Source organism: Streptomyces caeruleatus, assembly GCF_001514235.1.
Classification (GTDB): domain Bacteria; phylum Actinomycetota; class Actinomycetes; order Streptomycetales; family Streptomycetaceae; genus Streptomyces; species Streptomyces caeruleatus.
In genome coordinates this window covers 115,825-170,577 of record NZ_KQ948939.1, presented here as the reverse complement: position 1 = coordinate 170,577, position 54,753 = coordinate 115,825, and the positions used below count along the sequence as shown (strand labels likewise).

General features: G+C 69.8%; 57 protein-coding genes and 5 pseudogenes. 32 read left to right on the top strand and 30 right to left on the bottom strand.

What is annotated here, in order from left to right:
- Positions 1–82: 82 nt before the first annotated feature.
- The 5 genes and pseudogenes from pstB to AQJ67_RS36885 all read right to left on the bottom strand — a co-directional run.
- Positions 83–859 carry a phosphate ABC transporter ATP-binding protein PstB gene (pstB, locus tag AQJ67_RS36905; protein WP_062723848.1) on the bottom strand — a complete coding sequence of 259 codons (777 nt, stop codon included), beginning with the start codon at positions 857–859 and terminating at the stop codon, positions 83–85.
- A 44-nt stretch (positions 860–903) separates the two neighbouring features.
- Positions 904–1,959 (bottom strand): phosphate ABC transporter permease PstA, encoded by a 1,056-nt coding sequence (gene pstA, locus AQJ67_RS36900; protein WP_062723847.1) that lies wholly within the window; start codon positions 1,957–1,959, stop codon positions 904–906.
- Complete coding sequence (gene pstC / locus AQJ67_RS36895; protein WP_062723846.1) at positions 1,956–2,963, bottom strand: phosphate ABC transporter permease subunit PstC; 1,008 nt, start codon at positions 2,961–2,963, stop codon at positions 1,956–1,958. Before pstC ends, pstA begins: the two co-directional genes overlap by 4 nt.
- 145 nt (positions 2,964–3,108) lie before the next feature.
- Positions 3,109–4,233: a phosphate ABC transporter substrate-binding protein PstS gene (gene pstS / locus AQJ67_RS36890; RefSeq protein WP_062723845.1), complete on the bottom strand. Its 1,125-nt coding sequence runs from the start codon at positions 4,231–4,233 to the stop codon at positions 3,109–3,111.
- Positions 4,234–4,492: 259 nt separating this feature from the next.
- A pseudogene (locus AQJ67_RS36885) lies at positions 4,493–4,810 on the bottom strand (NUDIX hydrolase); the annotation flags it as partial.
- 71 nt (positions 4,811–4,881) lie between these two features.
- Here AQJ67_RS36885 and AQJ67_RS36880 point away from each other — a divergent pair.
- Together AQJ67_RS36880 and AQJ67_RS36875 are read left to right on the top strand one after the other, a co-directional pair.
- A complete protein-coding gene (locus AQJ67_RS36880; protein WP_062723888.1) occupies positions 4,882–5,313 on the top strand; it encodes an NUDIX hydrolase in 432 nt (143 codons plus the stop codon).
- Positions 5,314–5,470: 157 nt separating this feature from the next.
- Positions 5,471–5,692: a hypothetical protein gene (locus AQJ67_RS36875; RefSeq protein WP_062723844.1), complete on the top strand. Its 222-nt coding sequence runs from the start codon at positions 5,471–5,473 to the stop codon at positions 5,690–5,692.
- A gap of 245 nt (positions 5,693–5,937) precedes the next feature.
- Here AQJ67_RS36875 and AQJ67_RS36870 read toward each other — a convergent pair whose 3' ends face one another.
- From AQJ67_RS36870 to AQJ67_RS46105, 3 genes and pseudogenes are all read right to left on the bottom strand, one after another.
- Entirely contained in the window at positions 5,938–6,357 is a 420-nt protein-coding gene (locus AQJ67_RS36870; protein WP_062723843.1) for a hypothetical protein, read from the bottom strand.
- Between the two features lie 202 nt (positions 6,358–6,559).
- Complete coding sequence (locus AQJ67_RS47965; protein WP_159058903.1) at positions 6,560–6,775, bottom strand: hypothetical protein; 216 nt, start codon at positions 6,773–6,775, stop codon at positions 6,560–6,562.
- A 238-nt stretch (positions 6,776–7,013) separates the two neighbouring features.
- Positions 7,014–7,307, bottom strand: a pseudogene (locus AQJ67_RS46105) (protein kinase); the annotation flags it as partial.
- 122 nt (positions 7,308–7,429) lie between these two features.
- Here AQJ67_RS46105 and AQJ67_RS36865 point away from each other — a divergent pair.
- Positions 7,430–7,882, top strand: coding sequence for a replication initiator (locus tag AQJ67_RS36865; RefSeq protein ID WP_159058902.1), 453 nt, complete (start codon positions 7,430–7,432; stop codon positions 7,880–7,882).
- Between the two features lie 170 nt (positions 7,883–8,052).
- Here AQJ67_RS36865 and AQJ67_RS36860 read toward each other — a convergent pair whose 3' ends face one another.
- From AQJ67_RS36860 to AQJ67_RS36825, 8 genes and pseudogenes are all read right to left on the bottom strand, one after another.
- Positions 8,053–9,783, bottom strand: coding sequence for a recombinase family protein (locus tag AQJ67_RS36860; protein ID WP_062723841.1), 1,731 nt, complete (start codon positions 9,781–9,783; stop codon positions 8,053–8,055).
- 201 nt (positions 9,784–9,984) lie between these two features.
- A pseudogene (locus AQJ67_RS50835) lies at positions 9,985–10,701 on the bottom strand (CHAD domain-containing protein); the annotation flags it as partial.
- 593 nt (positions 10,702–11,294) lie between these two features.
- Positions 11,295–11,658: pseudogene (locus AQJ67_RS50500) on the bottom strand (CHAD domain-containing protein); the annotation flags it as partial.
- Positions 11,639–13,873 (bottom strand): RNA degradosome polyphosphate kinase, encoded by a 2,235-nt coding sequence (locus tag AQJ67_RS36845; protein WP_062723840.1) that lies wholly within the window; start codon positions 13,871–13,873, stop codon positions 11,639–11,641. The gene AQJ67_RS36845 and the pseudogene AQJ67_RS50500, both read right to left, overlap by 20 nt.
- Positions 13,874–14,195: 322 nt before the next feature.
- On the bottom strand, positions 14,196–15,176 hold the full coding sequence (locus AQJ67_RS36840; protein ID WP_062723839.1) for a hypothetical protein: 981 nt from the start codon (positions 15,174–15,176) through the stop codon (positions 14,196–14,198).
- Positions 15,173–16,174, bottom strand: a complete 1,002-nt coding sequence (locus AQJ67_RS36835; RefSeq protein ID WP_062723838.1) for an ABC transporter — start codon at positions 16,172–16,174, stop codon at positions 15,173–15,175. The genes AQJ67_RS36840 and AQJ67_RS36835 overlap by 4 nt, the downstream gene beginning before the upstream one ends.
- On the bottom strand, positions 16,171–17,058 hold the full coding sequence (locus tag AQJ67_RS36830; RefSeq protein ID WP_062723837.1) for an ABC transporter ATP-binding protein: 888 nt from the start codon (positions 17,056–17,058) through the stop codon (positions 16,171–16,173). The genes AQJ67_RS36835 and AQJ67_RS36830 overlap by 4 nt, the downstream gene beginning before the upstream one ends.
- The gene (locus AQJ67_RS36825) at positions 17,055–17,441 is read right to left on the bottom strand and encodes a GntR family transcriptional regulator (RefSeq protein WP_062723836.1); all 387 of its coding nucleotides are present in this window, start codon (positions 17,439–17,441) and stop codon (positions 17,055–17,057) included. Before AQJ67_RS36825 ends, AQJ67_RS36830 begins: the two co-directional genes overlap by 4 nt.
- Positions 17,442–17,523: 82 nt before the next feature.
- Here AQJ67_RS36825 and AQJ67_RS36820 point away from each other — a divergent pair, with 82 nt between their 5' ends.
- Positions 17,524–18,207: a hypothetical protein gene (locus AQJ67_RS36820; protein ID WP_062723835.1), complete on the top strand. Its 684-nt coding sequence runs from the start codon at positions 17,524–17,526 to the stop codon at positions 18,205–18,207.
- A 4-nt stretch (positions 18,208–18,211) separates the two neighbouring features.
- On the opposite strand, the gene mshD is transcribed toward AQJ67_RS36820, so the two are convergent.
- The gene (gene mshD, locus AQJ67_RS36815) at positions 18,212–19,138 is read right to left on the bottom strand and encodes a mycothiol synthase (protein ID WP_062723834.1); all 927 of its coding nucleotides are present in this window, start codon (positions 19,136–19,138) and stop codon (positions 18,212–18,214) included.
- 181 nt (positions 19,139–19,319) lie between these two features.
- Between mshD and AQJ67_RS36810 the strand changes: the two genes are divergently transcribed.
- The 5 genes and pseudogenes from AQJ67_RS36810 to AQJ67_RS36790 all read left to right on the top strand — a co-directional run bounded on the left by AQJ67_RS36810 (position 19,320) and on the right by AQJ67_RS36790 (position 24,261).
- Positions 19,320–21,131 carry a bifunctional metallophosphatase/5'-nucleotidase gene (locus tag AQJ67_RS36810; RefSeq protein WP_062723833.1) on the top strand — a complete coding sequence of 604 codons (1,812 nt, stop codon included), beginning with the start codon at positions 19,320–19,322 and terminating at the stop codon, positions 21,129–21,131.
- A gap of 93 nt (positions 21,132–21,224) precedes the next feature.
- On the top strand, positions 21,225–22,478 hold the full coding sequence (locus tag AQJ67_RS36805; RefSeq protein WP_062723832.1) for an LmeA family phospholipid-binding protein: 1,254 nt from the start codon (positions 21,225–21,227) through the stop codon (positions 22,476–22,478).
- A gap of 263 nt (positions 22,479–22,741) precedes the next feature.
- Positions 22,742–23,501 (top strand): annotated as a pseudogene (locus AQJ67_RS36800) (ABC transporter ATP-binding protein); the annotation flags it as partial.
- A gap of 77 nt (positions 23,502–23,578) precedes the next feature.
- On the top strand, positions 23,579–23,866 hold the full coding sequence (locus AQJ67_RS36795; protein ID WP_062723831.1) for a hypothetical protein: 288 nt from the start codon (positions 23,579–23,581) through the stop codon (positions 23,864–23,866).
- Positions 23,863–24,261, top strand: coding sequence for a PIN domain-containing protein (locus AQJ67_RS36790; protein ID WP_062723830.1), 399 nt, complete (start codon positions 23,863–23,865; stop codon positions 24,259–24,261). The genes AQJ67_RS36795 and AQJ67_RS36790 overlap by 4 nt, the downstream gene beginning before the upstream one ends.
- 37 nt (positions 24,262–24,298) lie before the next feature.
- Here AQJ67_RS36790 and AQJ67_RS36785 read toward each other — a convergent pair whose 3' ends face one another.
- On the bottom strand, positions 24,299–25,072 hold the full coding sequence (locus tag AQJ67_RS36785; RefSeq protein WP_062723829.1) for a carbonic anhydrase: 774 nt from the start codon (positions 25,070–25,072) through the stop codon (positions 24,299–24,301).
- A gap of 507 nt (positions 25,073–25,579) precedes the next feature.
- On the opposite strand from AQJ67_RS36785, the gene AQJ67_RS36780 reads away from it, so the two are divergent.
- From AQJ67_RS36780 to AQJ67_RS36760, 5 genes are all read left to right on the top strand, one after another.
- On the top strand, positions 25,580–26,077 hold the full coding sequence (locus tag AQJ67_RS36780) for a hypothetical protein (RefSeq protein ID WP_244190713.1): 498 nt from the start codon (positions 25,580–25,582) through the stop codon (positions 26,075–26,077).
- A gap of 242 nt (positions 26,078–26,319) precedes the next feature.
- Positions 26,320–27,924 carry a hypothetical protein gene (locus tag AQJ67_RS36775; RefSeq protein ID WP_107123072.1) on the top strand — a complete coding sequence of 535 codons (1,605 nt, stop codon included), beginning with the start codon at positions 26,320–26,322 and terminating at the stop codon, positions 27,922–27,924.
- Positions 27,921–28,667, top strand: coding sequence for an ABC transporter ATP-binding protein (locus tag AQJ67_RS36770; RefSeq protein WP_425264204.1), 747 nt, complete (start codon positions 27,921–27,923; stop codon positions 28,665–28,667). The genes AQJ67_RS36775 and AQJ67_RS36770 overlap by 4 nt, the downstream gene beginning before the upstream one ends.
- Complete coding sequence (locus tag AQJ67_RS36765; protein WP_062723828.1) at positions 28,664–29,881, top strand: ABC transporter permease; 1,218 nt, start codon at positions 28,664–28,666, stop codon at positions 29,879–29,881. Before AQJ67_RS36770 ends, AQJ67_RS36765 begins: the two co-directional genes overlap by 4 nt.
- An 8-nt stretch (positions 29,882–29,889) precedes the next feature.
- Complete coding sequence (locus AQJ67_RS36760) at positions 29,890–30,981, top strand: hypothetical protein (protein WP_062723827.1); 1,092 nt, start codon at positions 29,890–29,892, stop codon at positions 30,979–30,981.
- A 106-nt stretch (positions 30,982–31,087) separates the two neighbouring features.
- Here AQJ67_RS36760 and AQJ67_RS36755 read toward each other — a convergent pair whose 3' ends face one another.
- The 4 genes from AQJ67_RS36755 to AQJ67_RS36740 form a co-directional block, all read right to left on the bottom strand.
- Positions 31,088–33,160 carry a pectinesterase family protein gene (locus AQJ67_RS36755; protein ID WP_062723826.1) on the bottom strand — a complete coding sequence of 691 codons (2,073 nt, stop codon included), beginning with the start codon at positions 33,158–33,160 and terminating at the stop codon, positions 31,088–31,090.
- Positions 33,161–33,396: 236 nt separating this feature from the next.
- Positions 33,397–34,299 carry an aminoglycoside phosphotransferase family protein gene (locus tag AQJ67_RS36750; RefSeq protein ID WP_062723825.1) on the bottom strand — a complete coding sequence of 301 codons (903 nt, stop codon included), beginning with the start codon at positions 34,297–34,299 and terminating at the stop codon, positions 33,397–33,399.
- 30 nt (positions 34,300–34,329) lie between these two features.
- Entirely contained in the window at positions 34,330–34,893 is a 564-nt protein-coding gene (locus tag AQJ67_RS36745; protein WP_244190712.1) for a hypothetical protein, read from the bottom strand.
- A gap of 42 nt (positions 34,894–34,935) precedes the next feature.
- Positions 34,936–35,217, bottom strand: coding sequence for a hypothetical protein (locus AQJ67_RS36740; RefSeq protein WP_062723824.1), 282 nt, complete (start codon positions 35,215–35,217; stop codon positions 34,936–34,938).
- 453 nt (positions 35,218–35,670) lie between these two features.
- On the opposite strand from AQJ67_RS36740, the gene AQJ67_RS36735 reads away from it, so the two are divergent.
- Genes AQJ67_RS36735 through AQJ67_RS36725 form a run of 3 tightly spaced genes read left to right on the top strand, consistent with a single transcriptional unit; the run spans position 35,671 to position 36,928 of the window.
- Entirely contained in the window at positions 35,671–36,504 is an 834-nt protein-coding gene (locus tag AQJ67_RS36735) for a helix-turn-helix domain-containing protein (RefSeq protein ID WP_062723823.1), read from the top strand.
- A complete protein-coding gene (locus tag AQJ67_RS36730; RefSeq protein WP_062723822.1) occupies positions 36,501–36,704 on the top strand; it encodes a DUF397 domain-containing protein in 204 nt (67 codons plus the stop codon). Before AQJ67_RS36735 ends, AQJ67_RS36730 begins: the two co-directional genes overlap by 4 nt.
- A complete protein-coding gene (locus AQJ67_RS36725; RefSeq protein WP_062723821.1) occupies positions 36,701–36,928 on the top strand; it encodes a DUF397 domain-containing protein in 228 nt (75 codons plus the stop codon). The genes AQJ67_RS36730 and AQJ67_RS36725 overlap by 4 nt, the downstream gene beginning before the upstream one ends.
- Here the strand turns inward: AQJ67_RS36725 and AQJ67_RS36720 are convergent.
- From AQJ67_RS36720 to AQJ67_RS36695, 6 genes are all read right to left on the bottom strand, one after another.
- Positions 36,903–38,348 (bottom strand): HAMP domain-containing sensor histidine kinase, encoded by a 1,446-nt coding sequence (locus AQJ67_RS36720; RefSeq protein WP_062723820.1) that lies wholly within the window; start codon positions 38,346–38,348, stop codon positions 36,903–36,905. The genes AQJ67_RS36725 and AQJ67_RS36720 overlap by 26 nt on opposite strands.
- Positions 38,345–39,082: a response regulator transcription factor gene (locus tag AQJ67_RS36715; protein WP_062723819.1), complete on the bottom strand. Its 738-nt coding sequence runs from the start codon at positions 39,080–39,082 to the stop codon at positions 38,345–38,347. The genes AQJ67_RS36720 and AQJ67_RS36715 overlap by 4 nt, the downstream gene beginning before the upstream one ends.
- A gap of 81 nt (positions 39,083–39,163) precedes the next feature.
- Positions 39,164–39,352, bottom strand: a complete 189-nt coding sequence (locus AQJ67_RS36710; RefSeq protein ID WP_062723818.1) for a hypothetical protein — start codon at positions 39,350–39,352, stop codon at positions 39,164–39,166.
- A 32-nt stretch (positions 39,353–39,384) separates the two neighbouring features.
- Complete coding sequence (locus AQJ67_RS36705) at positions 39,385–40,410, bottom strand: S1C family serine protease (RefSeq protein WP_062723883.1); 1,026 nt, start codon at positions 40,408–40,410, stop codon at positions 39,385–39,387.
- Positions 40,411–40,618: 208 nt separating this feature from the next.
- The gene (locus AQJ67_RS36700) at positions 40,619–41,641 is read right to left on the bottom strand and encodes a LacI family DNA-binding transcriptional regulator (protein ID WP_079056403.1); all 1,023 of its coding nucleotides are present in this window, start codon (positions 41,639–41,641) and stop codon (positions 40,619–40,621) included.
- A gap of 117 nt (positions 41,642–41,758) precedes the next feature.
- On the bottom strand, positions 41,759–42,538 hold the full coding sequence (locus AQJ67_RS36695; RefSeq protein ID WP_062723816.1) for a winged helix-turn-helix transcriptional regulator: 780 nt from the start codon (positions 42,536–42,538) through the stop codon (positions 41,759–41,761).
- A 182-nt stretch (positions 42,539–42,720) separates the two neighbouring features.
- Between AQJ67_RS36695 and AQJ67_RS36690 the strand changes: the two genes are divergently transcribed.
- From AQJ67_RS36690 to AQJ67_RS36660, 8 genes are all read left to right on the top strand, one after another.
- Positions 42,721–43,620 (top strand): alpha/beta hydrolase, encoded by a 900-nt coding sequence (locus AQJ67_RS36690; RefSeq protein ID WP_079056402.1) that lies wholly within the window; start codon positions 42,721–42,723, stop codon positions 43,618–43,620.
- A 37-nt stretch (positions 43,621–43,657) separates the two neighbouring features.
- Entirely contained in the window at positions 43,658–43,912 is a 255-nt protein-coding gene (locus AQJ67_RS36685) for a MoaD/ThiS family protein (protein ID WP_030052141.1), read from the top strand.
- 2 nt (positions 43,913–43,914) lie between these two features.
- Positions 43,915–45,159: a hypothetical protein gene (locus AQJ67_RS36680; RefSeq protein WP_062723814.1), complete on the top strand. Its 1,245-nt coding sequence runs from the start codon at positions 43,915–43,917 to the stop codon at positions 45,157–45,159.
- A gap of 235 nt (positions 45,160–45,394) precedes the next feature.
- On the top strand, positions 45,395–46,132 hold the full coding sequence (locus AQJ67_RS36675) for an LmeA family phospholipid-binding protein (RefSeq protein ID WP_062723813.1): 738 nt from the start codon (positions 45,395–45,397) through the stop codon (positions 46,130–46,132).
- Positions 46,133–46,347: 215 nt separating this feature from the next.
- The gene (locus tag AQJ67_RS50830; RefSeq protein ID WP_370260121.1) at positions 46,348–46,452 is read left to right on the top strand and encodes a putative leader peptide; all 105 of its coding nucleotides are present in this window, start codon (positions 46,348–46,350) and stop codon (positions 46,450–46,452) included.
- A gap of 126 nt (positions 46,453–46,578) precedes the next feature.
- The gene (locus AQJ67_RS36670; protein WP_062723812.1) at positions 46,579–47,418 is read left to right on the top strand and encodes a sulfurtransferase; all 840 of its coding nucleotides are present in this window, start codon (positions 46,579–46,581) and stop codon (positions 47,416–47,418) included.
- A 60-nt stretch (positions 47,419–47,478) separates the two neighbouring features.
- A complete protein-coding gene (locus AQJ67_RS36665) occupies positions 47,479–47,766 on the top strand; it encodes a DUF1416 domain-containing protein (RefSeq protein ID WP_062723811.1) in 288 nt (95 codons plus the stop codon).
- Between the two features lie 95 nt (positions 47,767–47,861).
- Positions 47,862–48,125, top strand: a complete 264-nt coding sequence (locus AQJ67_RS36660) for a DUF3099 domain-containing protein (RefSeq protein WP_062723810.1) — start codon at positions 47,862–47,864, stop codon at positions 48,123–48,125.
- Between the two features lie 31 nt (positions 48,126–48,156).
- On the opposite strand, the gene AQJ67_RS36655 is transcribed toward AQJ67_RS36660, so the two are convergent.
- On the bottom strand, positions 48,157–48,519 hold the full coding sequence (locus AQJ67_RS36655) for a DsrE family protein (RefSeq protein ID WP_062723809.1): 363 nt from the start codon (positions 48,517–48,519) through the stop codon (positions 48,157–48,159).
- A 120-nt stretch (positions 48,520–48,639) separates the two neighbouring features.
- Between AQJ67_RS36655 and AQJ67_RS36650 the strand changes: the two genes are divergently transcribed.
- The 6 genes from AQJ67_RS36650 to ygfZ all read left to right on the top strand — a co-directional run bounded on the left by AQJ67_RS36650 (position 48,640) and on the right by ygfZ (position 53,446).
- Complete coding sequence (locus AQJ67_RS36650) at positions 48,640–49,356, top strand: hypothetical protein (protein ID WP_062723808.1); 717 nt, start codon at positions 48,640–48,642, stop codon at positions 49,354–49,356.
- Positions 49,353–50,276 carry a hypothetical protein gene (locus AQJ67_RS36645; RefSeq protein WP_244190711.1) on the top strand — a complete coding sequence of 308 codons (924 nt, stop codon included), beginning with the start codon at positions 49,353–49,355 and terminating at the stop codon, positions 50,274–50,276. The genes AQJ67_RS36650 and AQJ67_RS36645 overlap by 4 nt, the downstream gene beginning before the upstream one ends.
- Positions 50,273–51,172, top strand: coding sequence for a hypothetical protein (locus AQJ67_RS36640; protein ID WP_062723807.1), 900 nt, complete (start codon positions 50,273–50,275; stop codon positions 51,170–51,172). Before AQJ67_RS36645 ends, AQJ67_RS36640 begins: the two co-directional genes overlap by 4 nt.
- A 228-nt stretch (positions 51,173–51,400) precedes the next feature.
- Complete coding sequence (locus AQJ67_RS36635) at positions 51,401–51,976, top strand: heme-binding beta-barrel domain-containing protein (protein WP_062723806.1); 576 nt, start codon at positions 51,401–51,403, stop codon at positions 51,974–51,976.
- Between the two features lie 32 nt (positions 51,977–52,008).
- Positions 52,009–52,470: a Fur family transcriptional regulator gene (locus AQJ67_RS36630; protein WP_062723805.1), complete on the top strand. Its 462-nt coding sequence runs from the start codon at positions 52,009–52,011 to the stop codon at positions 52,468–52,470.
- 10 nt (positions 52,471–52,480) lie between these two features.
- Positions 52,481–53,446 carry a CAF17-like 4Fe-4S cluster assembly/insertion protein YgfZ gene (ygfZ, locus tag AQJ67_RS36625; RefSeq protein ID WP_062723804.1) on the top strand — a complete coding sequence of 322 codons (966 nt, stop codon included), beginning with the start codon at positions 52,481–52,483 and terminating at the stop codon, positions 53,444–53,446.
- Between the two features lie 37 nt (positions 53,447–53,483).
- On the opposite strand, the gene dtd is transcribed toward ygfZ, so the two are convergent.
- Positions 53,484–53,909 (bottom strand): D-aminoacyl-tRNA deacylase, encoded by a 426-nt coding sequence (gene dtd, locus AQJ67_RS36620; RefSeq protein ID WP_062723803.1) that lies wholly within the window; start codon positions 53,907–53,909, stop codon positions 53,484–53,486.
- Between the two features lie 183 nt (positions 53,910–54,092).
- Between dtd and AQJ67_RS36615 the strand changes: the two genes are divergently transcribed.
- On the top strand, positions 54,093–54,734 hold the full coding sequence (locus tag AQJ67_RS36615; RefSeq protein ID WP_062723802.1) for an RsiG family protein: 642 nt from the start codon (positions 54,093–54,095) through the stop codon (positions 54,732–54,734).
- Positions 54,735–54,753 lie beyond the last annotated feature (19 nt).

The window sequence follows — 54,753 nt, the reverse complement described above, 5'->3', positions numbered from 1 at the left end:
CGGGCCCGCCCCCCGGGAGCCGGGGGGCGGGCCCTTTATCTGCCTCGCGGTGGCACCGCCATGCAGCACCGCGAGGGGTCTGTCAGCCGAAGCGGCCGGAGATGTAGTCCTCGGTGGCCTGGACCGACGGGTTGGAGAAGATGCGCTCCGTGTCGTCGATCTCGATCAGCTTGCCGGGCTGGCCGACGGCGGCGAGGTTGAAGAAGGCCGTGCGGTCGGAGACGCGCGCCGCCTGCTGCATGTTGTGCGTCACGATGACGATCGTGAAGCGTTCCTTCAGCTCGCCGATGAGGTCCTCGATGGCGAGGGTGGAGATGGGGTCCAGGGCGGAGCAGGGCTCGTCCATCAGGAGGACCTTCGGCTCCACCGCGATGGCGCGCGCGATGCACAGACGCTGCTGCTGGCCGCCCGAGAGGCCCGAGCCGGGCTTGTTCAGGCGGTCCTTCACCTCGTTCCAGAGGTTCGCGCCCTTCAGGGACTTCTCGACGACGTCCTGCAGCTCGCTCTTCTTGTAGCTGCCGTTCAGGCGCAGACCCGCCGCCACGTTGTCGAAGATCGACATCGTGGGGAAGGGGTTCGGGCGCTGGAACACCATGCCGACCTCGCGGCGGACCGACACCGGGTCGATGCCGGGGCCGTACAGGTCCTCGTCGTCCAGGAGGACCTTGCCCTCCACCCGACCGCCCGACGTCACCTCGTGCATACGGTTCAGCGTGCGCAGGAACGTCGACTTGCCGCAGCCGGAGGGGCCGATGAAGGCCGTCACCGAGCGCGGCTCGACCGTCATCGAGATGTCCTCGATCGCCTTGTGGGAGCCGTAGTAGGCGGTGAGCCCGCTCACGTCGATTCGCTTGGCCATGTCTCTACTTCACTTCCAGATCAGTCGGTCGCTGTATGGCCGCGTCAGCGACCGGTCTTCGGGGCCTTCCAGCGGGCGATCCCGCGGGCCACCATGTTGAGGATCATCACGAAGGCGATCAGCGTGAGAGATGCCGCCCAGGCGCGGTCGTACGCCGGGGTCTCACCGGAACCGTACTGCTGGTAGATGTACAGCGGCAGTGACGCCTGCGCGCCCTCGAAGGGGTTGGCGTTGATGAACTTGCTGCCGAACACCAGCAGCAGCACGGGCGCGGTCTCACCGGCGATACGGGCGATGGCCAGCATGATGCCGGTGGTGATGCCGCCGATGGAGGTCGGCAGGACCACCTTCAGGATCGTGCGCCACTTGGGCACGCCGAGCGCCAGGGAGGCCTCGCGCAGCTCGTTCGGGACGAGCTTGAGCATCTCCTCCGTGGAGCGGACGACGACCGGCACCATCAGGATCGCCAGGGCCAGCGAGCCGGCGAAGCCGAAGGGCTGCATGTCGAACATCAGCATGAGGCTGAGGATGAACAGGCCGGCGACGATCGACGGGATACCGGTCATGACGTCGACGAAGAAGGTGACGGACCGGGCGAGGCCGCCCCGCCCGTACTCCACCAGGTAGATCGCGGTGAGCACGCCGATCGGCGCGGCGATCAGCGTCGCGAGGCCGACCTGCTCCAGGCTGCCGAGGATGGCGTGGTAGATGCCGCCGCCCGGCTGGGAGTCGGCGACCACGCCCATGGAGTGGGTCAGGAAGTAGACGTCCAGGACCTTCACACCGCGGGCGATGGTCGTCCAGACCAGGGAGACCAGCGGGACGACGGCCAGCAGGAAGGCGACCCAGACGAGGGAGGTCGCGACGCGGTCCTTGGCCTGGCGCCGGCCCTCGACACGGGCGGCGATGGCGTACGAACCGAAGACGTAGAGAAGACCCGCGATCAGGCCCCACTGGACGCGGCTGTCGAGGCCGGCGGCCAGGCCGATGCCGATCGCGACGGCCACCGAGCCGGCCGCGATGGCGTAGGGGGACCACTTGGGCAGGCGGGCGCCGCGCAGGGTGCTGGGGCGCTTGTCGGCGATGGTGGCGTTGCTCATGCGTTGGCCCCCGAGTACTCCTTGCGGCGGGCGATGATCGCGCGGGCCGCGCCGTTGACCAGCAGGGTGATGACGAACAGGACCAGACCGGAGGCGATCAGCGCGTCCCGGCCGAACTCGGTGGCCTCGCTGAACTTGCTGGCGATGTTCTGGGCGAAGGTTCCACCGCCCGGGTTGAGCAGGCTGCCGTGGATGATGAAGTCGGGGGAGAGCACGGTGGCCACGGCCATCGTCTCGCCGAGGGCGCGGCCGAGGCCGAGCATCGAGGCGGAGATCACGCCGGAGCGGCCGAACGGGATGACCGCCATGCGGATCACTTCCCAGCGGGTGGCGCCGAGCGCCAGGGCCGCCTCCTCGTGCATCTGCGGGACCTGCCGGAAGACCTCGCGGCTGACGTTGGTGATGATCGGCAGGATCATGATCGCGAGCAGGATGCCGACCGTGAACATCGAGCGGGGGGCGCCGCCCTCCCAGGAGAAGATGCCGGTCCAGCCGAGGTACGCGTCCAGCCAGCCGAAGAGGCCGGTCAGGTGCGGTACGAGGACCATGGCGCCCCACAGGCCGTAGACGATGGACGGCACGGCGGCGAGCAGGTCGATCACGTACGCGATGGGGCCCCGGAGTCTGCGCGGGGCGTAGTGCGTGAGGAACAGCGCGATGGCCACCGCGATCGGGACCGCGATGACCATGGCGATGATCGAGGAGACGATCGTGCCGAAGGCCAGGACGGCGATACCGAAGACCGGCGGGACCGTGTTGGTGTTCCACTCGAAGGTGGTGAGGAAGTTGCCCTCGTCCTCGCTGATCGCGAGCACGGCGCGGTAGGTGAGGAAGACCGCGATGGCGGCCATGATCACCAGCAGCAGGATGCCCGACCCGCGGGAGAGACCGAGGAAGATCCGGTCACCGGGTCGGGTGGCGCCGCGGGCCGCGCGCCGCTGCTCGGTCGGCGGCGGCTGTGGGGTGGGGAGGGGCGATTGAGTGCTCTGCGTCGATATGTCCATCGGGTTCTCCGGTCTGCGGAGCCGTACGCGGTCTGCGGCGGCTCGGTGGAGCCATGCGCGATCGGCGACGGCTCCGGGCGGCGGTGCACCGGACGGTGCGGTCCGGTCCGGGCTTCTTGAGGCCCTGGACCGGACCGCACTCAGGTCAGCTCAGGTTCGAGATGGTCTTGCGAACCTCGGTGATGATCTCTTCGGGCATGGGGGCGTAGTCGTTCTCCGTGAGGATCTTCTGGCCGTCCTCGGAGGCGATGTAGGTCAGGAAGGCCTTCGTGCCGGGCAGGGTGGCCGACTTGTTGCCCTTGTCGCAGACGATCTCGTACGTCACCAGGACCATCGGGTACGCACCCTCGACCTTGGTGTTGTAGTCCAGCTGGAGGGCGTAGTCGCTGCCCGTGCCGACGCGCTTGGCGGCCGCGATGGCCTTGGTGGCGTTGGCGATGTTGGCCTCGACCGGGGCGGAGGCGCCGGTGTCGAGCTTGGCCGCCTTGATGTTGTCCTTGACGTAGGACAGCTCGAAGTAGCCGATGGCGCCGTTGGTCTGCTTCACCTGCTGGGCCACGCCGGAGGACTGCGGAGCGGACTGGCCGCCCTTGGCCTGCCAGGCCTTGCCGCCCTCGTAGGGGAAGTCCTTCTTGGCGGTGGCGATCAGGTACTTGGTGAAGTTGTCCGTGGTGCCGGACTCGTCCGAGCGGTGGAACGCCTGGATCTTGAGGTCGGGGAGCTTCGCGTCGGGGTTCAGCTTCTTGATCGCCGGGTCGTTCCAGTTGGTGATCTTGCTGTCGAAGATCTTGGCGATCGTCGAGGCGTCCAGGACCAGGTTGTCGACGCCGGAGACGTTGTAGCCGACGGCGATCGGGCCGCCGACCATCGGGAGGTTGACGCCCTGGCCGCCGGAGCAGATCTTCTTGGAGGCGGTGACCTCGTCGGGCTTCAGCGCCGAGTCGGAACCGGCGAAGGCGACCTGGCCCTGGGTGAACGCGGTCACGCCGGCGCCGGAGCCGCCGCCCTTGTAGTTGATCTGCACGTCCTTGCACGCCGCGGTGAACTGCGCGACCCAGGCGTCGATCGCGTTCTTCTGCGCGGAGGAGCCGTCGGCGAGCAGCTGGCCCGAGGCGTCGTCACACTTGATGTTGCCGGCAGCGGCGCTGGAGGCGCCCCCGTTGCTGGCCGTGCCGGTGTCGTCGGAGCCGCACGCCGTGAGGGCCAGGGCGCCGGAGACGGCGAGAGCGCCGAGAGCGATAGCCCGCCGGTTCTTGCGCTGAAGCTTCACTTGAGGGAGTTCCTTCCAGGAGCCGCCGTCCTGAATTCGGCGGCGTGCGAAGAATGGGCGATGCGGGACCGTCCCCCCGGGGCGCGGTCCGTCATCGTGCAAGGCCGAAATTAGGCAGAACAGGTGAAGCCGCCGAAGGGCATAAATGAACGAGGGGTGAACCCCTGGGGACGGTGCGGTGAGGTCACGGAACGCTTACGTCGAGGACACGGGAGCGTCCCGAGACTTTGTGCGGATTGAGTGGGGGCCAGGCCCCGTCCTAGGCCGGCCGCAGCGACGCCAGCAGGGCGTCCACGAGTGAGCGGTCTCTCGGCTGGGTCAGTCGGCTGCGCGCGGCCGTGGGGGAGAGCCACAGCAGGCGGTCCACCTCGGTGCCCGGGGTGAACGTGCCGGGGCCCGCCTCGGCCGCCCAGTAGCGGACCTCCTTGGGGCGGCCGTTGGCCAGATACCGCAGGGTCGGCAGCTCGGCGCCGGGCCGGGCGGAGTGCCCCGTCTCCTCCTCGACCTCGCGCAGCGCCCCGGCGAGGTGGTCCTCGTCGCGTTTCAGCTTGCCCTTCGGATGGGACCAGTCGGCGTATGAACTTTAACAACGGTGAAAAATTCCGCAGGTCAGGGCGCCTTCGGGACCTTGACGGCACCATGGACCACATGAGTCGAGCGTATGACGTTCGTGCTGCGGGCTGCCTGTTGTGGCGTCGCTCGTCGGCTGGGCTGGAACTGGCGTTGGTCTACAGGCCGAAGTGGGCTGACTGGTCCTGGCCCAAAGGCAAGCTCAAGCGCGGGGAGTCGGCCGAAGCGGGGGCACGTCGTGAGGTGCTGGAAGAGACCGGCTACACGTGCCGTCTGGGGGCGAGGCTCCCGTCATCCCGGTACACCGACCATCAGGGGCGCCTCAAAGAGGTCTCCTACTGGGTGGCGGAGGCAAGGGACGGTGCCTTCGAGCCGAACGAGGAAGTCAGCGATCTTGTCTGGCTCACGCCCGACGCCGCCCGTGAACGACTCACGCATGAGAGGGACCGAGATCTGATCCCTGCCGCGCTCATCGCCATTGATGGCGACGAAGACGTGAGGGGGCTGTGATGTCGGAACAGCTAGAGCGACGCTGGGAGGGAACGTCGACCGTGAGCGTCGCTGACTGGGTGGCCGCTGAACTGGAGAGGGCGCCCGAGCCGAGCGAGGAACAGCGGGGCGTGTTGAGCGCCCTGCTCAACACGGGTCCCTCGGTGGGGCGGGCGGCATGACAGACAAGTCTCCCAAGAGGCTCTCGGTTCGCCGGGACGAGAAGCTCTCCCGTGCGCTCCGCGTCATCGGTCATACCGACATGAACGACAGTGACGCCACCAAGTGGGCGCTGAACCTCGCGGCCAACATCCTCGAACTGGCCTGGGTGAACGGACACGAGAAGCTCGGCGCCATACCGGATGTGAGGGTGTACTACAGGACTAAGGACTCCGTATGACAGGGGTATGACGCAGGTCAGAGGTGGTGCTGCCTCAAGTGCCATGGGTGCTCTGAGGAACGTACGACGGCCCGGTCAACCAACCCCACCAGCTCGACTGATGTGCGCGGCAGACGCCGGACAGGGCAGACCGCACGGGCACAGGTCAGCTTCACAACTCACCTGACCTGTGCGGTCCATCTCATGTCACGGCCCGACCGGGGCGATCACTGTCCCCTCCCCGAGGCCGTGAGGACACACGCGCCCTACGGGTTCAGGGTGGCCCGCTGGACACCACCGTTCGGGGCAGACCGCGGAATGCGGAAGGTACTGTTCCGGGGGTCAGTGTGACCACTGGTACCGCTGTCCTTGATGACGCGATTGTTGAAGACCGTGATGATCTGATCTGTCTTCCACCAGTAGTCAGAGGTCTTGTAATCGAACGTGACGTTCTGCCAGGTCCTGCACTGGTTGCGGGGAATGTACAGGCCGGGCGCTTCTACTCGGACGCCGTTCTGGTTGATGCCCGTGATCCTGACGAACGCTTCGGCGGAATCTTGATAGTTGTTGCAGACCTGCAGCATCACCGACGGATACGAGGCAGCCGAAGCGACTCCCGGAGTCAGCCCGCCGATCAGTGCCGATCCGATCAACAACATTGCCGTCTTGCTCTTCAGGCTGAGCACTGGGCCCTCACCACTCTCTCTTATACGGATGAATACTCTTCGATGCCTACAGGGACCAGGGCGTGACGCTGTAGGACGTCACGGCGGTGCGCGGGCACGGCGCGAACCACTCCTCGAACTCGGCGGTCCTTGAAGACGGCATTGGCGGGCAGGCGGGTGTGCAACCGGCCCGGTCCGGCTCCCGAGAAAGCACTAGTTCTCTTCAGCCGTCCGTGGCCTGCCGCTCGACCTTGACTTCCGCGGTGCGCAGGAGCGGGCCCGAGCCGGGAGACTCCACCGCGATCTGCGGCGCGACAACCCGCTCCGCCAAGGCACCACAGCCGTCGGATCGTCCGCGTCCGATGACGTCGCCGAGGTGGCCGAAGGCGGCCGTCAGCACGAGGGACGCGGCAGTGAGTTGGCTGTTCTTTGATGACACTCTGCGGATCTTCAGAACTCGGTGATCGGACTCGACGGGGTCGACCCTGGTCCTGCCATGATCGCAGCAAGAGGCTTCTTTTCATCACCCGATGAACGCACGTGCAGACATCTCTGCACGTATGGGCTGTGAGGTTTGGGGAAGCTGTCACTGAAAGCCGGGCCCGCTCGGCCGTTCGATGTCGCGGACCGGTACGGCAGCCTCTGAGCGGCGCCCGCATTGGCAACATACGTGTGAGCTACAGCTCGGCTCTGAATGCGTCACAGACCTCGGCAAGCGTCGGACGGTCGTCCGGGGCGGGACTGAGCATGTGCTCGATGAGCTTGCCGAGGACACCCGGAACGTTCACTGGGCGGTGTGGACCCTCAACTACCGCTTGCCGCTGTTCTTCGCGGGACGCGTCGTCGGGGTAGGCAACGGCTCGCCAGCCCGTGGCACTGATGAACAGACTTGCTCCGAGTGCGTAGCTGTCGGCCTTCGCGGTCGGTACTGCCTCCCCGGTGTCGAGCACGCTTTGGGAGATCTCTGGGGCGCCGTGCACTTCCATGCGGTGATCCGGCTCGACGGGCCTGACGGCCCTTCCTTGCCCCGCCGCTGTGGGCCACGACCGAACTCCTCGAAGGCACCGTGCGGTCGGCTGCTGACCTCCTCGAGGTGCACACCCCTTACTCCCCGGCAACCGGCGAGCGGACTGGCGGCATCGACTACCGCATCAACGACTTCGACAGCATCCGCCTCGCGCCCGTCAACGCCCACCTGCGCGCCCTCATGGCTGCCTGCTGGCGCCTGGGCGGCCTGGTCGAGCTGGAGGAACTCAGGCTCCGGGCCTGGGCACACACGCTCGGATACCGGGGCCAGGTCCTCACCAAATCCCGCCAGTACTCGACCACTTACGGCGCCCTGCGCGCGGTCCGCGCGGACTACCAGGGCGGTGGCGTCCTCGCCGTGGAGGACAGAGACACCGTCACCGAAACCGCCTGGCGCTACGTCGGCTCCGGGCACTCCCCGGCCGAAGCAGACATGGCAGTCGGCATAGCCGAAGACCTAGCCGCCCTGCGCGAAATCAGAAGAGACATGATCGCCGAAGGCTGGAAGTATGCCGCCTGAGCAAAACGCGGAATACTCCCATTCCGGTGTTCTGGTCGGCGAATCGGACGAAGTGTCGATACGAATACAGGAAACCCCCGGTGGGAAGCCGGGAGCCTGGAGTGGTAAATCTCTTGTATCGATAGATGAATGGGTGCAGGCTCAGCTAGCCAATGCTCCTGAACCGAGTCCTATGCAGCGCCGGATTTTGGCAGCGATTCTTGGTCTTCGCTCTGAGGATTAGCTGGCTTGTCTTTCCTCCAGGAGACCTGCAAGAGGTTGGGGTCAAACGGGGCCTTGTCGCCTCGCTCCTTCGGAACTGGGAGAACCGCGACGGAGGTCAGAACCTGAGAGATGACTTCCTTCTTCTCGTCCAGCTCCATTAGGTCCCACTTGTCTCGGTTCCAGCCCCGAATAAGGTTCCTCTTGGACTCTGCCCGGAGGTGTTCTTGTTCCTCTGCTTCAAGCGTCTTGATGTTCCTGTTCAGGCGCGTGATCATGTCGTGTACGTCGTCCCAGTCGGCCTCTCCGTTTGCCACAGAGTCCTTGATTTTCCTGCGCTGGACGATGAGCCCGGACAGTTTGCCTTTTCCCCTCCACGGCCTGACTTCGGGCTTCGTGCCTGAAAAATGCTTGTCCAGATAGGCCAGAACCAGCTCTTCAAGGAAACTGTCGACCGGTGCCACGCGACGTCCCACACCCTTGCAGTTGGCATCGCCGCACCGGTAATAGTCGCCATACTTGGCGTTCTTCCCGGTGGCCTTATTTCCGTTGAGCTTTGAGTAGCACACTTCGTCGAGATCATTGATCCGGCCGCATCGGAGTATCCCTGAGAAGAGGTACTTTCCAACCCGGGTAGTCTCGCCCTCTGTTGCTTCGGCAGTACGCGGATTGGTCATTCCTCGGTGCAGGCGGTTCGCGCGCACATCGGCCATGATCTGTTTCCAGGTTTCGTAGTCGACCTCGTCAACCTCGGGGTCGGCGTACTCCCACTTGCCTAGCCTGGGCTCTCCTGTGTTGGGATCCTTGACTAGTTCCCCGTCAAGGATCCGGCCACCCCACCAGGCAGGATTAGTGACCGCGCCCTTTACGCCTTGTTCGGACCATTTACCGCCCCGGGCAGTGAGGATGGGGTTTCCGTTCTCGTCCTTCTCCCGGTTGATCCAGCCCGTGATGTGCCGCCAAGAACGGCCGTCCCGCCGCTTCTTGATCATCGTGATCAGGTGGGGCCACTCGGCGGGGTTCCTCTTCTCGTTGTTCAGGCGTCCTTCTCGACTGTCTGCGCCGAGCCAGCCGAATCGGCGGGGGCCGCCAGGAACGCCCCCTTCCTCGGCCCGGTCCTTGGCGTTGCGCTTCGTCCTGTTCCGAACCTTGCGAACCTCTGCCTCACCCGTTCCGGAGGTCACCAGGCCGGCGATGATTGTGCCGTCATCGTCCACGAGATTCAGGGGAGTCTTGTCTTCGATGAAGGTCCCTGTCCCGTTCAGGACCAACGCGTCCTGGAGGGCGACGAAGTCACGGGGGAGTCGGTATACCCGCTCCCGTTCCACCGCGATACAGCCCTTGAGCGGGATACCTGTCTCTTCCTCGTGGCCGTGGGTAATGTCTTTGATCATTTGAAGGAACGCGGGACGGATGACCTCACGCTTGGCTGCCGTGATGTTGTTGTCCTCGTAGCACACGACGACGGCGCAGTTGTGCAGGGCTGCGTTGCGTGCGTTGTTCTTGTGCTGGCGGTTTACGCCGATCGCGTCACCCTTCAACCGGTCGGCCGAGATGCGGGCCATGGACGCGATGGGCGTTCTCCCGCCCAGCCACTCCTCAACCGTGCCCCCCTGGGCCAGGTGCGCTTGCAGCTCAGGAGCGAGGTAGGAGCGGGAGAACGTCTTCGACGGCCGTGCCGGGTTCCGGGTGTCGATCATGCGTCGGCATCGTAGTGCACCGTGATTAGTGATGCTACGATTCGTCGCATTTCGGCCGGTGGATGAGGCATATCTCCAGCTGACCGTCGACCGGCGAACGGCGCCACAGGACGCAGCCGGCCGCTTGGACGGTGGGGTCGTTGGCGTACGTCACCGGAGATGCCTCCTTCTGCCGGGGTGGGCCTGGTCGGAGTACCCGGCCTAGGGCGTGCCCACCGTCTGCCGTTGCCAGCACTGCTGGAACGCGAACCGTGCGGCCTCCACCTCGTGCCGCTGGTCGGCGTGCAGCACGCCGAGGGCGTACGCCGTCGCCGGGGCGATGCGCGGGGTGCGCGCCGCCTGCGCCGCGGCGGCCGCCGCCTCGGAGGCGTCGCGGTGCCGGTTCAGGGACTGGCCGGCCGCGAGCAGCCGTACGTCCACGGGGTCGGTGTCGCCGTGCAGGACCTCGCGGGCGTAGCGGTGCAGGCGCAGCAGCAGGCGGACCTGGTGCCAGGGGGCGTCCTGCGGATGCGGGGCCGGGTCCGGGGAGAGGCCGTGGATCAGGGCCTCCGCGTTGTAGGGGTGGCCGGCGGTCACCAGCGGGAGTGCCGCCACCGCGTCGGTGAGGCGCTCCTCGGCGGCCGCCGCGAGGGGGCGCAGGTCGGTGGTGGCCGCGGCGGGCGTGAGGAGGACCTCGCTGGCCAGTACGGCGATGCTGTCCGCGACGGCGTGGAAGCGGCTGCTTCCGAGGGCCTGGAGGGCGCTGGAGTGAGCTCGGGTCCGGGCGAGGGTCAGCTGGCGGTCGAGCAGGGCGCCTGCTTTGGCCGCGCCCACTGTCAGGTTGCCGCGGTCGGGGGTGGGCGCCGGGTGGGTGGCGGAGCCGGGTGCCGCCCTGTGCGGGACGGACGCCGCCCCGGCGGCACGACTGCCCGCGGCTACGCCTGTACGTCCGCCCGCGGCTGTGGTGGCCCGGCCGCCCGCGGCCAGGTCCGCCCGGCCACCCGCGCCCGCGTTGGCGCGGTTGCCCGCGGCTTGGTCGGCGCGGTTGCCCGCAGCGATGTCCGCCCGGTTGCCTGCGGCCGAGTCCACACGGACGCTCGCGGCTGCGGCTGCCCGGCTGCTCGTGGCTGCCTCGGTACGGCTGCTCGTGGCCGTGTCGGTGCGGCTGGTCGCGGCGGTGTCGCCACGGTCGCCGGCTGTCGTGTTGGTGCGGCTTCCTGTTGTTGTGTCGGCGCGGTCGCCGGCAGTCGCGTTGGTGCGGCTTCCTGTTGTTGTGTCGGCGCGGTCGCCGGCTGTCGCGTTGGCGCGGCTTCCTGTTGTTGTGTCGGCGCGGTCGCCGGCTGTCGCGTTGGCGTGGCTCCCCGTCGGAGCGTCGGCGCGGCCGCCCGTCGTGGCGGCGTCGCGGCTTCCCGGAGGTGCCGTGTTGCCGCTCGCCCTCGGCCCGTCGGGGCGGTTCCCCACGGCCACCCCCGCCGAACCGCCCCCCGCGCTCGCGCCCAGTACGTCCGGCGTGGGCATCTGGGCCGGCAGTACCGGTGCTCCCGACAAGCGGTGCAGGGCCAGGAGGAGGCGGTCCAGGCGGGCGGCGTAGGCGTGTTCCATGGCCAGGGTGCCGGAGAGCCAGGCCAGTTCGGGGCGGATGGCTTCCGACCAGTCGGGGTCCAGCAAGGGGCGGAACGTGTGCAGGCTGGCGCTGATGCGGCGGGCCGAGCGGCGCAGGGCGCGGGCCGCGTCGACGGACTCCTCCGTGCCGTTGGACGCGCCGCCCCCGGTCTCCCGGTGCAGCCGCAGGGCGCGGAGGAACTCCGTGGCCTGGGCGCGCAGGTAGCCCGCGAGGGCGTCCCCGGTCACCGCCCCGGCCGTGGGGTCCGTCGGATCAAGGTGTTGCTGTGCCACGCCGGCGCCTCCGGGCGTCTATGAGCATCTCCTGGACGTTGCGCAAGGGCTGGCCCTCCGTGTCCGTCGCGTGCCGGGTCCACTCGCCGTCCGGGCCGAGGTGCCAGGACGCGGTGGTGTCGGACATACCGGTCTCCAGGAGCCGGTTGAGCGCGGCGCGGTGGGCCGGGTCCGTGACCCTGACCAGGGCTTCGATACGGCGGTCGAGGTTGCGGTGCATCATGTCGGCGCTGCCGAACCACACCTCGGGCTCGCCGCCGTTGCCGAAGGCGAAGACCCGGGAGTGTTCGAGGAAGCGGCCGAGGACCGAGCGGACGCGGATGTTCTCCGACAGTCCGGTCACGCCCGGGCGGATCGCGCAGATGCCGCGGACCCAGATGTCGACCGGCACGCCCGCCTGGGACGCGCCGTAGCAGGCGTCGATGATCGCCTCGTCGACCATGGAGTTGACCTTGATGCGGATGTAGGCAGGACGCCCGGCACGGTGGTGCTGGACCTCCTTGTTGATCCGCGAGACCAGGCCGTCGCGCAGGGACTTGGGGGCCACCAGCAGGCGGCGGTAGGTCTCGCGGCGCGAGTAGCCGGACAGGCGGTTGAAGAGGTCCGAGAGGTCCGCGCCGACCTGCGGGTCGGCCGTCAGCAGGCCCAGGTCCTCGTACAGCCGTGCCGTCTTCGGGTGGTAGTTGCCGGTGCCGACGTGGCTGTACCGCCGTAGCGTCTCGCCCTCCTGGCGGACGACGAGGGACAGCTTGCAGTGGGTCTTCAGGCCGACGAGGCCGTAGACCACATGGCAGCCGGCCTCCTCCAGCTTGCGCGCCCACTTGATGTTGGCGTGCTCGTCGAAGCGGGCCTTGATCTCGACCAGGACGAGGACCTGCTTGCCGGCCTCGGCGGCGTCGATGAGCGCGTTGACTATGGGGGAGTCGCCGGAGGTCCGGTACAGCGTCTGCTTGATCGCGAGGACGTCCGGGTCGTCGGCCGCCTGCTCCAGGAACGCCTGCACGGAGGTGGAGAAGGAGTCGTACGGGTGGTGGAGCAGGACGTCCCGGTTGCGCAGGGCGGCGAAGATGTCCGGCGCGGACGCGGACTCCACCTCGGCGAGGTCACGGTGGGTGCCCGCGACGAACTTCGGGTACTTCAGCTCGGGCCGGTCGATGGAGGCGATGCGGAAGAGGCCGGTGAGGTCCAGGGGGCCGGTGAGCGGGTAGACCTCGGCCTCGCTGATCTTCAGCTCGCGCACCAGCAGGTCCAGGACCTCCTGGTTGATGTTCTCCTCGACCTCCAGGCGCACCGGCGGCCCGAAGCGGCGCCGCATGAGCTCCTTCTCCAGGGCCTGGAGCAGGTTCTCGGCGTCGTCCTCCTCGACCTCCAGGTCCTCGTTGCGGGTGACCCGGAAGGCGTGGTGCTCCAGCACCTCCATGCCCGGGAACAGCTCCTCCAGGTGGGCGCCGATGACGTCCTCCAGCGGGACGAACCGGCCGGGGGAGGCCTCCAGGAAGCGGGAGAGCAGCGGCGGCACCTTCACGCGGGCGAAGTGCGGCGTGCCGCTGACGGGGTTGCGGACGCGCACGGCCAGGTTCATGGACAGGCCGGAGATGTACGGGAACGGGTGTGCCGGGTCGACCGCCAGCGGGGTCAGGACCGGGAAGATCTGGTGCCGGAAGAGCGTGAAGAGGCGGGCCTGCTCCTTCTCGGTGAGCTCGTTCCAGCGGACCAGGTGGATGCCCTCCTCCGCGAGCGCGGGGGCGACGTCCTCGTGGTAGCAGGCGGCGTGCCGGGCCATGAGCTCGCGGGAGCGTGCCCAGATCATCTCCAGGACCTCGCGGGGCTGCAGGCCGGACGCGGACCGGGTGGCGACACCGGTGGCGATACGGCGCTTCAGACCGGCCACGCGGACCATGAAGAACTCGTCCAGGTTGCTGGCGAAGATGGCCAGGAAGTTCGCCCGTTCGAGGAGCGGGGTGTTCGGGTCCTCGGCGAGTTCGAGGACCCGCTCGTTGAACGCGAGCCAGCTGCGCTCCCGGTCCAGGAACCGGCCCTGGGGCAGCTGGACACCTTCGATCTCGGTGACCTCGTACGCGTCGAGGTCGGCGTCGATGTCGGGTTCCAGGTCGGAGACGACCGCCGACACCGTGTGCGGGCGGTGCGCCGCTATGGAGCCCACGGAGGGCTGCGCGTGCTGGACCTGTGCCTGGGCGTTGGAGGACTGGCTCATGTGCCCATTGTTCCGCGTTGCGAGCATTACGGGCGCGTCGGAAGCGGCGGGCGGGAGCGTGATCGGGAGGCGTCGGGCGTCCCCGTTCCCCGCGGACCCCTCGGGGGGCGGCGAAGGCTCTGGCACGGCGGGCGTCATTGGCTGAGCGTCGCAAGCCTGTCTGAACCGATGGTTACGGAGACATGGCGTGTGGGATAGCGGGGGGCGGCTCGCGGACGTCCAGGTGACGGGTCGTCGGTCCGGCCCGTACGTCCCTCCCCCCGTGGAGGGCGGTCCGGCCCGTACGTCCCTCCCCCCGTGGAGGGACGTACGGGCGGGGTTCTCAGGGGGTGCGGCGGCGCAGCAGCCAGAAGGCGGTGGCGGTGGCCAGCGCGGCGGCGCCCAGCAGGAGGCCGGTCTCGACGAGATGGAGCGGCCAGAAGTGCGCGGCGGGGTGGTAGTCGGTGTAGTAGCCGACGATCTTGTGGGCCGCGAGGCACTGGGTGTCGTCGACGCACAGCGGGTCGGGGACGCGGGCACCCGTGGCGGTGAGGGCGCCCTGGTCGCCGGTGATGACGTGCGCGGGTGTCCGGTAGCCGGTCTTCAGGGTGCCGACCGCGGTCTCCCAGGGCACCAGGTCGCGGCTCGCGGCGGTGGCGAAGGCACCCAGTGCTTCGGTGGCGACCAGCGCGACGGCGAGGGCCGGGAGCGCGCGGCGCAGGAGCAGGCCCGCGAGGGCGCCGAGCGCCAGGCCGAGCAGGGGTGCGGCGATGGCCGCGGTGCCGTTGGCCTGGAAGTTGTCCTCGGTGTACCAGGACCAGCGTCCCAGCGGGAGCGGGTGCGCGTCGGAGACCAGGTGGTGCAGGAGGACGAGGACGGTCGTGCCGGCCGTGAGCAGGACCGCCGGGACGGTGAGCTTGGCGGCCAGCCAGCGGGTGGGGGTGACGCCCTGGGTCCAGGCGAGACGCGCGGTGCCGTTCTCCAGCTCGCGGCCGACGAGGGCGCCGCCCGCCCAGGCGGCGACGAGCGCCGGGAGCCAGGTCAGGCCGGATCCGGCCGCCCTGAAGACGCGGTCGAAGTCGTAGATCGGGTCGCCCCACACGCAGGCCTCGCGGCCGGCGCACACCCGGTCCCACTCCGCCTGGGCCGCGTGGGCCCCCGGTCCGTAGGCCCACAGCAGCACCGCGGCGCCGCTGAGGACGACGACCGCCCACACGATCAGCGTCGAGCGGTGCAGCCGCAGAACGGTCCAGGTCAGGCCGCGGGGGCCGCGGGGCGGCCGGCCGGTGGCGGGGGCCGTCGCGGCGGACAGTGCGGTGGTCATGCGGCGGCTCCGGTACGGCCGTTCAGCAGTCGGAAGGCGATCAGGACCGTCAGGGCGGTGACGGCGAGGACGATGCCGGTCTCCACCAGTTGCAGGGGCCAGAAGTGGGAGGAGGGGTGGTAGTCGCGGTAGAAGCCGACGATGTCGTGGTCGGCGAGGCACTTGGCGTCGTCGACGCAGATGGGGTCCGAGACGCGGGCGCCGGTGGAGGTGAGGGCGCCCTCGTCGACGACCATGCCGATGTACGCCGGGTACTCGTGCTTGTTCGTGAGCGTCTCCAGCGGCCACAGGTAGGGGCGCACGGTGCCGAGCACGGTCGTCAGGAGCGCGAGGACGACGACCGCCAGGCCGAGCGCGGGCAGGGCGCGGCGCTGGAGCAGGCCCGCCAGGACGCCGACGGCGAGGCCGAGCAGGGCGTAGGAGGTGGCGAGGGTGCCGTTGGCCTCGAAGGCGGCGCCCTCGTACCAGCTCCGTGAGCCCATCGCCGCCCGCAGCGGACCGTCCGTCGACCACAGCAGACGGTGCAGCAGGGTGAGGACGAGCATGCCGGCGGTGAGCAGGGCGGCCGGGACGGCGAGCTTGGCGGCCAGCCAGCGGGCCGGGGAGACGGACTGCGTCCAGGTCAACTGGGCGGTGCCGTTCTCCAGTTCGCGCCCGATGAGCGCGGCGCCGGCCCAGCCGGCGGTGAGGAAGGGGGCGAGGCCGAGGATCCCGGCGCCGATGCTGACGACCGTGTCGTACATGTTGTAGGCGGGGCCCAGGTTGTCGCAGCCCAGGTCGGGATCGTTCGTGTCGCAGTGCAGGGTGCGGTACTCGGACCAGGCGGCGTCCGCGCCCGGCCCGTACGCCCACAGCAGCGCTCCCGCGCCGACGGCCACGAGCGCCAGCCAGAACCACAGCGCCCAGCGGTGCAGCCGCAGCATCACCCAGAGCAGTCCGCGCGGTCCCCGGGAGGACGTGACGGCGGTGGACGTGTCGAGGGTCGTCACGGCGGTCATACGGCGGCCTCCCGCATCTCGTCGAGCCGCAGGGCCGGGGTTTCGGGGGCGCGCAGGTGGGCCAGGACCAGCTCCTCCAGGGTCGGGGCGGTGGCCTGCCAGGACTCGTCGAGGGGACCCTCGGGCCGTACGAGCGCGGTGACCTGACGTCCTGTCGTGCGGGACTCGACGACGGTGTGCGGGTCGAGCGACGCGTCGGCCCGGCCGGTGAGGAGGCGGTGCGCGGCGAGCAGGTCGTCCAGCGGGCCGGCGAGGCGGACGCGGCCGGCGCCGAGCAGCAGGAGGTGGTCGCAGGCGCCGTCCAGTTCCGCCACGACGTGCGAGGACATGACAACCGTGGTGCCGTGTTCGGCGGCGTCGGCCATGAGCGTGGCCATCAGCTGATGCCGGGCGAGCGGGTCGAGGTCGGCCATCGGCTCGTCCAGGAGCAGCAGTTCGGGGCGCTTGCCGAGGGCGAGCGCGAGGGCGACGCGGGTGCGCTGGCCGCCGGAGAGCGAGCGGATCCGGGCGTCCGGTTCGAGGTCGCCCTCGGCGACGATCCGCTCGGCGGTCCGGTCGTCCCAGCGGCCGGGGTTCAGCTCGCGGCCGTAGCGCAGGGTGTCGGCGACGGTGAGCTGGGGGTGCAGGGGCTTGTCCTGGGCGACGTACGCGAGGCGTTCACGGACCGCGGCCGGGGCGGCGCCGAGGACGGTGATCGTGCCGTCGGTGGGGCGCAGCAGTCCGGCGGCGAGGGAGAGCAGCGTGGACTTGCCGGCGCCGTTCGGGCCGACGACGGCGCACACGCTGCCTGCCGGGAGCCGGAAGGAGCAGCCGTCCAGGGCCTGCTTTCGCCGTCGCCCGAACCCCTTGCCGAGCGCGGCCGCCTCGATGGCGGTCTCGGTCATGAATCGTCCCCCTTGAAGTGCGTGTCCAGTACTGCGGTGAAGAGCGCGTCCACGTCGTCGTGGTCCAGCCCGGCCTCGCGGGCCCGTACGGCCCATGCCTCCAACTCGGTGCGCAGGGGCGACTCCGCGGGCGCGGTGTTCAGTCCGCGCCGCACGAACGTCCCGAGTCCCCGGCGTGCCTCGACCAGGCCCTCGCGTTCCAGTTCGCGGTAGGCCTTGAGGACCGTGTTGGGGTTGATGGCGGTCGCCTCGACGACCTCACGGGCCGTGGGCAGCTTGTCGCCGGGCTCCAACAGGCCCAGGCGGAGGGCCTGTTTGGTCTGCTGGACGATCTGCACGTAGGTGGCTACGCCGGAGCGTCGGTCGATGCGATAGTCGACCATCCCGTTCCACCACCCTTTCACTAATTGAGTAGTGAAAGGGTGGTGGAACGGGGTCCGGAAAGTCAAGTCGGAGGAGTCAGGGATGCCGGGGTTCGTGAACATGCGGGGTGTGCGCGTGGTCGCCGTCGACGTCGGGTCCGTGCGGACCGGCGCCTTCGCGTGGGCCGCGGTCGAGGGCCCGGGGGAGGCACTCGTCGGGTACGGGAGCGACCCGGCGACGGCCGTCGAAGCGGTCACCGCCGCGCTGGCGGGAGGGACGGCCGGTGCGGTGCTGGCCTTGGAGGCGCCGATGTGCGTGCCCGTGCCGGAGGACTGGACCCTGCTGGGGAAGCGGCGCGCGGGGGAGGGGGACCGGGCCTGGTCGGCGAGCGCGGGCGCCGCGGTGCTCGGGACGGGCCTCGTGCAGGGCGCGTGGATGCTGTCGGAGCTCGGCCGGGCGCTGCCCGGGCTGTCGGCCACGACTCAGGTGGGGCGGTGGCGCGGCGGCACGGGCACCGGCGCCCGGCTGCTGCTCGTGGAGGCCTTCGTGTCGGGTGCCGGGAAGCCGGTGGCCACCGCGCTGGGGCAGCACGCCGCCGACGCCGAGGCGGCGGCCCGCGTGGTGGCGGAGCGGCTGACCGGCGCGGGCGACTCCGACGTGGAGTGCGCACCGCAGCGCGCGTTCAACCTGCTGGCCGCGCAGGCCCGGTGGGCCGGGCTGGACATCGCGGACGACGAACTGGCGCTGGACGTCCTCGTGGTCCGCGCCCGGCCCGCCGCGCGATGACGGCTCAGGTCTCCGTTCGGTACATCAGGTCCGTCTCGTACGTCGTGAAGCCGAGGCGTTCGTAGACCGACACCGCCGCCTTGTTGTCGGCGTCGACGTAGAGCATCGCCGTGGGGAGGCCCTGGGCGGACAGGTGGCGCAGCCCGATGGTGGTCAGGGCCTTGCCGAGGCCGCCGCCCTGGGCGCCGGGGCGTACGCCGAGGACGTACACCTCGCCGAGTCCCTCCTCGGCGTGGACCTTCGTCCAGTGGAAGCCGACGAGCTCGCCGTCCCGTTCCGCCAGGAAGAACCCCGACGGGTCGAACCAGGGCTCGGCCTTGCGGTCGTCGAGGTCGCGCTGGGTGAGGGAGCCCTGTTCGGGGTGGTGGGCGAAGGCGGCGGCGTTCACGGCGAGCCAGGCCGCGTCGTCCTGGCCGGGGACGAAGGAGCGGACCGTGACGCCCTCGGGGAGCACCGGGTCCGGCAGGGACAGGTCCGCCAACGGGCGGCGCATCTGCCGCAGTTCGCGGAACAGGGTGAGGCCGAGGACCTGGGAGAGATGGCGGGCGGCGGCATGGCCGCCGTGGGCCCACACCCGCAGCCGCTTGCCGGACGCGCCGAGGAGGGCCGAGCCCAGCGCGCGGCCGTGCCCGTGGCCGCGGTGCGCGGGGTGGACGACCAACTCGGCGGCCGGGGCCTCGACCGGGTCGGTGTCCTCCAGCTGGGCGTAGCCGACCAGTTCGCCGGCGACGGTCAGCAGCAGATGCGACACGCCCTCGCGTGCCCCACCACGCAGCTGGAGCCGCCCCTGCTCGGACACCGCCTGCTGCCCGTCGCTCCGGGCGGCGTCCGCGAGCAGCTCCAGTACGGCCTCGGTCTGCTCCGGGGTGAGCTCGGCGTGGGTCTCGATGGCACGGGTCGGGAGAGGGGGTGCGGTGTCGTCGCTGGTCATGCGTATGAGGGTAAGGGGCGCCTCGGGCAAAGTCCCGGCACAGAAGCAACCAGGCTGTAACCAGGAACCCCCTGTCGCGCTACGCGCGTTGACTCTAGGCTGCCGCCCGACGGGGCCATGTCACTCACGACGCGCTGGTCACCCAGGACCGACGTGTCATCCACGACTCCCAGGGGGGCGGATGTCAGCCACATCCCACCAGCAGCACCGCAGACGCCGTACGTACGCGCTCGTCGCCACCGCCGCCGGACTCGCGACCGTCGGCGCGCTGGCCGCGGCGCTGCCCGCGACGGCGACGCCGGAGAGCTCGGCCAAGGGCGGCCACGGCCACCCCTTCGACCGCTACCGGGACGTCCAGCTGCTGTCCTTCAACGACCTGCACGGCAACCTGGAGCCGCCGGCCGGCTCCTCCGGCCGGGTCACCGAGGTACAGCCGGACGGCACGACGAAGACCATCGACGCCGGTGGTGTGGAGTACCTGGCCACCCATCTGCGCCAGGCCCGCGAGGGCAACAAGTACTCCATCACCGCGGCCGGCGGTGACATGGTCGGCGCCTCCCCGCTCATCTCGGGTCTCTTCCACGACGAGCCCACCATCGAGGCGCTGAACAAGCTCGACCTGGACGTGACGAGCGTCGGCAACCACGAGTTCGACGAGGGTGCCAGGGAACTGGCCCGCCTCCAGAACGGCGGCTGCCACCCCACGGCCGGCTGCTACACGGACAAGAAGTTCAAGGGCGCCGACTTCCCCTACCTCGCCGCGAACGTCCTCGACGAGAAGACCGGCAAGCCGATCCTCAAGCCCTACTGGGTGTGGAAGAAGAAGGACGTCAAGGTCGGCTTCATCGGCGTGACCCTGGAGGACACCCCGGGTGTCGTCTCCGCCGAGGGCGTCAAGGGCCTGAAGTTCAAGGACGAGGTCGAGACGATCAACAAGTACGCCAAGGTGCTCCAGCGCCAGGGCGTGAAGTCGATCGTCGCCCTCATCCACGAGGGCGGCGCCCCGGCGTCGGCGTCCTACAACTACGACTGTGACGCGCCCGGCGCGGGCGACGGTATCTCCGGCCCGATCGTCGACATCGCCAAGAACATCACGCCGCAGGTCGACGCGCTGGTCACCGGCCACACGCATGCCGCGTACGTCTGCACGATCGACGACCCGGCGGGCAAGCCGCGCATGGTGACGTCGGCCGCGTCCTTCGGCCGTCTCTACACCGACACGACGCTGACGTACGACCGCTTCACCGGCGACATCGCCCGTACGGCCGTGAAGTCCGCGAACCACGTGGTCACCCGGGACGTCCCCAAGGCGCCCGACATGACCGCGCTGATCGACCGGTGGAACACCCTCGCGGCGCCCATCGGCAACCGCGCGATCGGCTACATCTCCGCCGACATCCCGAGCACCGGCACCGAGTCCCCGCTCGGCGACCTGATCGCCGACGCGCAGCTCGCGTACGGCAAGGAGCTGGACCCGGAGACCGACCTCGCGCTGATGAACCCCGGTGGCATCCGGGCGCCGCTCACCTACGCGGCCAAGGGCGGCGAGGGCGACGGTGTGGTGACGTACGCCGAGGGCTTCACGGTGCAGCCGTTCTCCAACACGGTGAACCTCCAGGACATCACCGGCGCGCAGCTGATCCAGGTGCTCAAGGAGCAGGTGAGCGGCACGAACGCGGCCTCGCCGAAGGTCCTGCAGGTGTCGTCGGGGCTGACGTACACGCTGGACCTGACGAAGTCGGGCGCCGACCGGGTGGTCACGGACTCGGTCAAGCTGAACGGCGCGGCCGTCGACCCGGCCGCCACCTACCGCGTCGCCACGAACAACTTCCTCGCGGGCGGCGGCGACGGCTTCCCCACGCTGGGGCAGGGCACGAACGACCTGGTCGGCGCGGACGACCTGACGGTGCTGGAGAAGTACCTGACGGCCAACTCCTCGGTCGGCAGCCCGATTTCGCCGCCGGCGGCGAACCGGATCACGGTCGTGCAGTAGTTCAACGCAGTACTTGGTGAACCGGCGTGAACTAGATCGCAAACCCCCGGTAGAGGTTGCGGGTGGGGGGTGTGCGCATGGTCGGATGGGCCGATGCGTTCCCCCCACCACATAACGACGCATCCCTATACAAACCCCTACGAGGAGCTCGGCAGGCTGGACGACGGACCGCTGGACGGTCCGACCGACGACGGCCCGCTCGATGAATTCCTCCGCGAGGACATACGGGAAGAGCCGGACGAGCAGGACGGCGCGGCGGCCCAGGACGATCCCTGGGCCCCGCCCAACCACCGCCGCAACGGCCGCCGCCGGCGCCGAGGCCGCTTCTCGGGGCTTCCGCTCGCGATGAAGGCCGTGGTCGGCGTCCTCGTCCTCGCCGCCTTCCTCACCCTCGCCGACCGCTGGGCCCTCCTCTACGCCGAGCGCAGAGCGGCGGACACCCTCAAGGACCGCCTCCACCTGACGGCCGCCCCCGAGGTCCAGATCGACGGCTTCCCCTTCCTCACCCAGGTCGTCGACGAGCGGCTGGACTCGGTGAAGGTGACCGTTCCCGACGTGGCCGCCGACCGGATCTCGCTCGCCCAGGTGACGGCGACGGCACGAGACGTACGCCTCGACACCGACGGCCCGACCTCGGTGCGCGGCGCCGACGTCCCCCACCTGGAGGGCGACGTCCTGCTCTCCTTCGCCGACCTGAACCGTGAACTCGGCGCGTCCCAGGTGACGTTCACCGGCGAGGGCCACGACCGGGTCCGGGCGCGCGGCACCCTGCCGGTCGCCGGGCACGACCTCAGCCTGCGTGCCGAGGCCCGGATCGTGCGCAACGGCGACCGCGGCATCGCCACGCACATCGGCGGCATGCGCCTGGACATCGGCGACCTGGCCACGTACCGCCCCGGCGCCCGCACCTCGGAGGGCCTGCACCTGAGCCGGAAGTCGGCGGCCCGCCTCGCCCACGAGACCCGCAAGGCGAAGGCGCTGCTGTCGATCCCGTCGGTCGTACGGCGCCTCGGGGTGCCCGACTCGGTCGTCCGCGCCGCCCTGCGCAGCGAGTCCAAGCTGACCGAGCTGACCGGCACCCCGCGCTTCATCCACCAGGCGATGCGGCTGAACCTCATCGACCTGGCCCTCGACCACCCCCAGCTCCTGGGGCTGCTGGGCTTCGACCCCGCCCTCCTCGACGCCCTGCCCCGCCTCACCCGCCCGGTCCTCGCCGACCAGCTCTCCCTGGGCTTCCGCCTGCCGGAACCGCCGAGCGGACAGGTGCGGTTGCGGGACGTGCGGGTGGAGGAGGACGGGATCAGGGTGCGGTTGGAGGGGGCCGGGCTGGCGGTCGGCGGGAAATAGATGACCGGCGCCCCGGCCGCCAAGAAGCAGAAGGCTCCCGCCAAGCCGAAGAAGGGCGCCGCCCCGAAGCGCCGCCCGGTCGCGCACAAGGGCTGACGTAGACGGACGAGGCGGGGTCACCGGAGCACTCGGGCTCCGGGGCCCCGCCTCCGTCATGTCCGGGAATTCGTGATGTCCGGGAAAGGGACTTTGGCATGAGGGAAGTGCGTACGGCCTTTAGGCGCTTCTGGCCGCTTACGCGCGGGGACCGTAAGTGGCTGGCGGTCCACGGGGTGTCCTTCCGCTATCGGGGGGCGGCCCGCGAGACGCTGACCGATCTGACCTTCACGGCGGGACCCGGCGAGCTGGTGATCATCACGGGCCCGAGCGGCGCGGGCAAGTCGACCACGGCCAAGCTCATCACCCGCTTCTACGACCCGGAGTCCGGCGCGATCACCCTGGACGGAGTGCCGCTGACCGACGTGGGTCTGGAGTTCCTGCGCGAGAACGTCGCTCTGCTGCCCCAGGAGACCCTGATCCTCAACGGCACCGTCCGCGAGAACATCGCGTGCGGCCGCTCGGGCGCGAGCGAGCCGGACATCGAGCGGGCGGCACGTGCGGCGGCGGCGCACGAGTTCATCACGGCGCTCCCCGTGGGATACGACACGCACATCGCCGCCGGCACGGCCGCCCTCTCCGGCGGCCGGCTGAAACGCATCACCATCGCCCGCGCGATGCTGCGCGCCGCGCCCGTCCTGGTCCTCGACGAACCGACGGCAGGCCTCGACTCGGTGGCCGCCCGCCAGCTGTGTACAGCCGTTGCGCCGCCTCATGTCCGGCCGTGCGACGATCATGATCACTCATGACCTGAGCCTCGCGCCGGACGCGGACCGGGTGCTCGTCGTGGACGGCGGGCGGCTGGTCGAGGCCGGCACACATGCCGAGTTGGCGGCGCGGGGTGGGACGTATGCGCGGCTGGCGGGGCCCGGGGTGGGGCCGGGGACGGGGGCCACGACGGAGGAGACGCTGGTGCTGAGGCTTTGATCACCGGGGGCTCACACGTTTGGGGGAGCCGGGTGGGAAACGGGCCAGCCGTGCCGTAGCGCGACTATGGTGATGGCATGGCAGAGCACACGACCATCCAGGTGTCCCGGCAGGCCCGCGACCAGCTCGCGCAGGTCGCCAAGGAGCGGGGCATGACTTTGGGGCAGTTTGTCGAGCAGTTGGCCTCGGAGCAGCCCACGGCGGCGCAGATCGCCGAGCGCGTGGCGGCGGACCGGCAAGTCGTCCGTGACGTGATCGGCCTTGACATCAGCGACGAGGAGTTCGACAAGGCACCCGACGTACTGGGCAACATCAACCGGATCGCTGCCGAGAAGGCGCGTATGGCCCGTGGAGCGGCTGCGTGATCATTCTCGACACCGGCGCCACCCGTGCCCTCGCTGACGGGCACAAGACGCTGAACCTTCTCGCCGGGAACATGGCCCGCACCCCGGGCGAGCTCCTCCGCGTTCCCGCTGCCTGCCTCACGCAGGCGGAGTCCGAGGACGCGGAGGCCGCACGCCGGGTGCTCGCCTTCTCCTCGGTCGTGGTCGATCCGCTGGACATGGTGGCAGCGGTCAGCGTCGGCACGATGATCAGGGACGGATACGGCGGCGCCGACACCTGCCACGCCCTGTACTGCGCCTTGCCGCGCCCGGAGTTCGCAGGGATGTCGATCCTCCTCACGGACCGGGAGCAGAACTATCCGCCGGGTGTGGTCACCGTCGACATCGACTCCCCCGGCATGCTCGGCTTCCACTGACGCCGGGCATGCCGGGGAGGGTCCGTGCTCGCGGGGATCAGACGACCCGGTTGACCCGCTGGGTCGTCAGGTCGTAGCGGGCGCCGACGACCGCCAGCTGGCCGGTGTCGATCCTCGCGGCGAGGTCGGGCTCGGCGGCGAGGCGGGCGCGGACGGCTCGTACGTTGGCGTCGATGGTGGAGGCGATGCAGGCGTCGCCCGCCTTGGTGTGGTCTATGTTCGGGGCTATCTGGTCGGCCAGGTACTGGATGTGGGCAGGCAGCCGCTCACCGGTCTGGTCCGCCTTGACGGCGGCGGTCACGGCACCGCACGACTGGTGTCCGAGCACCACGATCAGCGGTGTCCCCAGCTCCAGCGGTCCATAGGCGATGCTGCCGAGGACCGCCTCGTCCAGGACCTCGCCGGCGGAGCGCACGACGAACAGGTCACCCAGGCCCTGGTCGAAGAGCAGCTCCGGCGCGACCCGGGAGTCTATGCAGCCGAGGATGACGGCGAACGGGTGCTGCCCCGACGTCAGGGACTGCCGCACGGCGGGCGACTCGTCGGGGTGCCGCTCACGGAAGGTGCGCCAGCGCCGGTTGCCCGCGGCGAGCTCACGCAGGGCCTCCTGGGGTGTACTCGGGCGGGGGCGCGAGGAAGGCGCGGGGGGCTTGGGGGCGGCGGGAGCGGCGCCGAGGGCTGCGGTGGCCCCCAGCGCTGCGGCCCCGGTGAGCCCGAACCGCAGGAGTGCGCGGCGGGCAGGAGAGGCAAGGGCGAACCGCTTGTGAGCGGATACGGTCGGCTGGGCGCCGACGGCTCTGTCAGAGTTCACGGGGTGGAACGTACGCCCGAAATTCGAACCAAACTCTCACGTTGCTGAATCATGGCCGAGCTCGGCGAACTCATGATCGATCGTTGGACCGCTCTTGACGATCTCCCGCGCCGGTCTTGACGTTGAACGGCCCGCGGGGGTTCAGGAAGCCGTCGGCGTTCCACCCGCCGGCAGCGGGCGGCCCGGTGTCGGCCAGGCTCGTCCAACGTGGCTGAAAGGCGGGGGACTTCACAGCTGACTTCACCGGGCAAACGAGTCACCGTTGGTGCGTGAAAGTTGTGTAAGGGATTTCGGCCGGTTACTCCTCTGATGGAATTCGCCGGGGGCAGGTTCCGTATCCCGGGCGTGCCATGTGGCACGCCTGTCGGCGACTGGCTGGATTGTGCTGCGCGTTCGATTCCCTGTATTAATTGGGAGCGCCAAACCGGACCCTTGGATTCAGGTCCGGAGCGTTGGCGGTTCCCTGACCCGGGAACCGCTTTCGGTATCTCACGGGGAGACAATCGAATGAACAAGGCCATACGTATGCGCCTGATGTCCGGGGCTGCCACCGCCGTTGCGGCTGGTGCCCTCGTCATGACGGCGGCGCCGGCCCACGCCACCTCGGCCTCCACCTCGGTGGGCATCCCGGGCGGCAACAAGATCACGATCAACGCCTGGCACTGCGGCTTCTACGTCACCGCCTGTGACTGGAAGGCGTCGACCAAGATGTCCGGGACCAACCCGCGCAAGGCGAAGTGGATCCAGAACCGCACCGAACTGGCGGCTCACGGCGTCAGTGTCTCCATCACGATCTCCAAGAACCCCGAGGCCACGCTCACGATGAAGAGCCGGTCCCTGGGTGAGGTGCGCTGGAAGAACACCAACGCCAAGATCTCGGACACCTACGGCCAGATGAAGCCGGGCGGGAGCACCACGTACGTCTCGACCAAGAGCTGCGGCTCGGCGAAGGTGACCAGCTCGATCAAGGTCAGCGAGAAGTGCGCCTACGCGGGCGCCGCGTGATCGCTCAGTAGGTAGGGGTGCCACACCGTCAGGGCCCGACGGTGTGGCACTTTTCGCTGCGGTTCCGGCACTTCGGTATCGCGGTGACCGCGGTGAGTATGGAAATGGACGACGCACGGGGGCGTTCGGTGAAATTCGATTCGGTGACGCGTGGCGGAAAGCTGGCGTCACGAATTGCCGGGGCGGTCATATGCGCCGCTCTCGTCACTTCATGTACAGCCACATCTGAATCCGATGAGTCCGTGCAGCGTGAATCCGCCGCAGCCCGGCAGTTCGACCTTCTGGTCAGTGAGCAGAACGGCTACTACTACCACCCGTTCCTACGGGAACAGCCCGCAGGCCCGCAGGCCCAGTCCTTCGCACTGCGGACGCTGTCCGAACTGGGCCGTGATCCGAAGACGAGCGTGGCCTCGGCGCAGGTCGCTTCGCTGCGCGGGGACGCGCTGGAGACCTCCTCGCTCTGGGGCCGCGACTGGCTGATCCCGCTGCGGCGGGCCGGTGCCGGTACCGCGCTCGGCGCGAGCGACGCCGCGGCCGTGAACAAGCTCCGGGCCAAGGGCGGCTGGTACGTCGACTCCGCCCTGGGCGACGACAGCGACGCGGCCCGCCTCGGCGGCACCTGGGCGGCCCTCGAAGTGCTCGACGCACTCGGGCACCTGGACGACCTCCCGGCCGCGGACCGGGCCGGCACCGCCTCCTGGCTCGGCTCGTTGACCGGTACGTCGACCGGCTCGCGGCGGAAGAAGCATCTGCCCCTGGACGAGGCCGGTGCCCTCGCCCGCGCGCTGCGGTTGCTGGGCGAACCCGTCCCCGCCGGCCTCACCCAGAGCGCCGCACCGCGCACCGACGACTTCGCCGAGCTCACGCCCGATGCCCGGGCGACCCGGCTCGACGACACCTACAGCTACACCCTGATCCAGGAGGCCGCGGGGAAGCGGCCCGACGTGAACCGTCAGGTCTGGGAGCCGGTGCTCCGGGACGGCGCGGCGACGCTGCCGTACGAGCAGCTCTACGAACTGGTCCATGTGCTGAAGGCGGCCGGTTCGCCCACGAGCGTGTTCGCCCCGGTACTGAAGCGGCTCGACGGCGAACGGCTCGACGACGGGACGGTACGCGACCCGGACGCCTACATCGGCAATCCGGACGCCTCCCTCTTCGTACAACGCCTGCGGGCGCTGGAAGACTGGTCGCGGAAGGACTCCCGGCTGTTGGCGGCCCTGGAGCGCGAGGAGAAGTCCGACGACGTCAGTCAGGCAGGCCCCGAGCGGCTGAGCCGAGCCGCGCTGCGCAAGGTCACCGCGGGTGGCGGCACGAGCGAGGAGGCGCGGGAACTGTGCGCCGACCCACAGGTGCTGCCCGACACCGTGACCGAGCAGAACGCCACCCAGTGGCAGCGCACCACGCTCAACTGTGCCGACGCCGGGGCCTCGACGGCCGTACCCAGGTTCGGCACCTGGCAGCCGGACACCCCGGAGCGGGTGGTCGCGGCGGCCACGGTCGCCGTCGGTCTCGCCGACAGCGGGCAGCGTGACAGTATCCCTTCCTGGATCACCGCCGAGGCCCTGGAGCGCTGGGCGCAGAACCCGGACCGGTTCACCTCCCTCTACAACTACGCCTTGGTCGTGCGGGCCTACTCGCTGCTCGGTGGCGCACTCGACGCGCAACTGCGGGAGGCGCTGGGGCGCGGCATCACGCCGTACAGGGGCTGTCCCGGGCTGCCCGACCTGTACCGGGTCGGCGGCGGGGACTCCGCGTGCGACCTGAAGACCACCTGGGGCGTGTGGACGCTGGACCGGCAACTGCACGGCGCCATGGGCTGGATGCCGGCCCCGAAGAACGGAAAGTGAGCGAGAGTTCGGTGAACGCACTGCTGCGGGCCGAGGGTGTGGGCAAGTCCTACACCCTGCGCGGAAGGCGGGTCGATGTCCTGCGCGACGTCGAGCTGGCCGTGAGAGGCGGCGAGGTCACGGCCCTGGTCGGGCACTCCGGCTCGGGGAAGACGACCCTCCTGCACATCCTCGGGTTGCTGACCCCGCCGGACAGCGGCCGGGTGTATGTCGGGGATGCCGACGTCACGGGCCTCGGTGACGGTGCGCTGGCCGATCTGCGCCGCACCCGGCTCGGGTTCGTGTTCCAGTCGTACAACCTGTTGCCACAGCACTCGGCGCTGCGCAATGTCGTCCTGCCGTTCACCGGCCGCCGTGCCGACGGCGAGGCACGCGCCCGGACCCTGCTGGAGCGGGTCGGGCTCGCGGAACGCGCCGACCATCTGCCCAGTGAGCTGTCCGGCGGCGAGCAGCAGCGGGTGGCACTGGCGCGGGCGCTGATCAACGACCCGCCCGCGGTACTGGCCGACGAGCCCACCGGAAACCTCGACTCGGAGAGCGAGGACGTGCTGCTCGGGCTGTTCCGGGAACTGGCCGACGAGGGCCGGGCGGTTCTCCTGGTCACCCACAATCCGGCCGTGTCGGACTTCGCGGACGTGGTGCACCGCCTGGACAAGGGCGAGTTCACGCGGGAGGAGCCCGCCGAGAGGAAGCCGGCGGGCGAGCGGACCAGGGCCAACACGCGGACGGAGAGCGCCGAATGAACGTCTTCAGTCTGGCGCTGGCCAACGTCCGCGCCCTGCGCCGCCGTCTGATCGGCCTGGTGGCACTGGTCTCGGTCGCCGCCGCCGTCTGCCTCGGCGCGCTCGGCATCGCCGACCGGGCGCAGGGCGTCACCGACTCCGGTGTGAAGGAGAGCAGCGCCAACCGCAGCATCACCGTCGACCGTCCCGTCGACCGGCCCGACACCCCGCAGCTGACGGACCGTACCGAGGCGCGGCTGGCGAAGCTGCCGCACGTCGAGTCGGTGCAGCACCGCGCGCAGGTGTCGTTCGGGGTGCTGACGAAGGCGGGCGACACCGTCCTGCTGTACGCGACGACCTACCGCCCGGCCCTCACCCCGCCGGTCACCAAGTCCGTACGCAAGGACCTCTTCCCGCTGAAGCCGGGCGAGATCGTGGCCCCGGCCGCCTCCCAGGGCGCGGACCTGGGCAAGCTGGTGGGCCAGGACATAGAGATCGAGACCACCCGCTTCGTACGGCAGGGCGAGGGCACCGGGGTCACGGGCCACGCCCGTCTGGTCGGCGTGTACGACCCGACCTGGCAGCTCGACAACCCGGACGCCGCGTACGCCGCCGACTCCACCGTGGTCAGGTGGGCGGCCCAGCGGTCCGGCGAGCAGGAGAAGAACTACCTGTCCACCGTCGGCTACGACCAGCTGACCGTGGTCGCGAGGACGGCCGCGGACGTGCCGGCCGTGACGAAGTCCGTGCAGCAGCTGGGCTATCCGGCGGTCACCCTCCAGCAGCAGCTCAGCGCGCTGCCCGGAGTCCTGGAGATGATCAAGGTGGTCGGCCAGGTGCTGCTCGGGGTGCTCGGTGTGCTGGCGTTCGTCGGCGCGGTCACCGTGACCGGCGCGCTGTCGCGGCAGCGTGCCCAGGAGATCGGCATCCTCAAGGCGGTCGGATTCCGTACGCGGTCGGTGCTGACGATGCTGGTCACCGAGATGGCGCTGGTGGGAGCCGCGGCCGCGCTGATCGGCGTCGTGCTGGGCGCCCTGCTCGGCGGCGGTGCCGCGGCCCTGTTGCGCGGCAGCGCGGAGCTGGCGCCGTACGTCAAGGGCTGGGTCCTGCTGCCGTCCGCGGCCACCCTGCTGTTGCTTCTCGGCCTGACGGTGCTGGTGGTGGCGATCGGTTCGCTGGCCCCGGCACGCAGGGCCGCGAGGATGTCCCCCACAGACGCGATGAAGGACTGGTGAGCCACCCCATGCCGCTTCCCCCCACGACACCTGAGCACCGCGGACGGGCCGGCGGCCCGGCGCGTGCGGCCCTCCTCCTCGCCGCGCTCGGCACGACGGCCGCGCTGACGACGGCCTGTTCCGGGCCGGGCGGGGTGGACCTGGGCACGGACTGGAAGGGCTCCTCGACGTTCGCGCTCGCCAAGGTCGACGGCCTGGTGACGATCGTCGGGATCAACCCGGACAAGGCCAGGGCCGAGAGCCTCGTCGTCGTGCCCCAGCAGGCCGACGACGACGATTCGGTCAGCCCGCACATCGTCCGACTGGCCGACGGGCGCTGGCTGTTGACCGTGCCGCGCAAGGACGGCAAGCCGGACCGGCGCTACCAGGTCGACCGTAAGGACCACACCCTCGACGGCGTGACGGGCGACGAGCGGCTGCGCCGGATCCTGCCCGGGAAGTCGCTGGTCGCCGAGGTGGCGGGGCTGCCCGACGCCAAGTCGTCGAGCGGCGCCGCCGCGTCCAGCGTGCTGGTGCGGAAACCGGCCGACTGGACGACCACGCGCGAACTCAAGGTCCCGGGCACCGTCACCCTGGCGGCCTCCGACCCGGCCTCGGACACGGTCTGCCTGGGCGCCGGTCAGGGAACCGGCACGAAGATCTCCACCGCACGGCTGACCGACGGCAAGGTCACTTCCGTCGACGTCCCGAGCGGCCTGGACGTGCAGGATCTCGCCTGCCCGTCGGGACGTCCGGTGATCGTCGGCTCCCCGGCTTCGGGATCCTCCGCCAAGTCGGGTGCGGTCAAGGTCACCCTCACCCGCGGTGACGGCGAGACGGCGGTCTCGGTGGCCGGCGGCCGGGTGGACGCGGTGGCGGCGACGGACTCGTCGATCGTGGTCGCTGCGGCAACCGGCGGTGACACCGAGCTGGTGGAGATCGACACCACTACCGGCAAGGAACTGCACCGCGCCCGAGTCAAGGGTCTCACCGGCCCCCTGAGCCTCACCGACACCTCGGCGGGCTGGCTCGTCTACGCCGAGGACACGGTGACCCGCGTGAACCTCACCACGGGCAAGTCCAAGCAGTTCGACCTGCCGGGAACCCTGCTGGACTCCTGACGGAACGGCGCCGGCTCGCCCCGCACCATGCGTACTCCGCACCGTGCGTACCCCGTCCCGTCCGTCCTGCGGCGGGCGGGACGGGGTGCACACAGGTGAGCGAAGGTCAGGAAGCCGTCGGCGTCCAGTCGCCCAGCCAGTCCGCGACCTCCTGCCCGGCGGCCTGAGCGTCGGTCAGATGCGGCCGGTCCCCGCTCGCGCCCCCGGCTCCCGCACCCGTGTTCTTGTACTCCGCGAACCGGTCGTCCTTCCAGGAGAAGCCGCTCATGTCCGTCCAGGGCGTGGACTTGACCGCCGCGCCGAGGGTGGTGTTGCGGACCGTCGTCTGGGGGTCGAGGGTCGCGTCACCGCCCGCGTGCCAGGGGCGGCCCAGGTAGAAGCTGGACGCGGAGACGTCGCCGTTCACGGCCGAGTTGGCGATCAGGATGCCCTTGCGGTTCGCGGCCGTGCTGGGGGCGGTGACATAGCCGGCCGACGTGCCGTCCCAGCGCTTCTTCAGGGTGATGACCGAGCGGTCGATCACGGCCGACGCCCGGCCGAAGATGAAGTCGACGTTGCCGGTGACGTAGGAGTTCTTCATGTACACCCGGCCGAGCCTGTCCTTCGCGGCCGTGTCCAGCAGCAGGGTGTCCTGGTCGCCCTCGGTGATGATCCCGTCCAGGAACACCTTGTCGGCGGCGGTGCGCAGGGCCACGGCCTGGTGGCCGCTCAGGTTCTGGTTCGCCTTCTCGTCGAAGTCGTTGGAGATGGTCAGGTTCCGCGCCTGGAAGTCGTCGGCCTCGACGGCGACGGTGGCGCTGCCGCCGGTGCCGTAGGTGCCGCCGCCCGGCTTGGGTGTCCCCGACGCGTTGTTGTAGACGATCACCGTTTCCTTACGGCTGCCCCCGGTGCCCTGGATGGTGACGTGCGGCTTGTTGGACGGCACCTTGACGGTCTCCCGGTACGTGCCCGGCTTGACGGCGATCACGACGCGGGAGGCGTTGTTCGCGGGTACGGCGTTCACGGCCGCCTGCACGGTCGAGTACTGCCCGCTGCCGTCCTTGGCGACGGTGAGGGTGGTGGCCGCCTTGGTGCCCGCCGCAGCCGCACTCGTCGTACCGATCGAACTACGCGGCCCCGCACCGGACTTGAGAAGAGCAGGGACATCGGCGGTCCTGTCGAGCGTGTAGCCGTAGAAACTCTTCGGGTCGAAGGCCGTACCGCCGCTCTCGTTGCGCCCGCTGGTGCCGACGAACGTGTTGCCCTTCTGTACCAGGGTGGCCGTGCTGTCCTTGGTGACGGGGTTGTTCATGCCCTGGAAGTAGGAGTTCTCCAGGACCATCTTGGTCTTGCCCCGCGAGTAGTTGCCGTACGAGGACTTGATGTCCGTCCCCGCCACGTCCTCCAGGAAGTTGTTGTAGAGGTGCGCGTGGGCGGCGTTGTCGGTGGACGGGTTGCGCTGCTCGGTCTCGCGGATCCAGTTGTGGTGGACCGTGATGTCGGTCTTGACGTTCTCGGTCCAGCCGATGCCGAAGGTCTTGTTGTTCTGGCTCAGCTTGTTCCAGGACACGGTGACGTTCGTGCTGTCCTTGCGGACGTCGATGAGCCCGTCGGCCATGTGCCGCAGTTCGTTGTGGTCGATCCACACATGGTGCGCCCCGTCCATCTGGACGGCGTCGAAGTCGTGGTCCTTGTCGTTCCAGATGCCCTGGTAGGCGTCCCGAATGGTCAGGTTCCGGATGATGACGTTGTGCACTCCTTGGCCGAGGAAGAACCCGCCGCCGACGATGTGCCCGGACGTCCCGGCCCCGACGATGGTCTTGTCCGGCTGGACCTTGATCTCTTTCCCGACCGGGTTCATGTTGATGGTCCCGGCGACGACGATGACGTACGGCTCGGCGGCCGTCGCGTACTTCTCCAGGTCGGCCTGCGTCTTAACGGTGACGATCTGCCCGTCCCGCCCGCCGTAAGTGCCGTTCTGGCCGAGGGAGTTGACGGAGGCGAAGCCGTCGGCGGTGGCGGTGGCCCAGGCGGGGGCGGCGGCGGTCGCAGCGGCCGCCCGCTGCTGGGCGTCCGCCCCGAAGAGCCCGAGGTCCGTGCCGTAGGCGAGGACGCCGGAGGCGGTCAGGGCCAACGGCACCCCGGCCGCCAGGGCCTTGCGCCCTCTGCGATGACGGGCCCTGCTGTGCTGCTCACTCATGAGGCGATCCGTTCCGTGCGGGGGATGGTTGCTCCGAGGAGCGGTCGCCGCGAGGCGCGGAAAGGTTGCCGGGGTGGGGGGTGGGGGGTGGGGGCTGAGGTGGAGGCCGGGGGCGGAGCCTGTAGCCCTAGCGGCCTACGGCTGGGGCCTGTAGCCCTAGCGGCCTACGGCTGGGGCGTGTAGCCCTAGCGGCCTACTGCCGGGCCCGCGTCACTCCTTCGAATCCCGGGGCCGTGTCACTCCTCCGACTCCAGAATGCGGTCGAGTGTCCGGCGGCCCATCTCGCTCATCGCCGGATTGCTCTCGACGTAGTACCAGACAAGACCCGTCGCCTGTTCGAACGCCCAGGCCTTGCCGCGCTCCCACTCCAGGTCGGCACAGCCCAGTGCCCGCCGGAGCACTTCCCGCGGGCCCGGCTGCAACAGGTGCCAGGCACTGACCAGATCCAGCGCGGGGTCGGCCGGGCCGAAGCCGCCGGTGTCGAGTACGCCGCCGAGCCGGTCTCCCGCGACCAGTACGTTGCCGGGGATCAGGTCACGATGGCTCATCACGTCGGCACCCGCGCGCGGCAGCTCCCGAAGCCGGCTCCACACCTCGCGCAGCCGGGGCACGTCGAGCAGCCCCTCACTCTCCTCGAAGCACTTCGCCATCCAGTCGTCGTGGTGCGTGAGGACGCCGCCACGGCCCTGGCCGTCGAAGAGCCGCCCCCGCGTCCCGGTCTCCCGCAGGGCTGCGATGAAGGCCGCGAGGTCCTCGGCGAACGCGTCCGACCCACTCGGGTCGGCATCGGCATCAGAGGCGACCGTTCCCGGCAGCCATGTCTGGACCGACCACGGCATGGGGTAGCCCGCTCCGGGCCTCCCCAGGGCGACGGGTTCCGGGGCGGGGAACCGGGACACCTGCGCCAGCTCCGCGCTGGCCCGGGCTTCCTGTTCCAGCACCGCCAGCGTTTCGTCGGCATCGGCCAGACGCAGTGGGAAACGCGCCGAGAGGTCGTTCCCGATGCGGAAGATGGCGTTGACCGTCCCGGTCGACGGCAGGAGTTGGACCGGCTCGTGGCTCCACTGCGGGAACTGTTCCCGGACCAGGGTCGCGACGATGTCGGTGGTCACGTCCACCTGGTCCTCGTGCATCGTCATTCAGCCAGTATTCGTACGCCGAGGTCCGGATCAACCGAGATTTCCGGCGAGGCCGGCCCGGCGCAGCAGCTTCAGCCAGTCGTCGTACTCCACCAACTCGTCGTCGACGAGGGCGATTCGCGCGTACTCCGCCGTCGCCACGCGGTCCAGGAAGAACGCTTCCAGCCCCGGCGCGAGCCGCTCGAAGCGTTCCGCGTCGACCCACTCCCAGTGCTCGGCCGGGATGCCGAGGAGCCCGTCGTTCCCCGCCCGGTCGAGGAAGACCGGGGTGTCGTGGATCAGCCCCACGCAGAACAGCTTCTCCGGGGACAGTTCCAGCGGGGAGTCCACCACCGGCCCGCAGTAGAACTGGTGCTGCTCGGCCTCCTCCAGCCCGAAGAGCTGCACGGACGGCCCACAGCTCGCCCCGTCCAGCACCCGGCAGAAGTCCAGGAACTCCCGTGGCACGCCCTCCGCCTCGGCGGCGGCCGCGGTCCCCTCGTCGATCGTCCCGCCCAGCGTGAAGTTCAGCAGATCCGTACTCTCCGCCAGCGCCAACCGCAGCGCGTCCACGGTCGCGATCAGCCGGGCCGACCCCGGATTCACGCCGGTCACCTGTCCACCCCACCCTCCGGGAGCCTCCTGATCTGCCGCAGGTTACGGGATACGCCGGCCTCGGCTGGTCGCGACCCGGAGTGCGTCACCGAGCGACTCGACCGCCCTGGTCAGCGCGAAGCGCACCGCGCGCTCACCCGCCTTGCTGTCGGCCAGGACGGCCCTGGCGCCGGCCAGCACCTGTTCCCCCGAGTCCAGTTGGGCCACCTCCATGTCGTCGGCGAGCCGGGAGAGCCTGCTGTGGTCGTTGTCGGCGCTGAGGTAGCAGGGTTTGCCGTCGGGGGTGGCCCAGGGGAGGAGGCGGAGTTCGTCGGGGGCGTTCATACGGGGAGCTCCGCTTCGGTGCTGTGGTGTGGGGCGGTGTTGGTGCCGTAAGCGGCGGCCCAGTGGATGCGACGGCGTTGCAGGATCCGTTCGCGCTCACAGCGGCAGGGTTGGACGGGGTGGTGGGCTGGCGTGCTCAACGTCCTTGTGGGGCCCGGGGTTTGAGGCACGTCTGCTGCCCGGTGTCGACCTTGACTGGGAACCAGTACACGTACGAGTGCGGTCAGTAGCGGTTTCACGAGTCGGGCGGTACGTTCGCGCATGCCGGTGCTCCTTGGGTTCTACGCGTCGGCCACGCCCCCGGGCCGAGTGCGAATCGGCCGCGGGGGTTTTGGCATGGCTGGGGTCTGACGAGCGGTGATTACCGTTCGTGCCCTGATCGTCACAGGTGCGGCGTACTCTGCGGAAGAGGTTCGGTGTTGTCTGGGGCGCCAGGCAACGGGGAGGGGTGACGTGGGCGAAGTTGTTGACGGGGAGCGGGAGTCGGGGCGGGACAGGCTGGGACGAACGTTGAAGGACCTTCGGGAGAAGGCGGGTAAGTCGCTGGGGCAACTGGCCGACGAGACCGGCTACGACAAGAGTTATTTGAGCCGTCTGGAGTCGGGACAACGGCTGTCCAAGGTGGCGGTCATGGAGGACCTGGACGCGTACTACGGGACCGGTGACCTGCTGGTTCGCCTGTGGCGTGATGCGCGCAAGGACGTCATCAAGGACAAGTACAAGGGGTTCATGGAACTGGAGGCGACCGCTCGCGTCATGTGGCTGTTCCAGCTGCGAGTGCCGGGTTTGTTGCAGACCGAGGACTATGCGCGCGCGGTGTTGTCAGGGTTGTCTGGAGCCCAGACAACGGCTGGCAACGGTGAAGAAGTCGAAGAGCAGGTGGCGTTGCGCATGGGGCGGCAGGAGTTGCTGTACCGCGATCCCGCGCCGAATGTCCGCGTGATCCTGGACGAGGGAGCGCTGCGGCGGCCGGTTCCCAACGCGAAGGTGTGGGCGGATCAGTTGTCCCATCTGCTGGAGGCGGCGGAACTGCCGAACGTCGTGCTTCAGGTACTGCCTTTCACTGCCGGTGGGCACGACCTCATGGACAGCCATCTCTCGCTGTTCTGGCAGCGGACCGGCGACCCTGTTGCCTACGTGGAAGGCAACGGCTTCGGCGAGGTGGTCGACCATCCGGACAAGGTTCTGTCCTTCCGTTTGTCCTACGATCTGGTCAGGGATGCGGCGCTGACTCCGGTGGAGTCGACGGCGTTCATCAAGCGCCTTCTGGAGGAGTGCAGAGCATGAAGCGGATCCCCGACCTCAGCGCGGCCTTGTGGCGCAAGTCGTCGTACAGCGACGGGGGACAGACGAACTGCGTCGAGGTCGCCGACGGCCACCCCGGCATAGTCCCCGTCCGCGACAGCAAGGTCCCCGCAGGCCAGGTGCTGCTCTTCGCGGCGTCCTCCTGGTCCGCCTTCGTGCACGGCGTGAAGGAGACAGCGTGACCCCCGACCTCAGCACCGCCGTGTGGCGCAAGTCGTCCTACAGCTTCGGGGCAGCCAACGACTGCGTCGAGGTCGCCGACGGCCACCCCGGCCTCGTCCCCGTCCGTGACAGCAAAACCCCGACGACCCGCCCCCTGATCTTCGGGGCCTCGGCCTGGGGGATGTTCGTCGGGGGCGTCAAACTCGGAGCTGAGCCCTTTACACCGCCTCCGGCGGAGGAGTAGCCGCCCCCGGCAACCGCACCGTAGCCACCGTCCCCCCACCTTCCGCCCGCGCCAGCGTCACCTGACCGCCCGCCTGCTCGACCGTACGCGCCACGATGGAAAGCCCCAGTCCCGAGCCCGGCAGGGCCCGCGCACTCGGTGAGCGCCAGAAGCGGTCGAAGACGTGGGGGAGTTCGTCGGCGGGGATGCCGGGGCCGTGGTCGCGGACGGTGAGGGTGCCGTCGTGCAGGGCGACCTCGATCGTGCTGCCCTCGGGGCTGAACTTCACCGCGTTGTCGAGGACGTTGACGACCGCCCGCTCCAGTGCCGCCGGTTCCGCGCGGACGTACCAGGGCTGGAGGTCGGCCGTGATCGTCAGTTCCGGGCCCCGGAGGCGGGCTCGGCGCAACGCCGACTCCACCGTGTCCTCCAGGGAGACCACCTGGACGCGTTCACCGCGCTGGCCCTCCGAGCGGGACAGCTCCTGCAAGTCGCCGATCAGGGAAGCCAGTTCGGTCACCTGGGCCTTGACGGAGGCGAGGAGCGCCTTGCGGTCGGCCTCGGGGATGGGGCGGCCCGTCTCCTCGCTGCGGGTGAGGAGTTCGATGTTCGTGCGCAGGGAGGTGAGCGGGGTGCGGAGCTCGTGGCCGGCGTCGGCGATGAGTTGCTGCTGGAGTTCGCGGGAGATGGTCAGGGCGGAGGTCATGGAGTTGAAGGAGCGGGAGAGACGGGCTACCTCGTCCTCGCTCTCGTCCTCCACCGGGATCCGGACGCTCAGGTCCTCGGTACGGGCTACGTGTTCGACGGCCTCGGTCAGCTTGTCGACGGGGCGGAGCCCGGCGCGGGCTACTGCGAGGCCGGCTGCTCCGGCGCCGACGACTCCGATGCCGGAGACGAGGAGGAGGATCAGGGCGAGGTCGTTGAGGGTGGCCTGGGTGCCCTTCAGGGATACGCCCACCACGAGGGCGGCGTCCGACTCGGCCCCGGTGACCGAGTCCCTGAGGGTGATGGGGAACGTCAGGACACGTAGGTCGTCGCCGTCCTCATTGGTGCCGTTGCGGAAGAAGCCGTCGCCACCCCTCTTGATCGCGTCCTGGTCGGACTGCGTGACGTTGACGACACCCAGCGAGTTCGGGAGGAGGCAGGGGGTTCCGTCAGCCTTGACCACCTGTGAGTAGGTGGTACGGAAGTTGTTGAGTGTCTGCTGCGGAGTCTGGGTGCACTCGGTGTACGCGTCCCCGATCTGCGCGATCTGCTGCGGCCCTTTGATGGCCGCGACCCTCTTCAGGTCCTCGTCCACCTGCTCGTACAGCTTGCCCTGCACGATGAACCAACACGTCACCGAAACCGCCGCCACCGCGAACGCCACCGCCGCCGCCACCAGCAGCGCCAGCCGTGACCGGATGGGCAGGGAGCGGAACCGGCGCAGAACTCTGTTCACTCCGCCCCGCCCTGCCGCAGCACATACCCCACGCCCCGGACCGTGTGCACGAGCCGCGGCTCGCCGCCCGCCTCGGTCTTGCGGCGCAGGTACATGACGTACACGTCGAGGGAGTTGGACGACGGCTCGAAGTCGAAGCCCCAGACGGCCTTCAGGATCTGCTCACGCGTCAGCACCTGGCGCGGATGCGCCATGAACATCTCCAGCAGCGTGAACTCCGTACGGGTCAGCTCCACCGGCCGCCCGCCCCGCGTGACCTCCCGTGTCGCGAGGTCCATGCGCAGGTCGGCGAAGGTCAGCGCCTCGTCGTCCTCCACCGCGCCCGCGCCGGCCGCCGCCGCGTACGAGCTGCGCCGCAGCAGCGCGCGGACCCGGGCGAAGAGCTCGTCCAGTTCGAAGGGCTTGACCAGGTAGTCGTCCGCCCCCGCGTCCAGGCCCGTCACGCGGTCGCCGACCGTGTCGCGGGCGGTGAGCATGAGGATCGGGGTCGTGTCGCCCGCGCCGCGGATACGACGGGCAGCCGTCAGGCCGTCCATGCGGGGCATCTGGATGTCGAGGACCACCAGGTCGGGACGGTAGGCCGTCGCCTTCTCCAGGGCGTCGGCGCCGTCGACCGCGACCTCGGTGTCGTATCCCTCGAAGGCGAGGCTGCGCTGGAGTGCTTCACGCACCGCCGGCTCGTCGTCGACGATCAGGATGCGCTGGGGGTCACGGTCGCCATCGGCGGGGCTCATGGGCTCGGGATCCTCGGGGTGCGGTGGACGGAGGGGGCTGAGCGGACGAACGCCTTCAGCGTCGCATGATTCTCGGCCTGCTCAGCCTCGTACGGTACGGCGGCGGCCGCGGGCGGCGGCGGTCCTGCGGCCGGCGCTCAGGCGGGCGGTCGCCAGCTCCGGCGCCCGGGACGGGGCCGTGGGCGCGTGCAGGGCACCGGCGACGGCCAGGGCGAGGGCGATGTCGGCCGCGCCGGCACCGGTCGAGGTGTGCTCAACCTGCTGGATCATGACGTACTCCTTCAGCTCGGGCCGCTACGAAGTCAGGTCTGCGAACCCGACCGCAGCTTCGCCAGGTCGGACTTGACGGTGTTGATCGGGATGGCGAAGCCGAGGCCCACGCTGCCCGCGTCGGACGAACCCGAGCCGGCGGCCGAGTACATCGCGGAGTTGATGCCGATGATGTTGCCGTTCATGTCGATCAGCGCGCCGCCGGAGTTGCCGGGGTTCAGGGACGCGTCCGTCTGGATCGCCTTGTACGTCGTCGTCGACGAACCGGTGTCGCCGTTGAACTGCTGGCCACCGAACTCGAACGGCCAACCGCCGCCGCCCTGCTGCTGTTGCTGCTGCTGACCTTGGCTCTCGTCCGTCGAGACGGTCACGTCCCGGTTGAGCGCGGACACGATGCCGCTGGTGACGGTGCCGGTCAGGCCCTCGGGGGAGCCGATCGCCACGACCTCGTCGCCGACCTGGACGCCGGAGGAGTCGCCGAGCGTGGCCACCGTCAGCCCGGAGGCGTTCTGGAGCTTGATCAGCGCGAGGTCCTTGCTGCTGTCGGTGCCGACGACCTCGGCGGCGTACTCCTTGCCGTCGCTGGTCCTCACCTTGACCGAGGTGGCGCCGGAGACGACGTGGTTGTTGGTGACGATCTCGCCGTCACTGGTGATGACCACGCCGGAGCCGGTGGAGGACCCGGCGTTCGAGGTCGCGTTGATCTCGACGATGCTCGGGCTGACCGCCTTGGCGACCCCGGAGACCGTGCCCTTCTGGCTGGAGGGAACGACGTTGGTACTGGTGGAGCTGGAGGTCGCGACGGTGTCGTTGCCGGTCAGCTCCTGTATGCCGTACGCCGTGCCGCCCCCGATCGCGGCGGCGACGATCGCCACGGCGGCGATCAGGGCGACGGGACCACGAGGCCGCCGCGCCCTCGGCCGCTGGGCGACCGGCTCGGTGAGAAGAGCGGTCGGTGCCGTCGGCTGGTACGCCGGCGGGGGCGGCCACTCCGGGTTCACGGGAGCGCCCTGGTACGGGTTGTCGTGTTCGCCGCTGCGGCGGAAGCTCTCGGTCATGGAAATGAGCATGTCGCCCGACCATGAGAGCTTCCTGAGCACCGCCTGAGAAGCCCGGCAGAAGGCCGTATGCCCGATGTAAAGGCCGTTCAGGGCGGCTGGCCGAGGCTTCTCAGAAAGGCTTCATGCAGCCAACCAAGGGGCGCGGGGAACTGCGCGAGCAACCACACACAACCGTCAGACGAATGACGGCTCAACCAGCGGAGCGCTACGCACACCCGCACGACCGTCGGACGACAAGCCTCGACGGAAACACCTTCAACCGCTCCCGCCGAGACCCCGCCACCCGCAACCCTTCATCCAGCACAAGATCCACCGCGGCCCGAGCCATGGCCGACCGGTCCGAGGCAACCGTCGTCAGCGGCGGATCCGTCAACGCCGCCTCCTTGATGTCGTCGAACCCGGCGACAGCCAACTCCCCCGGCACATCCAGCCGCAGCTCCCGCGCGGCCCGCAGCACACCGATGGCCTGGTCGTCCGTCGAACAGAAGATCGCGGGCGGCCGCCTCGGCCCGGAGAGAATCTCCAGCGCTACCCGATACGCGTCGTAACGGTTGTACGGCGCCTCGAACAGCCGCCCCTCCGTGGGGATCCCGGCCTCGGACATCGCACGCCGCCAGCCCTCGACGTGGTCGGAGACGGGGTCGCCGACCGCCGGCGTCTCGGCGGTGCCGCCCACACAGGCGACGTACTCGTAGCCGTGCTCCAGCAGATGCCGTACGGCGAGCTGCGCGCCGCCCAGGTCGTCGGTGACGACGGCGACGTCGTCGATGGCCTCGGGCCGCTCGTGCAGCAGGACGACCCGGGCGTCCCAGGCCTCGATCTCGGCGGCGGCCAGGTCGTTCAGGGCGTGCGAGACGAGGATGAGTCCGGAGACGCGCATGCCGAGGAACGCCCGCAGATAGTGGACCTCGCGCTCGCCGACGTAGTCGGAGTTGCCGACGAGGACCATCTTTCCGCGCTCGGCGGCGGCCCACTCGACCGCGTGTGCCATCTCGCCGAAGAAGGGCTGGCGGGCGTCCGGCACGATCAGGCCTATGAGGTCCGTGCGCCGCGAGGCCATCGCCTGGGCGACCCGGTCGGGCCGGTACCCCAGTTCCTTGATCGCGGCGAGGACACGCTCGCGCGTGGCCGGGGCGACCGGCCGGGGTCCGTTGTTGATGACGTAACTGACGACGGCAGTGGAAGTCCCTGCCAGCCGCGCCACGTCATCCCGAGTCACCTTGGCCACGCGCGGAGTCTACGCGGATGGACCTGCTCTGGGCAGGGCGTGAAGGCGCTTGCCTGGCGCCGGGCCGTCACTCTTCCGTACCCACGCGACGCCCTGTGCGCCCTGCCCGAGCGCCGGCTAGGCGTCGGCACGGACCTCGGCGCCGTCCAGGGCGGCCGTCTCGTCCGCATCCGCCGACTTTGCCCGGTCAGCCTTGGCCTTGGCTTCGTCGGCGGTGCGATCGGCCTTCTCGGGAGTAACGAATCGATAACCGACGTTCCGGACGGTTCCGATGAGTGACTCGTGCTCGGGGCCGAGCTTGGCGCGCAGCCGTCGTACGTGGACGTCGACCGTCCTGGTGCCGCCGAAGTAGTCGTAGCCCCAGACCTCCTGGAGCAGCTGCGCGCGCGTGAAGACGCGGCCCGGGTGCTGGGCGAGGTACTTGAGGAGCTCGAACTCCTTGAAGGTGAGGTCGAGGACGCGCCCCTTGAGCTTGGCGCTGTACGTCGCCTCGTCCACCGACAGGTCGCCGTTGCGGATCTCCATGGGGGAGTCGTCGCTGACGATCTGCTGCCGGCCCATGGCCAGCCGCAGCCGCGCCTCGACCTCGGCCGGACCGGCGGTGTCGAGAAGGACGTCGTCGATGCCCCAGTCGGCGGTGACGGCGGCGAGGCCGCCCTCGGTGACGACGAGGACGAGCGGACAGCCGGGGCCGGTCGAGCGCAGGAGCTGGCACAGGCTGCGCACCTGTGGGAGGTCGCGGCGGCCGTCGATCAGGATGACGTCGGCACCCGGGGTGTCGACGAGCGCCGGGCCTTCCGCCGGAGCCACGCGCACGTTGTGCAGCAGAAGGCCGAGTGCGGGGAGCACCTCCGTCGACGGCTGGAGGGCATTGGTCAGGAGCAGCAGAGAACTCATACGTCTGGTTCCTCCTCGGTCCCTGCGAGGACGTGTGCGGTACGGAACTGCTCTGCGATCCCGAAAGGCCCCGTACACCGGCGGTCACCTGAGGTTTCCCGCGCCGTATACAACGCTTCCGAAAGCACAAAAGGACCCGGGGGCTACGCTGCCCGAGTCCTCTGCCCAGCAGAATAGCCGACATGAGCAACGGTCCGGCAGGTCATGTGGCACGATCCACGGTTCGTCCGCACTCTGAGACAACCAGACGTACACCTTTGCGGACGTTTCTGCACACCGGCGACGGCGTGAGCGTCGATTCCGTATACGACCCGGCCGCGGTTGTATACGACTCCTCGCGTCCACCTGCCGGTGACCTGGTGTTCGTCGTCGCCCATGGCTTCACGGGCGATGTGGACCGGCCGCATGTACGACGGGTGGTGGAGGCCTTCACCCGGTACGGGGCCGTCGTCACCTTCTCCTTCCGCGGGCACGGAGCATCGGGTGGACGGTCGACCGTCGGGGACCGCGAGGTGCTCGACCTGGCGGCCGCGGTGCGCTGGGCCCGCGAACTCGGGCACACGCGCGTGGTGACCGTCGGCTTCTCCATGGGCGGCTCGGTGGTACTGCGGCACGCGGCGCTGTACCGGCCGGAGGGGGAGGAGCGTGAGGGGTGTGAGGGGTATGAGGGGTGTGAGGGGCGCGCCGGGGCGCACACGGACGTGGTGGTCTCGGTGAGCGCGCCGGCCCGCTGGTACTACCGGGGCACGGCTCCGATGCGGAAACTCCACTGGCTGGTGACCCGGCCCGAGGGCCGACTGGTGGGTCGCTACGGATTCCGTACGCGCATTCACCACCGTGAGTGGAACCCGGTGCCCCTCTCTCCGGTGGAGGCGGTGCCGCGTATCGCGCCCACCCCGCTGCTGATCGTGCACGGCGACCGCGACGGCTACTTCCCCCTCGACCACCCCCGCATGCTGGCCGAGGCGGCCGGTGGCCACGGGGAACTCTGGCTGGAGCCCGGCATGGGCCACGCCGAGCACGCGGCCGACGACAAGCTGCTGGCCCGCATCGGAGACTGGGCCGGCGCACAGGGCGGCTAGCCTGACGGGGTACACAGCCGACCGACAGAGGAACCGCATGCCAAAGGTCACGGTGCGCTACTGGGCCGCCGCGAAGGCCGCGGCCGGGATCGCCGAGGAGCCGTTCGACGCGGCCACGCTCGCCGAGGCGCTCGACGCCGCCCGCGAGCGACACCCCGGTGAACTCGTGCGCGTCCTGCAGCGATGCTCGTTCCTCGTCGACGGTGACCCCGTGGGCACCCGCGAACATGAGACGGTACGGCTGGCCGACGGCGGCACGGTCGAGGTGCTCCCGCCGTTCGCAGGAGGGTGACGATGACCGACCAGCCGTATCAGGGGTACGACGGATACGACCCGTACCAGCAGCCCGCGCCGCAGCAGGGGTGGCCCGGACAGCAGGCGTACGACGACCAGCAGGCCGCCCAGCAGCACACCCAGCAGCACACCCAGCAGTGGCAGGGGCAGACCTGGGAGACCCAGGTGCAGCCGCCGGTGCCGCCGGCCTCGGCCGCGGAGACGGCCTATCTGCCGTCGCAGGGCGCGGGTGTCCCAGCCGCGGGCGCGTACGCGGGGTACGACGAGACCGGGCAGGGGTGGGGCGGCGCGCCGCAGGGCCAGGCCCACCCGCACGCCCAAGCCCACCCCCAGGCCTACGCCCAGGCCCAGCCCGGTCACGCTCAGCCGCAGGCCTACGCCCAGCAGGCCTCTGCCCCTGCCCCGGCCGCCCCTGCTCAGCGCTCCCAGGCGGAAAGGGACCCCGAGTCGGGTGACGACCCTGGGTACGGTCCCTCGACCGTCGCCGGGAACTCCCGCATCACGGACGCCCAGCGGGCCCGGCTGGAGGGCCGTTCGCCGATCATCGAGCCGGGGATCCAGCCGGCCGGGCTCACGGCGCTGCTGGGGCTGCTGCTCTCGGGCGCGGCGGCCATCGGGTCGTACGCCCTTCTCGTCCCGCTCGTCCTCCTCCAGGCCGTGACGGCGGCGGGCTGGTTCCGGCTGAACGGCATGTGGCCCGCCCGGCAGGGCATCGCGCTGGCCTTCGCGGGGGCGCTGACGGCGGACGTGGCGTTGCTGGTGGCCGACCGGGCTCCTGCGGCGATCCTCGGCACGCTGGGGGTCTGGGTGCTGCTGACGCTGGTCCTGCAGCTCCGCTCGCACGCCGACCCGGACGAGCGGATGTACGGGCTGATGGCGACGGTGGTCTCGGCGGCCCTGGCGATCGTCGCGGGGGGCTATCTCGCGGCCGACGCGGATGCGGTGACCGTGGGGGCGGTGGCGGTCGCCGTCGCGGTGCTGGTGCGTGCGCTGCCGTTGCCGACGGTGGCCTCTGTGGCGGTCGCTCTGCTTGCCGGGGCCGGTGCGGGTGGTGTGGCCGGTGCCGTGGCCGGGGTGTCCGGTGGGGCGGTGCTCGGGGCCGGGGCCGCGGTGTGCGCGCTGGTCGGGCATCGGGTCGCCAGCTACGACTATCCGTCGCGGTTCGTGCACTTCACGGCGGGGGTCGCGCTGCCGTTGGCGGCCGCGGCGCCGGCGGTGTACGTACTGGGCCGCGCGCTGACCTGACCCAGTCCCATCCCTGGGGGCTGCGCCCCCAGACCCCCCTGATCGGCCCTCCGGGCCTCGTCCTCAAACGCCGGACGGGCTGAAAATCTAGCCCCTCCGGCGTTTGAGGAGCGGGGTCTGGGGCGGAGCCCCAGAAGGATGGGACGGGTAGGGGCGGCGGGGGCGAGGAAGATGGCCTGCTGTCAGAGTTACTCTCGTCCTCGTTGACGACTCTGAGGTGGGGGAACACCACAACATGCGAGCCCTGCGGATACTGCTGATAACCGTCGTGATCCTGGGTGGCCTCTTCGTGCTGGCCGACCGACTCGCCGTGGGCTTCGCCGAGGACGAGGCGGCCGGGAAGCTGCAGTCCTCCGAGAACCTGGCCGCCGCGCCGGACGTCACCATCAAGGGCTTCCCGTTCCTCACCCAGGTCGCGAGCGGCTCGCTGGACGACGTCGAGGTCGGGATCAAGGACTACGAGGCCGCCACCGGCACCGACGGCAAGACGATCCGGATCGACGACCTCACGGCGAACATGAAGGGCGTCGAGTTCTCCGGCGACTACAGCTCTGCCACCGCCGCCGCCGCCACCGGCACCGCGTCCATCACCTACGCCGAGCTGCTGAAGACCGCCAAGTCCGAGCCCACCGAGGTCGCGCCCGGCGTCACCGCCAGCGTCATCGGGCTGTCGGACGGCGGCAACGGCAAGATCAAGGTCGCCGTCGAGGCCACCGTCCTCGGCACCAAGCTGCCGAACCCGGTCTACGTCCTCAGCTCGGTCACCACCGAGGGCGACATCGTGAAGGTGCACGCCGACACCCTGCCCAGCTTCGGCGGCGCCGACATCGCCGAGAACCGGGCCCGCGCGATCACCGACTTCGAGCAGAAGATCGACGGTCTGCCCGGCGGCATCCAGCTCGACAAGGTCCAGGCGGCGAAGAACGGCGTCGAGATCACGGTGCGGGGTTCGAACGTCCGGCTCGCGGGGTAGTACGGCAGCGACCGCGAGGGCCTTGAGGGGCCTTGAAGGGGCTCCTCTGTGCCCGAATGGCCCGTGTCCAATGGGCGAGACGGCGCCGTCCGTACCGTAGATGTGACCGTCGATACATCCGCCCGGAAGCCGTGCGGCACCAGCCCTGAGGGCCTTTCGATCCCACATCGCGGACAATCTCGTCTCAGAATACGACACACCGGTGACACGCCCGCATGTCCGTCCCTACGATCGAGCCCATGAAGCGACAGGCGGATCTCACGAAGCGGCGGGCAGTAGACCTCTGCCGCGTTGCCGCCATGCTCTGTCGCCCCTTCTGAGCGGAAGCTCCGACTTCTGCGTTTCCCCGCTGCCCTGACCAGGGCACAGGTGCGTCGTCTCGGCCCGAGCACGCACCCCCTCGCACTCGCACGCCCCGCCGCAACTGCCCCGGAGGAGAGAAGAGCATGAGCCGCAGCGACGTCCTCGTCGACGCCGACTGGGTCCAGGAGAACCTGGACAACCCCAGCATCGCGATCGTGGAGGTGGACGAAGACACGTCCGCCTACGAGAAGAACCACATCCGCAACGCGATCCGTATCGACTGGACCAAGGACCTCCAGGACCCGGTCCGCCGCGACTTCGTCGACCAGGAGGGCTTCGAGAAGCTCCTGTCGGCCAAGGGCATCGCCAACGACACCCTGGTGATCCTCTACGGCGGCAACAACAACTGGTTCGCGTCGTACGCCTACTGGTACTTCAAGCTCTACGGCCACGAGAACGTCAAGCTTCTCGACGGCGGCCGCAAGAAGTGGGAGCTGGACGCCCGCGAGCTGGTCGAGGAGGTCCCGGAGCGCGCCGAGACCGTCTACAAGGCCAAGCCGCAGAACACGGCCATCCGCGCCTTCCGTGACGACGTCGTCGCCGCGATCGGCTCGCAGAACCTGGTCGACGTCCGTTCGCCCGACGAGTTCAGCGGCAAGCTGCTCGCCCCGGCCCACCTCCCGCAGGAGCAGTCGCAGCGCCCGGGTCACGTCCCGTCCGCGCGCAACATCCCGTGGTCGAAGAACGCCAACGACGACGGCACCTTCAAGTCGGACGACGAGCTCAAGGAGCTCTACGCCGAGGAGCAGGTCGACCTGGCGAAGGACACCATCGCCTACTGCCGTATCGGCGAGCGCTCCGCGCTGACCTGGTTCGTGCTGCACGAGCTGCTCGGTGTGGAGAACGTCAAGAACTACGACGGCTCCTGGACCGAGTACGGCTCGCTCGTCGGCGTTCCGATCGAGCTCGGCGCCAACAAGTAAGCAAACCTCTTCCATCCCGACCGGCCTTCGATTCCGGTCAGACCCCTCTTGGAGAAAGACATGTGTGGAGCGAAGGCCGGCGGCCCCGACGCCTCGACGATCAAGCCCGGTGAGACCACGATCCAGGGCCAGGTGACGAAGGACGGCGAGCCCGTGGTCGGTTACGTCCGACTGCTGGACTCGACCGGCGAGTTCACCGCGGAGGTCCCCACCTCCGCCACGGGCCAGTTCCGCTTCTACGCGGCCGAGGGCACCTGGACCGTACGCGCGCTGGTCCCCGGCGGCACCGCCGACCGCACGGTCGTCGCCCAGCAGGGCGGCCTGGCCGAGGTGGCCATCACGGTCTGAACGACGCCCTGACCGGCCGAAGGGCCGTACCCCACGGGTTGGACACCCGGGGTACGGCCCTTCGGCGTGTACGGACCCGGACCTACCCTGGACGTATGTACGCACGGCGACGGCACGTCTACTTCGCCATGATGGGGACCTGCGTCACGCTCTTCGTCCTGGCCTGGGGGGTCGTACGGCTCTGGTCGATGCCGGTGGCCGTGGGGATGTGTGTGGTGGCCATGGTCATTCCGCCGCTGGCCGCGATGGTCGCCAACCGGCGGGGGCCGGAGGACCGCTGGTGGGACGACCCGTCCGGGGACCCGAAGTCCGACGAGTGGTGGGACGAGCTGGACGGGAAGAAGCGTCCGCGCCAGTGAGCGCGCGACCTCACCGCGTGGCCCGGGTGTCTCAGTAGACGAGCGCCTGCGTCTCGTCGGCCAGCGCCTCCTGCACGAACACCTGCGCTCCCGCGATCCGTACGCCCTCCAGGACGTCCTTCTCCGTGATGTCCCGGCGGGCCGCGCACTGGGTGCACAGGGTGAGGCGGCCGCTCGCGAGGACCGCGTCGATCAGGTCGGGGAGCGGGGCCGCGTGGGGGAGTTCGAACTCGGCGGCGCGGCCCGGCAGGGCGAACCACGCGGACTCGCCGGTCAGCCATACGGAGACGTCGACGCCGCTGGCCACGGCCACCGCCGCGACCGTGAACGCCTGGGAGCAGCGTTCGGGGGCATCGGCCCCCGCCGTCACCTTGATCACCAGCTTCTTCGCCATGGCCGAATCGTAATCAACTCCCTTACAACCTGAAGCGTTGGCCACGGGTCTCCTGTGCGCGCGCATACGGAATGCGCACTTCACGTTCCGTGGGGGGACGTCTTGGATGTACCTGAAGAAATGGCTGTGCGGCCCCGGCCGCGTGGGCGTACGGCGCTGCTGATCGCCGGGGCCGTCGTGCTCGGGCTCGTCGCCGGGACCTGTGCCGGTTACCTGGTGCAGGCCGAACGCCGGCCCACGAAGCTGCCGCCCCTCTCCCAGCCCGTGGTCGAGCGGGCCAAGGGCGTGGCCGAGCCGCTGTCCGCCGCCGAGGACCGCCGGCTGAGGACCGACGGTGATCTGCGCGAGCTGCTGCTCCAGCGGCCGAAGGGTGCGCGGGATCCCCTGATCCCGGCCGGCAGCGACGGCTGGTTGGACCTCGCCGGCTATGCGGGCGGCTACGAGGAGCCGGGCGAGATGTTCAGCGATCTCGTCGACGACGAGTTCCGCCGTGCCGCCGTGACGAGCTGGCGGGTGGGCACCACCCACAACGTCGAGATCGAGCTGGCGCAGTTCCGCCAGGAGGAGGCCCTGGCGGCCGGCACCCACGCCGAGACCGCGTACTACTGGGCCGAGGAGAAGGCCGACACCCGCAGCTGGCCCATCCCCGGCACGGGTGACGGCATGGCGTACGTGCACGACACCCCGGAGCGGAACGCCGGCTACCTCCCGGTGTACTCGGCCGAGGCCCACGCCTGGCGCGGCGACATCGTGATGCACGTCTGGGTCTTCGACACCAAGCCGATCTCCAAGGAGAAGATCATGGATCTCGCCAAGCGGCAGATGGAGCGGCTGTGACCGAGACACCTGAGAGCCCTCAGAACACCGAGAACACCGAGAACACCGAGAGCGCCGAGAGCGCCGAGAGCGCCGAGAGCGCCGAGAACGTCGAGAACGTCGAGGGCTCCGAGAGTCGCCAGAGCGCTGAGACGGCCGAGAGTCCCCAGCCCTCCGAGCGGAAGCGGCCGCGCCCTTCGCGTCTCGCCGCGCTCGCCGGGACCGTCCTGCTGGTCGGTGCCGTCGTCGCCGGTGCCGGCTACACCGTGGTCACCGTCCAGGACGCCGACCGCGACCCGGGCCGGCCGACCTGGAAGTTCTCCAAGCCGTCAGCGGCCGCCGGCAAGGCGGAGGAGACGGCGAAGGCGGCGCCTGGGCTGCGCGGGCTGCTGCTGCCGTACGGGGAGAACAGCTACACCCGTGGCCCCGACCTCGGAGAGTTCGGGCCGGACGTCGAGCTCAGCGGCCGTCAGGCCACCGCCCTGCGCAAGGAGTCGCTCAAGGACCTGCCCCGCACCCAGCGCCGGCAGCTGGAGAAGGAGATCGACAGGCAGAGCGTCAAGAGCATGGTGATGCGCAGCTACGTCTACGCGACCCGCCGTGCGATCAACTTCGGCGAGGCGTTCTCCGTCAGCGTCGCCGTCGCGCGGATGGAGAGTCGTGCCGCCGCACGGGACATCGCGACGTCCCAGAACAGGTTCTTCTCCGCCCTCGGCGTCTTCCGCAAGGGGCCGGAGATCGACGGCCACAAGAACGCCAAGTGCTTCCTGACACCCAAGGGCGACGACCAGCAGCTCGACCGGGTCTTCTGCGCGGCCTACTCGGGAGACGTGCTGATCAGCTTCACGGCCGAGGGCAGCCGACCGGTCGACATGGCCGGCATCGGGGTGTTCGTCACCCGACAGCTCGACCGCATCGACGAACCGGGGAAGGCCGTATGACCGAGCACAAGCAGCCCATGACGACGGCGCCCGTGGCAGACACACGGCCGCAGCCGGACGTCGATCAGGCCGTTCCCTCTACTCCCGCTTCTCCCCCTGCTCCCTCTGCTCCTCCCCCTCCCGCTGCCAAGAAGGACCGCCGTGTCCTGCGCGCCGCCCTGCGTTGGACCGCGGCCGTCGTCGTCTTCGCCGCCGTCGGCGCCTCCACGGCGTACGGCATCACGCGCCTGGAACGTACGGACGTGCCCGGTCTCGCGACCGAGACGGACGGACGCTGGACGTACCCGGAGATCACCAGGCCACCGCTGCCGGCCGGCAGCCCGGAGCCGTTCGCCGAGGAGAACCCGGCCTCCCTCCACCACGCGGACCTGCGCGAGCTGCTGTTGCCGGCGCCCACGGGCGCCGAGGCGGACAAGGAGCTGAACGGACGCGACGGCTGGCTGGCGACGAAGGACTTCCTGGCGGCGTACGAACAGGAGGAGGACCGGGACGACCTCCGCCAGCTGCTCACCGACTACGCCCTGCGGCACGTCGCGGCCCGCGGCTGGACCACGCCGGACGGTACGCACACCCGGATCTACCTGCTGCAGTTCCAGACCGGTCAGGTGGCCGACGTGCTCCAGCAGGACCACCTCACCAACTACGACTCGCCCACCTACGCCCTGCGCGGCGCCGACCAGGTGCACGCGGACGACGACTTCCCCACGGACGCCGAGGTCGTCGAGGTACGGCACTACGCCTACGTCGAGGCCAAGCCGTACGGCGCCGAGCAGGTCCGGCAGGCGTATCTGGTCTCGGGCGACGTGCTGGGACTGGTCGTGCAGTCCCGCAAGGGCGGCGCCGCGGCCGTCCCCTTCCAGCAGACGGTGGTGCTCCAGAGCCAGCTGCTCGGCTGAGCCCGCGAGGGCCTACCTCACACAGAGGGCCCGGCCCCGGCCGCGTAAGCTGGGGCCCGGCCCTGTGTACGCAAAGCATTCCCCGCGCTCAATCGAGGAGCACCCCGTGGAGATCTTCTTCGAAGCCCTGCTGGTCCTGGTCTGCGTCGGCGTTCTCGCCTTCGCCGGGCTGACCGTGAAGAAGCTGTACCAGGGCCAGCGCTGACCCACACCTAGGAACTTCCCCTCATGATCGAGATCCCGTCCGACCTCCACAAGGACCTCGTCCCCCTCGCCTTCCTGCTCGGCAACTGGGCGGGCGCGGGCGTGCACGACTTCCCCGGCTCCGAGAAGTGCAACTTCGGGCAGGAGGTCGCCTTCACGCACGACGGCCGGGACTTCCTGGAGTACCGCTCGCACACCTGGGTGCTGGACAACGACGGCAACAAGGTGAAGCCGCTGGAGTCCGAGCACGGCTTCTGGCGGATCGACGCCGACCGCAAGGTCGAGGTGACGATGGTCCGCGACGACGGTGTCGTCGAGATCTGGTACGGCGAGCTGGCCGACAAGAAGCCGCAGATCGACCTGGTCACGGACGCGGTGGCCCGCACGGCCGCCTCCGGCCCGTACACCGGCGGCAAGCGCCTGTACGGCTACGTCAAGAGCGACCTGATGTGGGTCGGCGAGAAGCAGACCCCCGAGGTCGAGCTGCGCCCCTACATGTCGGCCCATCTGAAGAAGGTCGTCACCCCGGAGGAGGTCGAGCGCTGGGCCAAGGCCCTGCCGGACGATATGCCGGACGACGGCATCGCCTTCTTCAAGTAGGAAGCCGGCCGAGTGGCTCTAGACTTTCAGGTGTGGTGAGCACCGACTGGAAGAGCGACCTCAGGCAGCGCGGCTACCGGCTGACGCCGCAGCGTCAGCTTGTCCTCGAAGCCGTGGACACCCTTGAGCACGCGACCCCCGACGACATCCTCGTGGAAGTGAGGAAGACGGCGTCGGGGGTCAACATTTCCACCGTGTACCGGACCCTGGAGCTCCTGGAGGAACTCGGGCTGGTCAGCCACGCCCACCTCGGGCACGGTGCGCCGACGTACCACCTCGCCGACCGCCACCACCACCTCCACCTGGTCTGCCGGGACTGCGACAAAGTCATCGAGGCGGACGTCCAGGTGGCCGCGGAGTTCACGGCCAAACTGAGCCGGGACTTCGGCTTCGAGACCGATATGAAGCACTTCGCGATCTTCGGCCGCTGCAAGGACTGCTCCCTGAAGAGCTCCCTCAAGAGCTCCCTGAAGAGTTCAACTACCGAGTCGTAGGCTTAGGCATATGAAGAGCCCCCTGCTGACCCTGCCCGGCGCCGTGCCCGCCGAGGGCGTGGACGAAGGCGTCGCCGCGCACTACGGCGATCTGTTCCGCGAGCAGCGCGCGCTCGCCGACGGCTCCGGTTTCGTCGACCTCTCGCACCGCGGAGTCGTCGCCGTCACCGGCCAGGACCGGCTGAGCTGGCTGCATCTGCTGCTCACCCAGCATGTCAGCGACCTCCCGGTGGGCGAGTCCACCGAGGCGCTGATCCTCTCCGCGAACGGCCACATCGAGCACGCGCTGTATCTCGTCGACGACGGCACGACGGTCTGGGCCCATGTCGAGCCCGGCACCCAGGACGCGCTGATCGCGTACCTGGAGTCGATGAAGTTCTTCTACCAGGTCGAAGTCGCCGACCGGACCGCCGAGTTCGCGGTCGTCCACCTGCCCGCCGGGTCCATCGCCGAGGTGCCCGAGGGCGCCGTCGTACGCGAGACGGCGCACGGCCGTGACCTGTTCCTCCCGCGCGCCGACCTGGAGTCGTACGCCGAGAAGGCGGGCCCGGCGGCCGGCATCCTCGCCTACGAGGCGCTGCGCGTCGAGCACCACCGCCCGCGCCTCGGCTTCGAGACCGACCACCGCACCATCCCGCACGAGCTGGGCTGGATCGGCACCGCGGTGCACCTGCAGAAGGGCTGCTACCGCGGCCAGGAGACGGTCGCCCGGGTCCAGAACCTCGGCAAGCCGCCGCGGCGCCTGGTCTTCCTGCACCTGGACGGCAGCGACGTCCACCTGCCCCCGCACGGCACAGAGCTCCGTCCGGCCGACGAGGGCCCCGACGGCCGCAAGATCGGTTTCATCACGACGTCGGTACGGCACCACGAGCTGGGCCCGGTCGCGCTGGCGCTGGTCAAGCGGAACGTGCCGGTGGACGCGGGGCTCCTGGCCGGAGAGACGGCGGCCGCGCAGGAAGTGGTCGTGGAGCCGTAGCCGTGCGACGCGGGCTCCGTCGGGGGCGCGAGCGGGCCTAGATCTCCAGGAGCACGGTGAACGGGCCGTCGTTCGTCAGACCCACCCGCATCTTGGCACCGAACCGTCCCGTCGCCACCGTCGCGCCCAGGGCGCGGAGTTGGGCGACGACCTCGTCGACGAGCGGCTCGGCGACATCGCCGGGCGCGGCGGCGTTCCAGGTGGGCCGGCGGCCCTTGCGGGCGTCGCCGTAGAGGGTGAACTGGCTGATGACGAGGAGCGGGGCGTCGATGTCGCTGCACGACTTCTCGTCGTTCAGCATGCGGATCGACCAGAGTTTGCGGGCGAGTTGGGCGGCCTTCTCCTTGGTGTCCTCGTGCGTGACACCGACGAGCACGCACAGACCTTCGCCCGCGATCTCGCCGACGGTCTCGTCATCCACGACGACACTCGCGCCGTCCACCCTCTGCACCACAGCTCGCATGCGGCCATCATGCCGCGTGCGGGGGAAGCGGCAGGTAAAGGGGCCTCCGCGGGGCTTCTTTGGGGGGCTCTTTTTTGATCCTTAAGCCCCCATCTGGGGCTGTTCGTGGGCACTCGGTCACATAGGGGCCACTTGGGATGGCACCATGCTTCCACACGCCGGTCGAGGGGACGGTAGAGGCATATGAGCACACCGAGTACCGGGCAGCCCCCTGGGGCTGTCGTGTTGGGCCACACGAGCCACACGGGCCACACGGGCCAGCCGGCCGGACTGAGGCCGCCCACGCAACGCACCGCCGACGATCCGGGTCCGGGGGCGGATCCACGGCTGCCCGCCGATCCGGCCGAGCCCGATCTGACCGTGCTCAGTCTGCCCGAGCTGCGCACCCTGCGGCGGGACGCGCAGCGGGACGAGGCGGACCTGAGTTATGTACGCCGGCTGCTGCAGGGGCGGATCGACATCCTGCGCGCGGAGCTCGCGCGGCGCTCTCCCGCGGGCGCCGCGTCCGTCGTGGAGCGCCTCCCGGAGATCCTCACCGACGCCCCGGCCCGGCACCGCTCCTCCGCCCGCCACGTCACGCTGGGCACCCCCCAGAGCGAGGAGTACCGGCTGCTGGCGGCCGAGATGCTGGCCGAGGTGGAACTGTCGGACCTGGAGGCCCGTACGGACGTCGAACTCGACGCCGCGATGGCCAGGCTCGTGGGGTACGAGCAGCAGGTGTCCCGACGCCGACAGCGGTTGCAGCGGACGGCGGACGAGTCCGGGGCGGAGATCACGCGGCGGTACCGGGAGGGTGAGGCCGTGGTGGACGACTTGCTGACGTAGCGCCGCCGAACGACAGGGG

Bases quoted from the DNA above. Each gene is read 5' to 3' on its own strand.
- AQJ67_RS36805 (WP_062723832.1), top strand. From the start codon at position 21,225: ATGCGTTCCCCCCACCACATAACGACGCATCCCTATACAAACCCCTAC.
- AQJ67_RS36670 (WP_062723812.1), top strand. From the start codon at position 46,579: ATGAGCCGCAGCGACGTCCTCGTCGACGCCGACTGGGTCCAGGAGAAC.
- ygfZ (WP_062723804.1), top strand. From the start codon at position 52,481: ATGAAGAGCCCCCTGCTGACCCTGCCCGGCGCCGTGCCCGCCGAGGGC.
- AQJ67_RS36765 (WP_062723828.1), top strand. From the start codon at position 28,664: ATGAACGTCTTCAGTCTGGCGCTGGCCAACGTCCGCGCCCTGCGCCGC.
- AQJ67_RS36715 (WP_062723819.1), bottom strand. From the start codon at position 39,082: ATGAGCCCCGCCGATGGCGACCGTGACCCCCAGCGCATCCTGATCGTC.
- AQJ67_RS36730 (WP_062723822.1), top strand. From the start codon at position 36,501: ATGAAGCGGATCCCCGACCTCAGCGCGGCCTTGTGGCGCAAGTCGTCG.
- AQJ67_RS36710 (WP_062723818.1), bottom strand. From the start codon at position 39,352: ATGATCCAGCAGGTTGAGCACACCTCGACCGGTGCCGGCGCGGCCGAC.
- AQJ67_RS36650 (WP_062723808.1), top strand. From the start codon at position 48,640: ATGGCTGTGCGGCCCCGGCCGCGTGGGCGTACGGCGCTGCTGATCGCC.
- AQJ67_RS36680 (WP_062723814.1), top strand. From the start codon at position 43,915: ATGACCGACCAGCCGTATCAGGGGTACGACGGATACGACCCGTACCAG.
- pstB (WP_062723848.1), bottom strand. From the start codon at position 859: ATGGCCAAGCGAATCGACGTGAGCGGGCTCACCGCCTACTACGGCTCC.
- AQJ67_RS36825 (WP_062723836.1), bottom strand. From the start codon at position 17,441: ATGGTCGACTATCGCATCGACCGACGCTCCGGCGTAGCCACCTACGTG.
- pstC (WP_062723846.1), bottom strand. From the start codon at position 2,963: ATGGACATATCGACGCAGAGCACTCAATCGCCCCTCCCCACCCCACAG.
- AQJ67_RS36795 (WP_062723831.1), top strand. From the start codon at position 23,579: ATGGCAGAGCACACGACCATCCAGGTGTCCCGGCAGGCCCGCGACCAG.
- AQJ67_RS36750 (WP_062723825.1), bottom strand. From the start codon at position 34,299: ATGACGATGCACGAGGACCAGGTGGACGTGACCACCGACATCGTCGCG.
- AQJ67_RS36685 (WP_030052141.1), top strand. From the start codon at position 43,658: ATGCCAAAGGTCACGGTGCGCTACTGGGCCGCCGCGAAGGCCGCGGCC.
- AQJ67_RS36660 (WP_062723810.1), top strand. From the start codon at position 47,862: ATGTACGCACGGCGACGGCACGTCTACTTCGCCATGATGGGGACCTGC.
- dtd (WP_062723803.1), bottom strand. From the start codon at position 53,909: ATGCGAGCTGTGGTGCAGAGGGTGGACGGCGCGAGTGTCGTCGTGGAT.
- AQJ67_RS36810 (WP_062723833.1), top strand. From the start codon at position 19,320: ATGTCAGCCACATCCCACCAGCAGCACCGCAGACGCCGTACGTACGCG.
- AQJ67_RS36860 (WP_062723841.1), bottom strand. From the start codon at position 9,783: ATGATCGACACCCGGAACCCGGCACGGCCGTCGAAGACGTTCTCCCGC.
- AQJ67_RS36760 (WP_062723827.1), top strand. From the start codon at position 29,890: ATGCCGCTTCCCCCCACGACACCTGAGCACCGCGGACGGGCCGGCGGC.
- AQJ67_RS36675 (WP_062723813.1), top strand. From the start codon at position 45,395: ATGCGAGCCCTGCGGATACTGCTGATAACCGTCGTGATCCTGGGTGGC.
- AQJ67_RS36780 (WP_244190713.1), top strand. From the start codon at position 25,580: ATGAACAAGGCCATACGTATGCGCCTGATGTCCGGGGCTGCCACCGCC.
- AQJ67_RS36655 (WP_062723809.1), bottom strand. From the start codon at position 48,519: ATGGCGAAGAAGCTGGTGATCAAGGTGACGGCGGGGGCCGATGCCCCC.
- AQJ67_RS36615 (WP_062723802.1), top strand. From the start codon at position 54,093: ATGAGCACACCGAGTACCGGGCAGCCCCCTGGGGCTGTCGTGTTGGGC.
- AQJ67_RS36690 (WP_079056402.1), top strand. From the start codon at position 42,721: ATGAGCAACGGTCCGGCAGGTCATGTGGCACGATCCACGGTTCGTCCG.
- AQJ67_RS36665 (WP_062723811.1), top strand. From the start codon at position 47,479: ATGTGTGGAGCGAAGGCCGGCGGCCCCGACGCCTCGACGATCAAGCCC.
- AQJ67_RS36875 (WP_062723844.1), top strand. From the start codon at position 5,471: ATGACAGACAAGTCTCCCAAGAGGCTCTCGGTTCGCCGGGACGAGAAG.
- AQJ67_RS36705 (WP_062723883.1), bottom strand. From the start codon at position 40,410: ATGACCGAGAGCTTCCGCCGCAGCGGCGAACACGACAACCCGTACCAG.
- AQJ67_RS36755 (WP_062723826.1), bottom strand. From the start codon at position 33,160: ATGAGTGAGCAGCACAGCAGGGCCCGTCATCGCAGAGGGCGCAAGGCC.
- mshD (WP_062723834.1), bottom strand. From the start codon at position 19,138: ATGACCAGCGACGACACCGCACCCCCTCTCCCGACCCGTGCCATCGAG.
- AQJ67_RS36640 (WP_062723807.1), top strand. From the start codon at position 50,273: ATGACCGAGCACAAGCAGCCCATGACGACGGCGCCCGTGGCAGACACA.
- AQJ67_RS36835 (WP_062723838.1), bottom strand. From the start codon at position 16,174: ATGACCGCCGTGACGACCCTCGACACGTCCACCGCCGTCACGTCCTCC.
- AQJ67_RS36840 (WP_062723839.1), bottom strand. From the start codon at position 15,176: ATGACCACCGCACTGTCCGCCGCGACGGCCCCCGCCACCGGCCGGCCG.
- AQJ67_RS36820 (WP_062723835.1), top strand. From the start codon at position 17,524: ATGCCGGGGTTCGTGAACATGCGGGGTGTGCGCGTGGTCGCCGTCGAC.
- AQJ67_RS50830 (WP_370260121.1), top strand. From the start codon at position 46,348: ATGTCCGTCCCTACGATCGAGCCCATGAAGCGACAGGCGGATCTCACG.
- AQJ67_RS36635 (WP_062723806.1), top strand. From the start codon at position 51,401: ATGATCGAGATCCCGTCCGACCTCCACAAGGACCTCGTCCCCCTCGCC.
- AQJ67_RS36695 (WP_062723816.1), bottom strand. From the start codon at position 42,538: ATGAGTTCTCTGCTGCTCCTGACCAATGCCCTCCAGCCGTCGACGGAG.
- AQJ67_RS36740 (WP_062723824.1), bottom strand. From the start codon at position 35,217: ATGAACGCCCCCGACGAACTCCGCCTCCTCCCCTGGGCCACCCCCGAC.
- AQJ67_RS36880 (WP_062723888.1), top strand. From the start codon at position 4,882: ATGAGTCGAGCGTATGACGTTCGTGCTGCGGGCTGCCTGTTGTGGCGT.
- AQJ67_RS36830 (WP_062723837.1), bottom strand. From the start codon at position 17,058: ATGACCGAGACCGCCATCGAGGCGGCCGCGCTCGGCAAGGGGTTCGGG.
- pstA (WP_062723847.1), bottom strand. From the start codon at position 1,959: ATGAGCAACGCCACCATCGCCGACAAGCGCCCCAGCACCCTGCGCGGC.
- AQJ67_RS36845 (WP_062723840.1), bottom strand. From the start codon at position 13,873: ATGAGCCAGTCCTCCAACGCCCAGGCACAGGTCCAGCACGCGCAGCCC.